Source organism: Nonomuraea sp. NPDC005730, assembly GCF_040630865.1.
Classification (GTDB): Bacteria; Actinomycetota; Actinomycetes; order Streptosporangiales; family Streptosporangiaceae; genus Nonomuraea.
On the sequence record NZ_JBEXYK010000070.1, the window covers coordinates 1 to 52,286 of the forward strand.

44 protein-coding genes and 2 tRNA genes are annotated in these 52,286 nt (G+C 71.1%); 30 read left to right on the plus strand and 16 right to left on the minus strand.

Going from position 1 to position 52,286, the window contains the following annotated elements:
- Positions 1–156 precede the first annotated feature (156 nt).
- On the minus strand, positions 157–501 hold the full coding sequence (locus ABZ444_RS44065; RefSeq protein WP_358010171.1) for a hypothetical protein: 345 nt from the start codon (positions 499–501) through the stop codon (positions 157–159).
- Positions 502–637: 136 nt separating this feature from the next.
- Here ABZ444_RS44065 and ABZ444_RS44070 point away from each other — a divergent pair, with 136 nt between their 5' ends.
- From ABZ444_RS44070 to ABZ444_RS44110, 9 genes are all read left to right on the plus strand, one after another.
- Positions 638–1,543 carry an alpha/beta hydrolase gene (locus ABZ444_RS44070; RefSeq protein WP_358010172.1) on the plus strand — a complete coding sequence of 302 codons (906 nt, stop codon included), beginning with the start codon at positions 638–640 and terminating at the stop codon, positions 1,541–1,543.
- Positions 1,544–1,586: 43 nt separating this feature from the next.
- Positions 1,587–2,768 (plus strand): adenylyltransferase/sulfurtransferase MoeZ, encoded by a 1,182-nt coding sequence (moeZ, locus tag ABZ444_RS44075; protein WP_357987388.1) that lies wholly within the window; start codon positions 1,587–1,589, stop codon positions 2,766–2,768.
- A gap of 48 nt (positions 2,769–2,816) precedes the next feature.
- Positions 2,817–3,539, plus strand: coding sequence for a hypothetical protein (locus tag ABZ444_RS44080; RefSeq protein WP_358010174.1), 723 nt, complete (start codon positions 2,817–2,819; stop codon positions 3,537–3,539).
- Complete coding sequence (locus ABZ444_RS44085; protein ID WP_358010176.1) at positions 3,533–4,762, plus strand: S8 family serine peptidase; 1,230 nt, start codon at positions 3,533–3,535, stop codon at positions 4,760–4,762. Before ABZ444_RS44080 ends, ABZ444_RS44085 begins: the two co-directional genes overlap by 7 nt.
- A gap of 59 nt (positions 4,763–4,821) precedes the next feature.
- Positions 4,822–5,721 carry a hypothetical protein gene (locus ABZ444_RS44090; protein WP_358010177.1) on the plus strand — a complete coding sequence of 300 codons (900 nt, stop codon included), beginning with the start codon at positions 4,822–4,824 and terminating at the stop codon, positions 5,719–5,721.
- Positions 5,697–6,866: a S8 family serine peptidase gene (locus ABZ444_RS44095; protein ID WP_358010178.1), complete on the plus strand. Its 1,170-nt coding sequence runs from the start codon at positions 5,697–5,699 to the stop codon at positions 6,864–6,866. The genes ABZ444_RS44090 and ABZ444_RS44095 overlap by 25 nt, the downstream gene beginning before the upstream one ends.
- A 56-nt stretch (positions 6,867–6,922) precedes the next feature.
- The gene (locus ABZ444_RS44100) at positions 6,923–7,282 is read left to right on the plus strand and encodes a hypothetical protein (protein ID WP_357987375.1); all 360 of its coding nucleotides are present in this window, start codon (positions 6,923–6,925) and stop codon (positions 7,280–7,282) included.
- Entirely contained in the window at positions 7,270–7,584 is a 315-nt protein-coding gene (locus tag ABZ444_RS44105) for an MGMT family protein (RefSeq protein ID WP_357987372.1), read from the plus strand. Before ABZ444_RS44100 ends, ABZ444_RS44105 begins: the two co-directional genes overlap by 13 nt.
- Before the next feature lie 101 nt (positions 7,585–7,685).
- Entirely contained in the window at positions 7,686–10,538 is a 2,853-nt protein-coding gene (locus tag ABZ444_RS44110) for a CDP-glycerol glycerophosphotransferase family protein (RefSeq protein WP_358010179.1), read from the plus strand.
- Between the two features lie 10 nt (positions 10,539–10,548).
- Here ABZ444_RS44110 and ABZ444_RS44115 read toward each other — a convergent pair whose 3' ends face one another.
- Positions 10,549–11,148, minus strand: a complete 600-nt coding sequence (locus ABZ444_RS44115) for an NUDIX hydrolase (protein ID WP_358010180.1) — start codon at positions 11,146–11,148, stop codon at positions 10,549–10,551.
- Positions 11,149–11,449: 301 nt separating this feature from the next.
- Here ABZ444_RS44115 and ABZ444_RS44120 point away from each other — a divergent pair, with 301 nt between their 5' ends.
- Both ABZ444_RS44120 and ABZ444_RS44125 read left to right on the plus strand, forming a co-directional pair.
- Positions 11,450–14,587 (plus strand): ATP-dependent DNA helicase, encoded by a 3,138-nt coding sequence (locus ABZ444_RS44120; RefSeq protein WP_358010181.1) that lies wholly within the window; start codon positions 11,450–11,452, stop codon positions 14,585–14,587.
- Complete coding sequence (locus ABZ444_RS44125; protein WP_358010182.1) at positions 14,581–17,841, plus strand: UvrD-helicase domain-containing protein; 3,261 nt, start codon at positions 14,581–14,583, stop codon at positions 17,839–17,841. The genes ABZ444_RS44120 and ABZ444_RS44125 overlap by 7 nt, the downstream gene beginning before the upstream one ends.
- Here ABZ444_RS44125 and ABZ444_RS44130 read toward each other — a convergent pair.
- Genes ABZ444_RS44130 through ABZ444_RS44145 form a run of 4 tightly spaced genes read right to left on the minus strand, consistent with a single transcriptional unit; the run spans position 17,830 to position 23,089 of the window.
- Positions 17,830–18,891 carry a type III PLP-dependent enzyme gene (locus ABZ444_RS44130; RefSeq protein ID WP_358010183.1) on the minus strand — a complete coding sequence of 354 codons (1,062 nt, stop codon included), beginning with the start codon at positions 18,889–18,891 and terminating at the stop codon, positions 17,830–17,832. The genes ABZ444_RS44125 and ABZ444_RS44130 overlap by 12 nt on opposite strands.
- Positions 18,892–18,920: 29 nt before the next feature.
- Positions 18,921–20,495, minus strand: a complete 1,575-nt coding sequence (locus tag ABZ444_RS44135; RefSeq protein ID WP_358010184.1) for an IucA/IucC family protein — start codon at positions 20,493–20,495, stop codon at positions 18,921–18,923.
- Complete coding sequence (locus tag ABZ444_RS44140) at positions 20,496–21,959, minus strand: IucA/IucC family protein (protein ID WP_358010185.1); 1,464 nt, start codon at positions 21,957–21,959, stop codon at positions 20,496–20,498.
- Positions 21,956–23,089 (minus strand): siderophore biosynthesis protein, encoded by a 1,134-nt coding sequence (locus ABZ444_RS44145; protein WP_358010187.1) that lies wholly within the window; start codon positions 23,087–23,089, stop codon positions 21,956–21,958. The genes ABZ444_RS44140 and ABZ444_RS44145 overlap by 4 nt, the downstream gene beginning before the upstream one ends.
- A 146-nt stretch (positions 23,090–23,235) precedes the next feature.
- On the opposite strand from ABZ444_RS44145, the gene nudC reads away from it, so the two are divergent.
- A complete protein-coding gene (gene nudC, locus ABZ444_RS44150) occupies positions 23,236–24,210 on the plus strand; it encodes an NAD(+) diphosphatase (RefSeq protein ID WP_358010189.1) in 975 nt (324 codons plus the stop codon).
- On the opposite strand, the gene ABZ444_RS44155 is transcribed toward nudC, so the two are convergent.
- Together ABZ444_RS44155 and ABZ444_RS44160 are read right to left on the minus strand one after the other, a co-directional pair.
- On the minus strand, positions 24,211–24,459 hold the full coding sequence (locus ABZ444_RS44155; protein ID WP_358010190.1) for a mycoredoxin: 249 nt from the start codon (positions 24,457–24,459) through the stop codon (positions 24,211–24,213).
- An 84-nt stretch (positions 24,460–24,543) separates the two neighbouring features.
- Positions 24,544–25,440: an alpha/beta hydrolase gene (locus tag ABZ444_RS44160; protein WP_358010191.1), complete on the minus strand. Its 897-nt coding sequence runs from the start codon at positions 25,438–25,440 to the stop codon at positions 24,544–24,546.
- 154 nt (positions 25,441–25,594) lie between these two features.
- Between ABZ444_RS44160 and ABZ444_RS44165 the strand changes: the two genes are divergently transcribed.
- From ABZ444_RS44165 to ABZ444_RS44190, 6 genes are all read left to right on the plus strand, one after another.
- Entirely contained in the window at positions 25,595–27,628 is a 2,034-nt protein-coding gene (locus ABZ444_RS44165; RefSeq protein ID WP_358010215.1) for an ATP-dependent DNA helicase UvrD2, read from the plus strand.
- A gap of 155 nt (positions 27,629–27,783) precedes the next feature.
- Positions 27,784–28,653, plus strand: a complete 870-nt coding sequence (locus tag ABZ444_RS44170) for an acyl-CoA thioesterase II (protein ID WP_358010192.1) — start codon at positions 27,784–27,786, stop codon at positions 28,651–28,653.
- Between the two features lie 547 nt (positions 28,654–29,200).
- Positions 29,201–29,470 (plus strand): WhiB family transcriptional regulator, encoded by a 270-nt coding sequence (locus ABZ444_RS44175; RefSeq protein WP_125636897.1) that lies wholly within the window; start codon positions 29,201–29,203, stop codon positions 29,468–29,470.
- Between the two features lie 41 nt (positions 29,471–29,511).
- Positions 29,512–29,706 carry a hypothetical protein gene (locus ABZ444_RS44180; RefSeq protein ID WP_358010194.1) on the plus strand — a complete coding sequence of 65 codons (195 nt, stop codon included), beginning with the start codon at positions 29,512–29,514 and terminating at the stop codon, positions 29,704–29,706.
- A gap of 587 nt (positions 29,707–30,293) precedes the next feature.
- Positions 30,294–30,737, plus strand: coding sequence for a helix-turn-helix transcriptional regulator (locus ABZ444_RS44185; protein WP_358010195.1), 444 nt, complete (start codon positions 30,294–30,296; stop codon positions 30,735–30,737).
- 20 nt (positions 30,738–30,757) lie between these two features.
- Complete coding sequence (locus tag ABZ444_RS44190) at positions 30,758–31,174, plus strand: VOC family protein (protein WP_358010196.1); 417 nt, start codon at positions 30,758–30,760, stop codon at positions 31,172–31,174.
- Between the two features lie 1,490 nt (positions 31,175–32,664).
- On the opposite strand, the gene ABZ444_RS44195 is transcribed toward ABZ444_RS44190, so the two are convergent.
- The gene (locus tag ABZ444_RS44195; protein WP_358010216.1) at positions 32,665–33,999 is read right to left on the minus strand and encodes an AarF/UbiB family protein; all 1,335 of its coding nucleotides are present in this window, start codon (positions 33,997–33,999) and stop codon (positions 32,665–32,667) included.
- Between the two features lie 63 nt (positions 34,000–34,062).
- The gene (locus ABZ444_RS44200; RefSeq protein WP_358010197.1) at positions 34,063–35,499 is read right to left on the minus strand and encodes a thiamine biosynthesis protein ThiF; all 1,437 of its coding nucleotides are present in this window, start codon (positions 35,497–35,499) and stop codon (positions 34,063–34,065) included.
- Between the two features lie 484 nt (positions 35,500–35,983).
- Here ABZ444_RS44200 and ABZ444_RS44205 point away from each other — a divergent pair, with 484 nt between their 5' ends.
- From ABZ444_RS44205 to ABZ444_RS44215, 3 genes are all read left to right on the plus strand, one after another.
- Positions 35,984–36,766: an enoyl-CoA hydratase-related protein gene (locus ABZ444_RS44205; RefSeq protein ID WP_358010198.1), complete on the plus strand. Its 783-nt coding sequence runs from the start codon at positions 35,984–35,986 to the stop codon at positions 36,764–36,766.
- 67 nt (positions 36,767–36,833) lie between these two features.
- A complete protein-coding gene (locus ABZ444_RS44210) occupies positions 36,834–37,349 on the plus strand; it encodes a M48 family metallopeptidase (RefSeq protein ID WP_352319320.1) in 516 nt (171 codons plus the stop codon).
- Complete coding sequence (locus ABZ444_RS44215) at positions 37,346–37,930, plus strand: hypothetical protein (protein WP_358010200.1); 585 nt, start codon at positions 37,346–37,348, stop codon at positions 37,928–37,930. Before ABZ444_RS44210 ends, ABZ444_RS44215 begins: the two co-directional genes overlap by 4 nt.
- A gap of 7 nt (positions 37,931–37,937) precedes the next feature.
- On the opposite strand, the gene ABZ444_RS44220 is transcribed toward ABZ444_RS44215, so the two are convergent.
- The 3 genes from ABZ444_RS44220 to ABZ444_RS44230 are packed head-to-tail and all read right to left on the minus strand — an operon-like array spanning position 37,938 to position 40,729.
- Entirely contained in the window at positions 37,938–38,924 is a 987-nt protein-coding gene (locus ABZ444_RS44220) for an endonuclease/exonuclease/phosphatase family protein (RefSeq protein WP_358010201.1), read from the minus strand.
- A 30-nt stretch (positions 38,925–38,954) separates the two neighbouring features.
- Positions 38,955–39,515: an NUDIX domain-containing protein gene (locus tag ABZ444_RS44225; RefSeq protein ID WP_358010202.1), complete on the minus strand. Its 561-nt coding sequence runs from the start codon at positions 39,513–39,515 to the stop codon at positions 38,955–38,957.
- Positions 39,512–40,729, minus strand: a complete 1,218-nt coding sequence (locus tag ABZ444_RS44230) for a zinc-dependent metalloprotease (RefSeq protein WP_358010204.1) — start codon at positions 40,727–40,729, stop codon at positions 39,512–39,514. Before ABZ444_RS44230 ends, ABZ444_RS44225 begins: the two co-directional genes overlap by 4 nt.
- A gap of 130 nt (positions 40,730–40,859) precedes the next feature.
- On the opposite strand from ABZ444_RS44230, the gene ABZ444_RS44235 reads away from it, so the two are divergent.
- From ABZ444_RS44235 to ABZ444_RS44255, 5 genes are all read left to right on the plus strand, one after another.
- Positions 40,860–41,933, plus strand: a complete 1,074-nt coding sequence (locus ABZ444_RS44235) for an NAD-dependent epimerase/dehydratase family protein (protein ID WP_358010217.1) — start codon at positions 40,860–40,862, stop codon at positions 41,931–41,933.
- A 23-nt stretch (positions 41,934–41,956) separates the two neighbouring features.
- The gene (locus ABZ444_RS44240) at positions 41,957–42,382 is read left to right on the plus strand and encodes a molybdenum cofactor biosynthesis protein MoaE (protein WP_358010205.1); all 426 of its coding nucleotides are present in this window, start codon (positions 41,957–41,959) and stop codon (positions 42,380–42,382) included.
- A 10-nt stretch (positions 42,383–42,392) separates the two neighbouring features.
- Positions 42,393–43,439 (plus strand): PDZ domain-containing protein, encoded by a 1,047-nt coding sequence (locus ABZ444_RS44245; RefSeq protein ID WP_358010207.1) that lies wholly within the window; start codon positions 42,393–42,395, stop codon positions 43,437–43,439.
- A gap of 129 nt (positions 43,440–43,568) precedes the next feature.
- Positions 43,569–46,535 (plus strand): UPF0182 family protein, encoded by a 2,967-nt coding sequence (locus ABZ444_RS44250; RefSeq protein ID WP_358010208.1) that lies wholly within the window; start codon positions 43,569–43,571, stop codon positions 46,533–46,535.
- A 57-nt stretch (positions 46,536–46,592) separates the two neighbouring features.
- Positions 46,593–46,669, plus strand: a tRNA-Met gene (locus ABZ444_RS44255).
- Between the two features lie 41 nt (positions 46,670–46,710).
- On the opposite strand, the gene ABZ444_RS44260 is transcribed toward ABZ444_RS44255, so the two are convergent.
- A complete protein-coding gene (locus ABZ444_RS44260) occupies positions 46,711–47,112 on the minus strand; it encodes a hypothetical protein (RefSeq protein WP_358010209.1) in 402 nt (133 codons plus the stop codon).
- Positions 47,113–47,204: 92 nt separating this feature from the next.
- On the opposite strand from ABZ444_RS44260, the gene ABZ444_RS44265 reads away from it, so the two are divergent.
- The 4 genes from ABZ444_RS44265 (at position 47,205) to ABZ444_RS44280 (ending at position 51,061) form a co-directional block, all read left to right on the plus strand.
- Positions 47,205–47,281, plus strand: a tRNA-Met gene (locus ABZ444_RS44265).
- A 94-nt stretch (positions 47,282–47,375) separates the two neighbouring features.
- A complete protein-coding gene (locus ABZ444_RS44270; protein WP_358010210.1) occupies positions 47,376–47,843 on the plus strand; it encodes a group II truncated hemoglobin in 468 nt (155 codons plus the stop codon).
- Positions 47,844–47,852: 9 nt separating this feature from the next.
- A complete protein-coding gene (locus ABZ444_RS44275) occupies positions 47,853–50,387 on the plus strand; it encodes a DUF4118 domain-containing protein (RefSeq protein ID WP_358010211.1) in 2,535 nt (844 codons plus the stop codon).
- Complete coding sequence (locus tag ABZ444_RS44280; protein ID WP_358010212.1) at positions 50,384–51,061, plus strand: response regulator; 678 nt, start codon at positions 50,384–50,386, stop codon at positions 51,059–51,061. The genes ABZ444_RS44275 and ABZ444_RS44280 overlap by 4 nt, the downstream gene beginning before the upstream one ends.
- Here the strand turns inward: ABZ444_RS44280 and ABZ444_RS44285 are convergent.
- Positions 51,042–51,236 (minus strand): hypothetical protein, encoded by a 195-nt coding sequence (locus ABZ444_RS44285; protein WP_358010213.1) that lies wholly within the window; start codon positions 51,234–51,236, stop codon positions 51,042–51,044. The two genes, ABZ444_RS44280 and ABZ444_RS44285, sit on opposite strands and share 20 nt — an antisense overlap.
- A gap of 117 nt (positions 51,237–51,353) precedes the next feature.
- On the minus strand, positions 51,354–51,770 hold the full coding sequence (locus ABZ444_RS44290; protein WP_358010214.1) for a hypothetical protein: 417 nt from the start codon (positions 51,768–51,770) through the stop codon (positions 51,354–51,356).
- Positions 51,771–52,286 lie beyond the last annotated feature (516 nt).

The following is a 52,286-nucleotide window of genomic DNA, read 5'->3' on the forward strand; positions in this document are numbered from 1 at the left end:
GGTAGCGCTGCGGGGGCATCCAGACACCTTGGCCCCCTTCGAGCTGGTCGTCACGCCGCCACGCCATACATGAACGATCTTCTCAAACACGCACTTAGATATCTATGAGCTGAAATTTCGGGGCCTGTCCCACATGTCCGTCCCACCCGGGACGGCCTAACGCCGGCGGAACTTCCTCAGGTAGTGGGAGAAGCCGTACCCGCGCCGGCCGTGCTCGGTCCCGTGCGCCCTGCGCCATCCGTCGAACCGCCGGCAGCTGCCCCGCGTGTGGTCGCCGGGGTACAGCCGGTCGATGATCCGCCCTCTCGGCGCCGCGCGTACGTTCAGCCAGGTCCTGACGTGTTGCACCCGGTACTTGCAGCCCGGCGCGGACAGGACGGCCGGGGGCGGGGTGGCCGGGGGCGGGGTGGCGGCGGCCGCGCCCGGCGCGGCGAGCCCGCCTCCGGCGACGGCCGCGGCCACCAGGCCCGCGGCGATGGTGCCGATGCGGCCGACGAGCATGACATCCCCCTCAAATCGCTGTTTGAGGCTGTATGTCCAGCGATGCTCTGATAAGTCAAGGAAAGACGGTGTCTGTACGGAATGCAGACCCCGCCTGGGCGCGCTGGTTATCGTGGAAGAGCGACAAGGAGGACGTATGACAGCGGTGGAGCCGGTCCCTCACTGGCCGGGACGCATGATCGGCCCGGTGCACGTGCGATCCACCCCCGACGGCGGCCCGGCCGAGCAGGCCGTGTTCGTCCACGGGCTGGCGGGCTCGGCCACCAATTGGACCGACCTCATGGACGAGCTCAAGGACACCGTCACCGGCCACGCCCTCGACCTGCCCGGCGCGGGCTTCTCCCCGGCGCCGCGGGACGGCGACTACACGGTGGCCGGCCACGCCGCGGCGGTGATCGGGCTGATGGAGCACACCGGCCCGGCCCACCTGTTCGGCAACTCGCTGGGCGGCGCGGTGGCGGTGCGGGTCGCCGCGGCCAGGCCCGACCTGGTCCGCTCGCTCACGCTCATCTCGCCCGCGCTGCCCGACCTGCTCCCCAGGTACGGGCCGGTCCGTGTGGCCGCCGCCGCCGTGCCCAGGGTGGGCGAGTGGTTCGCGGACAAGCTGCGCCTGCTCCCCGCCGAGCAGCGCATCAACGCCTCCTTCGCCATGGTCTGGGCGAACATGAACGCAGTCCACCCGGTACGCCTGGCCGACGCGGTGGAGGAGCTGCGCCGGCGCGACGACGTCCCGTACGCGGGGGAGGCCATGATCGGCTCGGCGAGGGGCATCGTGGCCGAGTACTTCCGGCGGGGCGAGGACAGCCTGTGGCGCCAGGCGGCCAAGGTGGCGGTCCCGACCCTCATCGTCCACGGCCGGCACGACCGCCTGGTGCGCCCGGCCATGGCGGCGAAGGCGGCCCGTACGTTCCGGCAGGTCAGGCTCGTGCTGCTGCCGACGGCGGGGCACGTGGCGATGATGGAGATGCCCCGCGTGGTGGCGGCGGAGGCACGCCGTCTGATCGGTGAGACGAGATTGGGGAATGCCCCACTCGCCGAGTAGGTTTCAGCTAGAGATGTGACCCCCTGAAACGGGAGCGTAGAACGTGTCGTTGCCACCGCTGGTCGAGCCGGCCACAGAGCTGACCGTAGACGAAGTGCGCCGCTACTCGCGCCACCTGATCATTCCCGATGTCGGGATGGCCGGGCAGAAGCGGCTGAAGAACGCCAAGGTGCTGTGCGTGGGCGCCGGCGGCCTGGGCTCGCCCGCCCTGATGTACCTGGCCGCGGCGGGCGTCGGCACCCTCGGCATCATCGACTTCGACGTCGTCGATGAGTCCAACCTGCAGCGCCAGATCATCCACGGCCAGTCCGACGTGGGCAGGCTGAAGGCCGAGAGCGCCGCGGCGTCGGTCCGCGAGATCAACCCCCTGGTCGAGGTCGTCGTCCACAACGCGACCCTGACCACCGAGAACGTCATGGAGATCTTCTCCGGCTACGACCTCATCGTCGACGGCACGGACAACTTCGCCACCCGCTACATGGTGAACGACGCCGCCGTGCTGCTCGGCAAGCCGTACGTCTGGGGCTCGATCTACCGCTTCGACGGCCAGGCCAGCGTCTTCTGGGCCGAGCACGGGCCCTGCTACCGCTGCCTCTACCCCGAGCCCCCGCCTCCCGGCATGGTGCCGTCGTGCGCCGAGGGCGGTGTGCTCGGCGTGCTGTGCGCGTCGATCGGCTCGATCCAGGTCAACGAGGCGATCAAGCTGCTGACGGGCATCGGCGACCCGCTCGTCGGCCGGCTGATGATCTACGACGCCCTGGAGATGAAGTACCGGGACGTCAAGGTCCGCAAGGACCCCGAGTGCGTGCTGTGCGGCAAGAACCCGACGGTCACCGAGCTGCTGGAGGACTACGAGGCGTTCTGCGGCGCGATCTCCGACGAGGCCGCGCAGGCCGCCAGCGGCTCCACGATCACCGCGCAGGAGCTCAAGTCCATGATGGACAAGGGCGACAACATCTACGTGGTCGACGTCCGCGAGATCAACGAGTACGAGATCGTCTCCATCCCGGGCGCCACGCTGATCCCCAAGGGCGAGTTCCTCAACGGCTCGGCCCTGGAGAAGCTGCCCCAGGACAAGCGCATCGTGCTCCACTGCAAGTCGGGCGCGCGCTCGGCCGAGGCCCTCGCGATCGTCAAGAACGCGGGCTTCGCCGACGCGGTGCACGTCGGCGGCGGGGTGCTGAGCTGGGTCAAGACGGTCGACCCCAGCCTGCCCAGCTACTGAGGCGTTTTCCGGGGAACCTCCCGCCGAGGCGCTTAAGGTGTCGGTGTCGTGAACCACGCCCGCCCCTGGCTCACCCTGGTGGTGTCCTCCGCGCTGACCCTGGTCTGCGCGGTGGCCGCCGGGGTGGCCGGGAGCGCGGCGGGCACCGAGCTGACCCGCGGCCCGAGCGCGTCCGAGCTGCGTGCCGCCGCCACGCGCGAGGTCGCGGAACGCTGGCGTGCCTGGCCCGCCGGGCGCGTCTTCCCCGCGGCTCTGCCGTACGCGGCCGAGCAGGGCGGGCAGGAGCGGGCCGAGCGCATCGGCATCTCGCCGCACACCGGCTGCGGCGCCGAGTCGGTCGACGCGAAGGCGGTCAGGACGTTGCGCGAGGCAGGTTGCCGGGGCGTGCTGCGGGCGACCTACATCGACGCGCTGCGCGGTGTGCTCGTCACCGTGGGCGTGGTGGCGCTGCCCGACGAGTCACGCGCGGTCCGGGCCAGGAGCGCGTTCGCCGACAACGGCAAGCCCGTGCCGGGGCTGCGGCCGCTGAGCTTCACGGGCACGGTCGCCGAGCGGTTCACCCCCTCCATGCGGCAGGCCGGTTCGGTACGCCAGGCGGGGCCGTACGTCGTGCTGACCACGGCGGGCCAGGTGGACGGCCGGCCCGCGACCACGTCCGGCGAGTCACGTCCGGCGATCTTCGCCTTCGCCACCGAGCTGTCCGATCGCGTGCTGCTCGACCTCAGCACGCCCCGGATGCCCGACTGCGCGGCCGAGGGATGGCGGTGCTGAGGCGGCGCGCCGGGAAGGCGCTGTCCGCCGCCCCCGCGGTCCTTCTCGCGGTTCTCCCCGCGGCCTCGCCCGCCTACGCCGACGACGACGTGCGCGGCGGCCAGCGGGCCGTGATCAAGACGCTCGACCTGCCCGCGGCCTGGCGCGTCACCAAGGGCGCGGGGGTCACGGTGGCCGTGCTCGACTCCGGGGTCGATCCGGCCCATCGCGACCTGGCCGGCTCGGTGACCGTGGGCCGCGACTTCACCGTGGGCGCCAACCCGCCGGGCGTCGCGCCGCCGCGGCTGCACGGCACGTACATGGCCTCCCTGATCGCCGGGCACGGCCACGGGCCCGGGGGAAGGAAGGGCGTCATCGGCGTCGCGCCCGAGGCCGGCGTCCTGTCGGTGCGGGTCATCCTGGAGGACGAGGAGCCGGGCTTCAGGGAGTTCAACTCGGCCGAGCGCTTCGAGGACGTCGTGGCCAGGGGCATCCGCTACGCGGTCGACCAGGGCGCGGACGTCGTCAACATGTCGATCTCCAAGGAGCTCGCGACCAGGGAGGAACGGGCGGCCATCCGGTACGCCATCTCCCGGGGCGTCGTGCTGGTGGCCGCGGCCGGCAACGACGGCGACAGGAAGACCGCCGGAGACTTCGCGCCCTACTCCTACCCGGCGTCCTTCCCCGGCGTGGTGTCGGTGGGGGCGACCGACCGGCGGCTGCGCCGGGCCACGTTCTCCAACTGGAACTCCTCGGTGCTGGTGGCCGCGCCGGGCGTGGACATCATGGGCGCGGGCCCCGGCGACGAGTACTGGGTCGGCCGGGGCACCTCGCAGGCGACCGCGCTCGTCTCGGGGGTCGCCGCCCTCATCAAGGCAAAATATCCGCAAATGTCGCCGCCGCTGGTCGTCCAGGCGCTCGCCGACAGCGCCGACGACCGCCCGCCCGGCGGCTACGACACCGGCACCGGCTTCGGCGTCGTCAACGCCCGCAGGGCCCTGGCCGAGGCCGCCCGCCTGGCCGCGCACACCGAGACCGCGACCGGCCCGCAGGCCCAGGACCCCGCCCTGCCCCTGGCGGGCGGCCCGGCCGGGCCCATCAGGGTCACCACGAGGGACCACCGGCGGGTGACGATCTACGCGGCCGTCGCCGCCGGCGCCGCAGGCGGGGCGCTCGCGTCCCTGGCGGTCATATTCTTCCTGGTCAGACGGGTAAGACGCGACCACGGCGCACACGACGCATGATCCGCCTGCTAACGGGGACGAAATAGACACCGACCGAACGCGGGAACGAGGCCAGGGTGGTGAAGGCACGTAGGTCGACCTCAGGGCTACCGCGCGCCGGCGAGGCCACATCGGGACGCAGCAACCCGCTCGGGGCGTCGACCGGCCGCCGGGCCCGCGTGCGCGCCTGGCCCGCGGCGAACTCCCGTACGCGCACCGCGGCCAAGGAACGCGCCGAGCTGGCGGCCCTCCAGCAGGGCGTGCGCTTTCGGCGCATCTTCGTCGTGCTGGTCGGCGCGGTCGTGGCCGTGTCGGCCCTCGTGGTGCTGCTGGGCACGATCGGGCTGCTCAACGAGACGCGCTCGCGTCCGCTGACCCCGGCCGAGCAGAACCAGTACAAGCAGGAGGAGATCGCCCGGCGCTGGCAGGCGTGGCCGGCCACGGGCGTCTTCCCCGAGGAGGTCAAGTACCTCGGCCTCGACCGCGCCCAGCAGTACGCCAGGCGGGTCGGCATCGCCCCCGAGACCGACTGCGGCAAGGGCGTGGACGCCTCCGTCGCCGGGGTCCTCGACAGCCACGGGTGCGTCACGATGTTGCGCGCCACGTACGTCGACCAGACCTCCACCTTCGTCATCACCGTCGGCGTGGCCGTGCTGAAGGACGAGGAGTCCAGGGTGTCGGCGGGCGAGCAACTGGGCCAGGACGACCGGGTGGGCGTGCTGCCCGTGGCCTTCCCCGGCACCGTGACCGAACGTTTCGGCACCGAGCAGCGCCAGCGCACCGGCTGGGTGGGCGCCGGGCCGTACATCGTCTTCTCCACCGCCGGGTACGCCGACGGGCGCACCAGGGCCGCCATCCCCCCGGAGGAGATCCTGCACAGCGAGCTCTGGCCGGCGGCCAAGTCGGTCGGCAACCAGATCGCCTACTTCCTGGCCGATCCCCCCAAGGTTCCGCCGTGCACCCAGGGGAACGTGTGCTGACCGCCGTACGGGCGCTCGCGGCCACGTTGCTCGTCCTCCTCGGGCCCACGGCCGCCCCGGTCAGGGACCAGCAGCGATGGGTGCTGGACGCGCTCAACGTCGAGCAGGCGTGGAACGTGACCAAGGGCGAGGGCGTCACGGTCGCCGTCGTGGACAGCGCGGTGGACGCCGGGATCAAGGAGCTGAGGGGCCGCGTCACGACCGGGCCCGACATGAGCTCGGGCGCGGTGGCCCGCGAGGTGCAGCCGGGGCGGCACGGCACCGCCATGGCCGCGCTGATCGCCGGTTCCGGCGCCGGCGACGGGCTGATCGGCGTCGCGCCCGAGTCGCGCATCCTGTCGCTGCCCCTGGCCACCGACGACGAGCCGGCGTTCGACCTGCTGCCGCCCACGGACCTCCAGTCGCCCGAGAGCTCGCTGGCCCGCGCCCTGCGCTACGCCGCCAACCACGGCGCCCAGGTCATCAGCATGTCGATCGGCTCCTACGGGCCGGTCAGGTCCGAGCGGGAGGCGGTGTCGTACGCGCTGAGCAAGGGCGTGGTGCTGGTGGCCGCGGTCGGCAACGACGGCCAGACGCCCTACGCCAAGGAGAAGGGCACCTCGTTCTGGAGCTTCCCGGCCGGCTACTCGGGCGTGATCGGCGTCGGCGCGACCGACAAGCAGGGCAGGAAGGCCACGTTCAGCAGCGACAACCTGTCGGTTCTCGTCGGCGCGCCCGGCGTGCAGGTGCCCGTGGTCAAGCGGCCCAGCGGCTACGAGCTGTCCGACGGCACCAGCTCGGCCGCCGCGCTCGTGGCCGGCGTGGCCGCGCTGATCAAGTCGCGCTATCCCGCCCTGCCGCCCGAGCAGGTGGCCCAGGCGCTGGCCGCCAGCGCGCGGGGCCGTCCGGCGGCGGGCTACGACGACAGCACCGGGTTCGGCGTGGTGGACGCCGGGGCAGCGCTCAACGCCGCCGAGCGCCTGACCGGTCAGCGGCGCAGCGTGACCGCGCCGGGAAAGGACCACTTCGGCCGGGGCGAGGACTCCCCGGTGCCGACCCGTCCAGGGGCCGATCCGTTGCGGTTGTGGCTGTACGGAGGGGGTGTGCTGGTCGCGCTGGTGACGTTCTGCGGGGCGATCATCGTTCTCAATCAGCGCAAGGAGTGATGAACCGCTCGTACTTCGCCCGCGTGGACGGTAAAGATCCGCTATGGTCGCGCGTCATGGGATACGAGCTGCGGGTGGTGCGCGAGTCGCCACTCGCCTTCGCGGAGCTCGCGAAGGCCATCGCGCCGGCCGGTTTCGAGCTGCGCGGATCTGAGGAGATCGTGGCCGGCCACGACGGCGGCCGGCACGCGGTGGCGCGCTGGCAGGGCCAGGTCGTGGGCGAGCCCGGCTCCGACTGGCAGGTGGCCCAGCTCCTGCGGCTGTCGGCCGCCCTCGGCGCCCGCCTGGTGGGCGAGGACGGCGAGGTCTACGCGCTGCGCGACGGCGTGATCGAGGTCCTGTCCGGCGGGACGGTGATGGAGATCGGCAAGTTCGACGAGATCATCGACGCGGGCCCGGCGGCATGGACCCCCTGAATCCCTTCGCCGAGCGGGTGCTCGACCTGGTCGAACGCATCCCGCCCGGCAAGGTCATGGCCTACGGCGACATCGCCGAATACCTGGGCGAGGGCGGCCCCCGCCAGGTGGGCAAGGTGATGTCCACCTTGGGCGGCGGCGTCCCGTGGTGGCGGGTCGTGCACGCAGACGGCAGCGGCGCCGCCCCCGACCACCTGCGACGATGCCTGGCCCACTGGCGCGAGGAGGGCACCCCGCTGCGCGGCGAACGGGTGGACATGAGGCGGGCGCGCTGGGACGGGCGTTCAGCCGATTTTCAGTAAGGGGCCTGACCTGCGGATTCGCTGTTGAGGCGATTCTGTGACAGGTGACTCCCATTACCATGGGCTGAACACTGACAGGCCCGAAAGGCGGTGCCTCCACGATGGCCACCGGCGTCACAGCCCAGCGCCACAGCGGCGACACGCTCGCCGACCGCCTCAAGGCTGTCCAGGATCTCTGCGATCGTGGCGAGCCTCTTGAGACGGTCATGCGTGCCGTCGGGCCCGGCGGCCGCGACGCGGCGTTCGACACCGAGGTGCTCAGCGGGCCTCTGGGGTCGCGCATCGACCTCGCGGTCAAGCGCGGCCCGGCGCGGCGGCGCGAGCTGCTCACCCTGATCCGCCCCTACCTGGCCGGCGTGGCCGCGGAGGTCAAGCGCGACCTGCCCGTCGCCCGCCGCGTCATCTGCCACCTGATCGAGCACCGCCCCGACGACGAGCTGGTCGACGGCGAGACGCTGGTCAAGGTCGTCACCGCGGCGGCCGAGCCGTCCAAGCGCATCCGCAAGGGCCTGAGCTGGTACGCCGACCTGCCCTTCCGCGACGAGCTGCCGCCCGACCTCTACCGGCTGCGCCGCGCCGACATGGTGCCGGTGACCCACATCGACGACATCGTGTGGGTCGACGGCAGGCTGCGCGTCACCGGCTTCGCCTACCTGGCGGGGCTGTCGGTGCGCAGCCGCAGGTTCAACTGGGCGACCGTGGTGCTGCGCGGGCCGCGCTGGCTGCCGCCGATCCGCATGCGCACCAAGCGGGTGCTCGCCCCCGAGGCCACCCACGGCGCGCGCGAGCCCGGCTGCAACTACGACTGGTCCGGCTTCACCGCCGAGCTGAGCCCGTGGCCGCTGCGCTGGCGCGGGGCCGTGCGCGGCATGGTCCACGCCGTGCGGCGGCGGTTGCGTCACCGTCCGGGGGTGCCCGACGCGACGACCTGGCGGGCCGAGATCGTCTTCTGGAGCCGTGGCGCGCGGGCGACCGGCCTGCTGCGCGGCTCGTCCATCGGCAGGCCCGAGCGCCCGGCCGGCCTCAAGCTGAAGCCCGGCTGGTGGGTGCGTCCGGTCTGGACGTCCGACCGCGCGCTGCAGGTCGTGCTCCAGCCCAACAGGGCCGAGCTGACCGGCGTGTCCGTCCAGGACGAACGCCTCGAACTCAAGATCTTCCTGCCCGGCCGCAGCGTGACCAAGGGCCACGCCAGGCTGGGCGGCCACCGCATCGCCGCCGACTTCACGCCGTCCGGCGGCGGCACCGAGGTGTCGATCGGCCTCGCCGTCCCCGCGCTGCTCCAGGAGAAGGACGGCCGGCGGCTGTGGGTCGAGCCCAAGGGCGACCCGGCGGCCTCCGTCATGCTCGCCGACCTGGTCGAGACGCGCACTCCGGTGGGCGACCGGGAGATCACCGTGCTCGGCGACCGGCGCGACCGCGTCGTGGTCTCCGCCCACCGCATCCGACCGGTGATCACCTCCGCCGTGTGGGAGGGTTCCACGCTGGTGCTGCGCGGCGACTACCCCGACGCCCCCGGCCCCCGGGTGCTGACGCTGCGCCACCGGTCGGGGCTGTCGTACTCGCTGCCCATGGAGCGGTCGGGCGACGACTTCTCCGTCCGCGTGACGCCCTCGTCCATGGATCGTTTCGGCGAGTCCGTGCCGCTGGCCTTGGGCACGTGGAACATGTCCTTCCGGCACCCGTCGGGCGAGATCGTGCCGTTCCGGATGGACCACGCCGCCCTGCCGGGGCTCGACGAGGAGCCGCGTACGGTCGACAGCCGGGCGTACCGGATGATCTCCACCCGGTTCGACGTGCCGGTGATCGCGGTCGAGGAGGGGCGGCCCAACGACGAGCGCGGCGTGGCCGGCACCCACGTGCTGCGCCGCGTCTTCTACCCGGCCCAGCGCACCGAGCCGCTGCACGACGCGACCGTCTACGTCGTCAACGACGGCCGGCTCTACGCCGACAGCGTGCGCGCCATCTACGAGGAGCGGCTGCGCAGGGGCGACGACCGCGAGCACATCTGGATCGTCAAGGACGCCGCGTTCGTGCCGCCGGGCGGCGCGCGGGCCGTACGGGCGGGCAGCCGCGAGCACCACGCCGCGCTGGCCCGCTCCAGTCACATCGTCACCAACTCGTTCCTGCCCGCCTGGTTCCGTGCCCGCGAGGACCAGGTCGTGCTGCAGACCTGGCACGGCACCCCGGCCAAGCGCATCGGCAACGACCAGCCGCACATGGCCCGCGACCCCCGTCCGCCGATCTGGTACCGGCAGGCGGCCGAGGTGCGCGGCTGGGACGTGCTGCTGTCGCAGTCGCCGTGGGCCACCACGGTGTTGCGCAGGGCCTTCGGCTACAAGGGCGAGATCCTGGAGAGCGGCCTGCCCAGGAACGACGTGCTCAACTCGCCCGAGCGCGAGGTCAGGGCCGCCGCCGTCCGCGAACGGCTCGGGCTGGTCGAGGGCAAGCGGGTGGTGCTCTACGCGCCGACCTGGCGCGACTACGACCGCAAGAACGCCATGGTCAAGCTCGACCTGGCCAAGGCCCGCGAGGCCCTGGGCGCCGACCACGAGATCCTGGTACGCGCCCATCCGATGCAGGCCATGCCCGCCGTCCCCGACATCGCCCACGACGTCACGACTTATCCGGACATGGCCGATCTGCTGCTGGTCACCGACGTCCTGGTGACCGACTACTCCTCGGTCATGTTCGACTTCGCCGCCACCGGCCGGCCCATCGTCTTCTACGGCTACGACCTGGCGAAGTACTCCTCCAAGCGGGGGCTCTACCTCGACCTGCCCGAGCAGGCGCCCGGCCCGGTGCTGCCGACGTCGGCCGAGGTGATCGACGCGCTGCGCTCCATCGACGAGGTGGCCGCCGCGCACGCCGACCGCTACGAGGCCTTCCGGGCCACGTACGCGCCCAAGGACGACGGCAAGGCGACGGCCCGCGTGGTCGACCACCTGTTCTCCTGAGGGCGCGGCCTCAGAGGTCGATCGGCAGGTCCGAGAGCATGAAGGGCTTGCCGGGGTCGTACCCGAAGGGGCGCGGCGGGGCCGGAAGGCGCTCGACGAGCAGGTAGAGCAGCGCCGACAGGGTCGTGGCGCACACGATCTCGCCGGCCTCGACCAGGCGCCGGACGCTCGACAGGGGCACCCACTCGATGCGCTCGGCCTCCCAGGGGTCGCTGGGCGGGCCGATGTGGGTGGCCGCGTCGGCCCGGTAGACGTGGTTGAGGCTGTCGGTGAAGCCGTTGGTCGGCTGGACGGACAGCAGCGGGCGCAGCGGCCCCGGACGCCAGCCGGTCTCCTCCTCGACCTCGCGGGCGGCCGCCGCCATCGGCATCTCGCCCTCGTCGACCTGGCCGAGCGGCACCTCCCAGCCCCAGCTGTCGGTGATGAAGCGGTGGCGCCAGATCAGCAACACCCGGTCCTTGTCGTCGGTGACGACCGCGCCCGCGGCCGGCGCGGTGCGGACCAGCCGGTGATCGAGGTGCCGCCCGTCGGGCAGCTCCACATCCGCGATCCGGATGTCCAGCCACTGGTCGGCGTAGAGCGACGTTTCGGAGTGGACCTGCCAGCGCATGTGACCAACCCCCTAGCGAAGGCGCGAGTATCAACCCAACGTTACAAGAGACAACGCTGCGTGTGTGGGGCAATCGTGCGGATCGTTACATCGCCCCAGGCAGCGCAACGCCCACGGCGAAACCCCGGGCTCGGCGTGTCGCACGATATTCGGATATTTGCCTCGATACGGTAGGCGGATCGCGGGGGAGACCGGGTAAGTCGGCACGATCTGTCCGTGTGGTCTGGTGGAATCTAGTGCTGTGAGTGGTCAGACCTGGCGGTTGGTGCGGCGTGGCAGCGGGGGCCCTGTTGAGCCTCCTGTGCTGGATGAACACCAGCGTGCCGTGGTCGAGCACCGGAGCGGCCCGCTCCTCGTCCTCGCGGGGCCCGGCACGGGCAAGACGACGACGATCGTCGAGAGCGTGGTCGAGCGTATCGAACGGCGCGGGGCCGACCCCGAACGGGTGCTCATCCTCACCTTCAGCCGAAAGGCCGCCGAGGAGCTGCGCCAGCGCGTCACCGGCCGGCTGCGGCGCACCACCCGCTCGCCGATGGCGCTGACCTTCCACTCCTACGCCTACGCGCTCCTGCGCCGCGAGTCCGTGCTGGAGGGCAAGGCGCCGCCGCGCCTGCTGACCGGCCCCGAGCAGCTTCTGGAGATCCGCCGGCTGCTCCACGGCGAGCTGGAGAACGGCGCGCTCGACTGGCCGCCGTCGCTGCGCGAGGCGCTCAAGACCCGCGGCTTCGCCGAGGAGGTGCGCGACTTCCTGTCCAGGGCCGCCGAGCGCGGCCTCGACGGCGAGCGGCTGGTCGCGCTCGGCCGGCTGCACGGCAGGAGCGACTGGATCGCCACCGGCCGCTTCTACGAGCGCTACCAGGACCGGTTCGACCTCGACCCCGAGGAGACCTACGACTACGCCGAGCTCATCGGTGCCGCCTCGGCGCTGCTGACCAGGCCCGAGGTGCGCGAGCGCGAGCGGGCCGCCCACGACGTCGTGTTCGTCGACGAGTACCAGGACACCGACCCGGCCCAGGAGTACCTGCTCGACCAGCTCGCCGGCGACGGGCGCGACCTCGTCGCGGTGGGCGACCCCGACCAGTCGATCTACGGGTTCCGGGGCGCCGACGTCCAGGGGATCATGAAGTTCCCCGAGCGGTTCAGGACGCTCGACGGGCGCGAGGCGCCGGTGGTGGCGCTGCGCGAGTGCCGCAGGAGCGGGGCCGACCTGCTGGAGGCCTCGCGCCGGGTCGCCGCCCGCCTGCCGATCGCCCCGGCCCCCGACCACGACCAGCGGCACGGTCACCGCGACCTGGTCCCGGCGGCCGGCGCCGAGCCCGGCGACGTGCGCGTCCTGCTGGCCGACAGCACCAGCCAGGAGGCCGCGATCGTCGCCGACACGCTGCGGCGGGCGCACCTGATCGAGGGGGTGCCCTGGCACCGCATGGCGGTGCTGGTGCGCTCGGCCAAGCGCCAGGTGCCGCTGCTGCGGCGGGCGCTGGTCAACGCCGGGGTGCCGACGATGATCGCCGGCGACGAGGTGCCGATCGCCCAGGAGCCGGGCGTGCGGCCGCTGCTCACGATGCTGCGGGTGGCGCTCGACCCGGCGCAGCTCGACGAGGGGGTGGCCGAGGAGCTGCTGACGGGCCCGCTCGGCGGCACGGACATGATCGGCGTACGCCGCCTGCGCCGGGCGCTCAAGATAGCCGAGAACGAGGCCCTGGCCGCCGAGGAGGAGCCGGCCGCCGAGGCGAGGCCCGAGGCGCGGTCGTCCGGCGAGCTGCTGGTGGCGGCGATCCAGGACACCCGCGAGCTCACCCGCGTCGAGCCGCACGTCGCCCTCCCCGCCGAACGCGTCGCCAAGCTGCTCGCCGCCGCCCGCGAGGCCGCCGCGCAGGAGGGCACCGCCGAAGACCTCCTGTGGGCCGTGTGGCACGCCAGCGGCCTGGGCGGGCGCTGGGCCGAGCAGAGCCTGTCCGGCGGCTCCCGCGGCGCGCAGGCCGACCGCGACCTCGACGCGGTGGTGGCGCTGTTCGACCACGCCGCCAAGTTCGTCGACCGCATGCCCAAGGCGGGCCCCGAGGTGTTCCTCGACAACCTGGCCGCCCAGGAGATCCCGGGCGACACGCTGGCCGACCGCGCGCCCGACGGCGACGCCGTGCGGGTGCTGACGGCCCACCGTTCCAAGGGCCTGGAATGGGACATCGTGGTCGTGGCGGGCGTCCAGGAGGGGGTCTGGCCCGACCTGCGGCTGCGCGGGTCGTTGCTGGGCGCCGACGACCTGGTGGAGGTGGTCGAGGGCGCCGAGCCGAGCGCCGCGTCGCTGGCCTCCAAGCTGCTGGCCGAGGAGCGGCGGCTGTTCTACGTCGCGGCCACGCGGGCCAGGCGGCGGCTGGTGGTCACGGCGGTCGGCGGCGAGGACACCGACGAGCGGCCCTCCCGGTTCCTGTCGGAGCTGATGCCGGGCGAGGTCGAGTCGGCCACGGTCGACGACCGGGCGCGCTGGCTGACCATGTCGGCGCTGGTGGCCGATCTCCGCAGCGCGGTGACCGACCCCACGAAGCCGGCCAAGGTCCGGCAGCGCGCCGCGCGGCAGCTCGCCCGCCTGGCCGCCGCCGGGGTCCAGGGCGCCCACCCCAACGACTGGTACGCCCTCACCCCCATCACCGACGACCGCCCGCTGAGCTGGCCGGACGACATCGTCAACATCTCCCCGTCCGCGGTCGAGAGCTTCACCAAGTGCGGCCTGCGCTGGCTCCTGGAGACGGCCGTCGGAGCCGCGGGCACCAGCACCGCCCAGGGCCTCGGCAACGTCATCCACGCGCTGGCCATGCTGGCCGCCACCGACCTGCCCGGCGAGGACGCCCTGGGCGAGCGGCTCGACCAGGTCTGGAACGAGCTCGACTTCGGCGGCGTCTGGTACAACCGCAAGCAGCGCCAGGTCGCCGAGCAGATGATCGGCAAGTTCCTGCGCTGGCAGAAGGACAACCCGCGCGAGCTGGTCGCCATCGAGGAGTCGTTCGTCGCCACGGTCTCCGAGGGCGTGCAGATCAAGGGCCGGGTCGACCGGGTCGAGCGCGACGACGACGGCCGCGCGGTGATCATCGACCTGAAGACCGGCGGCTCCAAGCCCAAGGCGGGAGAGCTCGACCGCCATCCGCAGCTCGGCGTCTACCAGCTCGCCGCGCTGCTCGGCGCGTTCGCCCGGCACGGCATGACCGAGCCCGGCGGCGCGGCGCTGGTCCAGCTCGGCAAGGCGGCCGGCAAGAACGCCGCCACCGAGCAGCGGCAGGGCGCGCTGGCCGACGACAAGAACCCCGGCTGGGCCGGCGACCTGGTCGACACCGTCGCCACGGGCATGTCGGGCCCGTTCTTCCAGGCCAAGGTGAACGACGGCTGCCGCACGTGCGCGGCGCGGGCGAGCTGCCCGGTCAACGACAACGGGGGCCAGGTGTGCTGAACCCGGTCGAACTGGCCGACAAGCTCGGCATCCTGCCGCCGACGAGCGAGCAGGCCGCGGTCATCGAGGCGCCCCTCGAACCGATGGTCGTCATGGCGGGCGCGGGCTCGGGCAAGAGCGAGACGATGGCCGGGCGGGTGGTCTGGCTGGTGGCCAACGGCCTGGTCAAACCGGAGAACGTGCTGGGGCTGACGTTCACCCGCAAGGCCGCGGCCGAGCTGGCCGTCCGGGTCAGGGAGCGCCTGACCGGGCTCGCCGAGGCGGGCCTGGTCGCGCCCGGCGCGCTCGACAACGAGCCGACCGTCTCCACCTACCACGCCTACGCCGCCCGCCTGGTCACCGACCACGCCCTGCGCGAGGCGCTCGAACCCACCATGCGCCTGGTCACCCCGGCGGTGTCGTGGCAGCTCGCCTCGCGCGTGGTGGCCCTGTACGACGGGCCGATGGACAAGATCGAGCTGGGCCCGCCCTCGGTCACCGCCGCCCTGCTCGAACTCGCCGGCGAGTTGTCGGAGCACCTGCGCGCGCCCGCCGACGTACGGCGGATGGGGGAGTGGCTGGAGGCCCGGCTGGGCGCGCTGCCCGGCCGCACGACCGTGGCCCAGCGCAAGCCGGTCGGCGTGCAGGCGGCCAGGGAGCAGCTGCTGCCGCTGGTGGAGGCGTACGAACGGCTCAAGCGCCGCCGCGAGGTCATCGACTACGGCGACCAGATGTCGCTGGCCGCCCGGATCGCCGCCAACCACAAGGAAGTGGGCGAGAGCGAACGGTCCCGCTACTCCGTGGTCCTGCTCGACGAATACCAGGACACCAGCCACGCCCAGCTCGTCCTGCTGCGCTCGCTCTACGGCGGCGGCCATCCGGTCACCGCCGTCGGCGACCCCTGCCAGTCCATCTACGGCTGGCGCGGCGCCTCGGCGGGCAACCTGCGCCGCTTCCCCCGCGACTTCCGCACCCCCGCCGGTGAGGAGGCGCCGGTCCGCCAGCTCAGCGTCAGCTTCCGCAACGGCGACCGGGTCCTCGACGTCGCCGCCCGCGTCCAGCTCCCGCTGCGCATGGAGGCCCGCGAGGTCCCCGTGCTGGTGCCGGGGCCCAACCGGGTCGAGCGGGGCCGCGTCACCTGCGCCTTCCACGAGACCGCCGAGGACGAGGCCAAGTGGATCGCCGACGGCGTGGCCAGGATCCTCGGCCAGGAGACCGCCCCCGACGGCCTGCCCTGGGGCGAGAAGGAACGCAAGAAGACGCTCGCCGTCCAGCCCCAGGACGTCGCGATCCTGGCCCGCAAGCGCTCGCAGTTCCCCGCGCTGCGCAAGGCGCTGGAGGATCGCGACATCCCGGTCGAGGTGGTCGGGCTCGGCGGCCTGCTGACCGTGCCCGAGGTCAACGACATCGTGGCGACCCTGCGCGTGCTCTACGACGCCACCGCCGGCGACGCGCTGGCCAGGCTGCTGGCCGGGCCGCGCTGGCGGGTCGGGCCGGCCGACCTGCGGGTGCTGGGGGAGCACGCCAGGGAGCTGGCCCGCGAGCTGAGCGAGAGCCACCGCGCCGACGACCCGCTCGACCAGGTGGTCGCCGACCTGGCCGAGGAGCGCGGCAGCCTGGTCGACGCGCTCGACGAGCTGCCCGACCGGCCCGAGTGGCTGGAGTCGTTCTCGCCGCTGGCCCGCACCCGGCTGGTCGCGCTCGCCCAGGAGCTGCGCAACCTGCGCGGCCACACCGCCCAGCCGCTGCCCGACCTGGTCACCGAGATCGAACGCCGGCTCGGCCTGGACATCGAGGTGGCCGCCCGCAGCGGCACGGCCGGGGCGTTCGCCGCGCGGGCCGACCTCGACGCCTTCATCGACGCGGCCGCCAGGTTCGCCGGCGACGCCGAGGACCCGACGCTGGGCGCGTTCCTGGCCTATCTCCAGGCGGCCGAGAGCGAGGAGTTCGGGCTGGAGGCGGGCCGGGTCGGCGAGAGCAACAGCGTCAAGCTGATGACCGTCCACGCCTCCAAGGGCCTGGAGTGGCCGATCGTGGTCGTGCCGGGCCTGTCGCAGCTCCTCAGCTCGAAGGGCACGATCGCGACGGGCAGCGTGTTCCCGGCCACGCCGGTGATGAACAGCCGCTGGACCGACAACCCGCGCAAGCTGCCCTACCCGCTGCGCGGCGACGCCGCCGACCTGCCCCGGCTGGGCGGGCTGAGCAAGGAGGAGCTGGCCGCGTTCGACGAGCAGTGCCGTGAGCGCGACCTGATGGAGGAGCGGCGGCTGGCGTACGTCGCCGTCACCCGGGCCCACTACCACCTCATCGCCTCCGGCTACCGCTGGGGCAGCGCCACCAAGCCGCTGGAGCCGTCGGAGTTCCTGCTGGAGATCCGCGACACGGCCGACCGGGTGTCCTACTGGGCCGGCGACCTCGCCGAGGGCGCGACGAACCCGCTGCTCGCCGAGCCGGCCGAGGCCGTCTGGCCGGTCACCCCCGAGGGCCTGCGCTACGAGTCGGTGCTCGACGGGGCCCGGCTGGTCGAGGACGCCCTGGCCGGCAACCTGGCCGACGAGGACGACGAGCCGCTGCGCCCGTTCGAGGAGGAGCGCCTGCGCGCCTGGGAGCGCGACACCGACCTGCTGCTGCGCGAACGCGAGCTGAACCGGCGCAAACCGGCGACCGTCGTCGACCTGCCGGCCAAGCTGACCGTGTCGTCGCTGGTCACGCTGGCCACCGACCCGGCCGAGCTGGCCCGCAGGATCCGCCGTCCGGTGCCGCGCAAGCCGGCGCCGCTGGCCCGCCGGGGCACGTCGTTCCACAGGTGGCTGGAGAGCCGGTGGGACCAGCAGCGGCTGATCGACGACTTCGACCTCGACCCGCTGGAGGAGCTGGAGGAGGCCGACGTGCGGCTGGCCGAGCTGCAGCAGCGGTTCGAGGAGAGCGAGTGGGCCGACCGGCGGCCGGTCGACCTGGAGGTGCCGTTCGAGACCATGATCGCCGACCGGCTGGTGCGCGGGCGGATGGACGCCGTGTTCGAGCTGCCCGACGGCGGCTACGAGGTGGTCGACTGGAAGACCGGCGTACCGCCCAGGGGGAAGGCGGCCCGCACGGCCTCGGTGCAGCTCGCCGCGTACCGGCTGGCGTGGTCGCACCTGGCCGAGGTGCCGCTGGAGAAGGTGAGCGCGGCCTTCCACTACGTCCGGGCCAACAGAACCGTGCGGCCGGTCAACCTGCTCGACGCCGAGGGGCTGGTCGCGCTCGTCGAGGCGGTCCCGGCCTCAGAGTCCTAGGTGGTGGAAGGCGGGCCGGGGGTGCATGAGGAAGTCGTGGTGGGAGATGTTCCAGGCGTAGGCGCCGGCCATGCCGAACACCACCCGGTCCCCCACCCGCACCGAGGTCACCACGTTCCGGGCGAAGACGTCCTTGGGGGTGCACAGCTGGCCGGCGAACGTCACGGGCTCCCCGGCGACCCCGGGCCCGCCACCTGTGGGAAGGATCGTGAACGGCTGGTCGTGGCCCTTGGTGACCGGCGTGCGCAGGTGGTGCGTCCCGCCCAGGACGATCGCGTACGCCTGGCCGCGCACCCGCTTCACGTCCACGACCTCGGTGACGTAGTGGCCGCAGTAGGCGGTGAGCGACCTGCCCGGCTCGACCCGCAGCCGCCGCCCGGCCCGCAGCGCGGCCAGCCCCTCGCCGTAGGCCGCCCAGTCGAAGCGCTCGCCTGACGTGTACGACACCGCCATGCCCCCGCCCAGGTTGACCTCCCGATGCCCGGTCTCCAGCAGGGCCCCGGCCAGCCGGAGGAGCTCGGCGGCGGCCAGGCCGCTGGCCAGGTGGGCGTGCAGGCCGCGCAGCCGTACGCGGTCGGTGAACAGCGGCAGGCACTCGGCCAGCCCCGCCTCGTCCATGCCGAACGGGCCGTCCATCGTGAGCGCGGCCCCCTCGACCGGCAGGTCCGGGTTGGCCCGCAGCAGCACGTCGGCCTCCAGCCCGGTCGCGAGCAGGCGGCGCAGCTCGTACGGCGACTCGACGTGCAGGCGGTGGTGCGGCAGCCGCAGCTCCGCGTCGGTCTTGCCGGGCCCGCCGAGCGCCAGCCGCGCGCCCGGGAACAGCGCGGAGACGTGCGCGTGCTCGCCCGCCGACGACACCTCGAACCCGTCCACGTGCCGGGCCAGCACCCGCAGCAGCTCGGCGTCGGGGTTGGCCTTGACCGCGTAGTACAGCTCGACCTCGCCCAGCGCCGCGCGCACCGACGCGGCGTGCTCGTCGAGCGCGGGCAGGTCGTAGAGGTAGGCGGGCAGCGCGGGCAGCCGGGCGGCGGCCTCCAGGACACGGTTCACGCGAGCGGGTTCGCGCTCCAGGACGCGGCTCACGCGAGCGGGTTCGCGATCGGGACGTAACCGGCGCTGCGGTCGGCTGCCCTGGCCCACCGCACGCGCAGGTTCGCCTTGGCGGGCAGTGGCGCTCCGGCCAGCAGGTCGCGCAGCGGAAGCGGCCGCCCGAGCTCGGCGGCCTGGCGGGCGAGCAGGTCGCGGGCGGCCCGCCACAACGCGCGCAGCAGCCCGTCGTCGGGCCCCGCCAGGGTGGCGGCGATCTCGGTGAGGTGGTTGACGAACAGGCAGTAGACGACGCGGGCCCAGCCCCGCGCCGGGTCGTGGGTGAGCGCGCCGGCCACGGCGGGGTGCAGCCCGCCCAGGTCGTGGCGGCCCGCGACGAGCTTGACGCCCTCCAGGTCGCGGAAGATCGCCTGGACGGGCCGGCCGGCGGCGTCCAGGCCGACGAGCACGTTCTGCAGGTGGGGCTCCAGGACGACGCCGTGGCTGAAGTACAGGTCCACGACCGGCAGCGCGACCGCCGACACGTACGCCGTCCACCAGGCCAGGGGGTCGGCCGGGGCGGCGTCCAGGGCGAGGGCGGCGGCGAGGACCGGGGTGACGCCGGGGTCGCAGGCCGTCCACGGGCTCGCCCGGACGATCACGCCCAGTCCCTCACGCTGCCCGAGCGCCGTGCGGTAGCCGGGCTCGGGGAGCCAGCGGACGGCCGGGTGCCGCGCCGCGACCTCGGCGATCACCGGCGCCAGCCGGGAGGTGAGCTCGACGGCCCCGGCCAGCTCGTACCAGGCGTTCTTGCGCACGCAGTTCGTGATCCGCACGTCCAGGGAGAACTTCAGGCACACCTCGGCGTCCGGGACGTACACGGTCCGCACCGACGAGGTCGGCACCGCGAGCGGGCCCGGCCCGAGATCGACCAGCCCGGGGCCGAAAGCGGGACGCAGCAGGGCGAGCTGCCACGGATGGGCGGGCAGCAGCCGGTGTCCGGCGGGCGCCGGGCCGAGCGCGTCCAGGGCCGTCAGGTCGCCCTCCTCGGCCAGCGCGTCCTCGCGTACCGCGAGCAGCCGCAGCGGGAAGGCGGCGTGGGCCTCGGGGGCGTAGCGCAGCCAGTCCGCGCCGTCGCGGGCCTTGGGGGTGGGGTGGAACGGGTGGCCGTACACGAGCGCCTGCTCCGAGGCCAGCCAGGGATCGGCGGGTGGCTCGGCCCGCGCCCTGGCCGCCAGGATCGCCGCGATGGCGTCCCTGCTGGCGGCCACCTGGCCGGCGAACTCGCCGTTGGGTTCGACGACGAGGTGCGCCGCCCCGGCTCCCCGGCCTTGGCGCGCAGGTTCGTCCGGCCGGCCGGCCAGGTCGGCCTCGGCTAGCCGGACCAGCTCGGCGACCGTCAGCGGCTGCCAGGAGCCGCCCTCCAGGCGTTCCGGGGGCCCGTCGAGGCGCAGCGCGGCCCCGCCGTGCGTACGGGCCCGCAGCAGCGTCCCCGCCACCCGCAGCAGCACGTACGGCGGCGCCGGCCAGACCAGTCCCCTGGGCCCGGCCACCTCGCGCACGCAGCACCGCAGCAGGGCCGCCAGCGTCGCCTCCTCGGCCGGCGCCCCGATGGCCAGGACGTCCATTCACGCTCTCCTCAGGTAGTTGGGCCCGCTGATGCCGTAGAACTTGTTCACGTCCCGCGCCCCGGACCGTTCCTTGGCCACGAGCGTCCCGGCGGTGACCATGGACTTGCCGGTGAGCCTGGCCGCGTCGAGCGTCCTGGCGCGCAGCAGCCGGGCCATGGGATGGTCGCCGTGCTCGTCGAGCGCCTCGGCGAGCGTGCCGCGCACCAGGGCCGCCGCCCGCGCCGGCGGCAGCACGGCGAACGCCACCGCCGCGGCGGCCAGGTGCAGCGTGATCGTGACGAACACGTCGGCCAGCGCGTGCGGGTCGTCGGTGAGCATGCGCCCGTCGGAGAAGGCCGGCACCTCGATCCCGGCCGCCGCCAGCCTCGACGGCGAGGCCAGCAGGCCGTCGTTGTCCTTGACCAGCAGCCGCAGGTCGCCGTCCCGCAGGACGAGGGCCAGGTTCTGCTGGTGGGCCTCCAGCGCGACGCCGTACCGGACGAACAGCCGCACGTTCCAGCGCAGCAGCAGACGCAGGTAGCGGGGCAGCACGTCAGGGCCGAGGCCGTCCAGCACGCCGGGCACCGCCAGCGCCGCGACCGGGACGATCCGGCCCTCCGGCAGCCGCCTGACCATCCACGCCAGGTACTCGTGGCCCGCGTGCGCGTGGGTCTGCTCGTCGGCCAGCAGCACATCGGGATCGGCGAGCCGGCGCAGCAGCAGCTCGGCCCGCGCGCCGTCCTCCAGGGTGCCCGCTGCGATCGAGCGCCGGTTGCGCACGCCGAGCGTGCTCACCGGCAACGGCAGCTTGAGGTGCGTACGCGGCCCGACCTCGATGGTCCGCATGGACAGGGTGGGCCGTACGGTGACCGCCTCCTCGGTCAGCACCCGGACCCCGTCGATCTTCCGCACCTCGTCGACGGCCATCGGGTGCACAGGGAACAGCACGCCCCCGCCCGCCGGCCGCGGCACGTCCGCGGGAAGCGCCGTCCCCGCATGGGGGACGACCGCCCATCGCAGGGCGAACGAGGGCGCGAACTCCGGCGCGTACGCCAGCAGGTCGCGGTCCGAGGCGCCGATCCTGGCCCGTGAGGTGGGGTAGACGGGATGGTCGGCGAAGGCCGCCAGCGTCTCGTAGGACGGCCCGTGCCGCAGCACCTCCCCGGCGTGCGCGTCGTGCAGCTCCAGCGCGGACAGGGCGGTCAGGCACTCGTCGAAGAAGGCCGCCACCCCTTCGGCGTCGGCCGGCTCGGACACCTCCACGAGCGTCTCCAGCACCTGCTCCAGGCCCAGACGCTCGTCCGGCGCCACCACGAAGTCCTGGAACGGCGACCCCGCGACCATCCGGACCCACCGCCCGTCGGCCAGCAGCAGCCCGGCCCCGGCCCTGGTCCGGTCGAGACGGGCGGCCAGCCCGCCGTAGTCCTCGCGGACCAGCGCGTCCAGCACCCGGGCGGCCAGGTACGCCTCCCGCGTCCTCACCCGACCACCCACGGCCGGGCCGCCCGGTACCGCTCGACGGCGGCGTCCACGCGGGCCCGGTCCGGTCCCACGGCCCGGATGACGCCCAGGTAGTCCCGGTTCGTGTGGGTCAGCTCCATGACGTCCCCGACGGCCCGCAGCGGCCGGTGCCACAGTCGTACGCCGTCGTCCTCGACGTCCTCCTCCGGCGGCCCCTCCTTGACGACGCCCGGCCGGTCGGCGACCACGCTGACCGCGCAGCCGTGCCGGGACGGACGCGGCGGCTCGGGCGCCGGCTCCCCGAGATGCGTGCGCAGGATCCACTCGAACAGCGGCACGCCCAGCACGTCGGCCAGCAGGAAGTCGCAGTGGTCGCCGATCGCCCGGTAGTTCACCTCGACGATCCGTGGGCCGGCCGGCGTCAGGACGTACTCGGTGTGGCAGGCGCCGAAGCCCACCCCGAGGGCCCGCAGCGCGGCGAGCACGTGGGCGTCGGCGGCGGGCGCCCAGTCGAGCCGCTCCTCCACGAAGTGCGGCAGCGGGCCCAGCGTGGTCGCGAAGCCGCCCAGCACCCGCGTCGCGGAGCCGTCCCCGAGGGTCTCCAGGGTCCGCAGCGGCCCTTCGAGGTACTCCTCCACGACCAGCGTCTCGCCCGGACGGCGCCGCCTGGCCGCGGCCACGGCGCGGGGGAGGTCGTCCTCGACCAGCACGACGTCCTCGCTGGCCACCCCCTCGCGGGGTTTCAGCACCACGGGCCGGGGCAGGCGCTCGGGCACCGGATCGGCGGGCGCGAGCCGCAGGGACCGCACCGTCTCGATGCCGGCCTCCGCGAGCCCGCGGCGCATCAGGAACTTGTTCTTGGCGGCCAGACAGGCCCGCCAGTCCTTGCCCGGAAGTCCGAAGTACGACGCCGCGAGAGCGGTCTCCGCCTGAAGGTGGTCGGAGTTGGAGAAGATCGCGTCGGGCCTGCCCAGGTGCTCGACCGCGTCGATCAGGGCGCGCGGGTCGCGTACGTCGCAACGCACCGAGCCGGGATGCCGCTCCGGCCGGTCGGTCAGGACGGTCACCTCGCACCCGAGGGCCCGCGCCGCGGGCAGGAAGCCGTACGTCACCGAGTCCGTCGGCTTGAGCGCGGTCAGGTAGAGCCGCAACGCGAAGGCACCCCCGCAGGAATCAGGTAAGGCTAACCTAACTCGATGATCTTAGCCTGAGAATGATCGCCCCGGGGCCCGCACACCCTAATCGGCGGCTAACTGCGAGGTCATAGGATGACAAGCGACTTGGGGAGGGGCGGCCAGTGGAAAAGACCGCGGAAGAGCAACTCATCGGCCCACTGCTCCTGGCACGGGGGACCATCGACAGATCGTCGGCGCTGCGTGCCGACGACAGATGGCTGGAGAAGGCGTGGGCCGACCCCGGGACCAGGGTGCTGGTGATCGACAACGGCCACACCCTGGTGCGGCGGGCCGGCGACGAGGTGCACGCGGTGCTCTACACCTCCGCGCAGGCGCCGCCGGGCGAGCGTTACCTGCTCGGCGTCGAGGGCGGCACGGCCTACTTCGCGGTGGCCGCGCCACTGCCCGGCACGCCGGTCGGCGACCTCAACGGCCGGGTGACGATGCCGATGAGCCTGAGCGACACGCCCGAGGGCCGTCCGGTGCCGGCGGGCCTGCGCCAGGTGGGCGGGCTGCTCGGCGACCGCGACGCGGGCCTGCTGGTCCACGCGGTGGCGCTGGAGGCCTGGCACGCCACCCACCAGTTCTGCCCGCGCTGCGGCGCCCGTACGGCGGTGCAGGCCGGCGGTCATGTCCGGGTGTGCCCGAAGGACTCCAGCCAGCACTTCCCGCGCGTCGACCCGGCGGTCATCATGCTGATCAGGGACGAGGACGACCGCTGCCTGCTGGCCCGCGGCCCCCAATGGCCCGAGGGGCGCCTGTCGATCCTGGCGGGCTTCGTGGAGCCGGGCGAGTCCCTGGAGTACGCGGTGGTCCGCGAGGTCGCCGAAGAGGTCGGCGTCAACGTCGTCAACCCGCGCTACCTGGGCAGCCAGCCCTGGCCGTTCCCGCGCAGCCTCATGCTCGGCTTCTTCGCCGACGCCACCACGACCGCGCTGATCCCCGACGCCGACGAGATCGCCGAGGCGCGCTGGTTCACCCGCGACGAGCTGGTGGCCGCGCTCCGGTCGGGCGAGGTGCGCCTGCCGCCCCCGGTGTCGATAGCCCGCCGCCTGATCGAGACGTGGTACGGCGGCGAGCTCATCGGCGACTGGTGATCAGGCCGCGCCGAGCAGGGCCTTGACCTCGCGAGCGGAGGGGTTGGTCCGGACGATCCGGCCGTGGGCGGTCTCGATCACCACGGTCGGAACGGTCTGGTTGCCGTTGTTGACGCTCATGACGAATTCGGCGGCGGCCGGGTCGCGCTCGATGTCGACCTCTTTGAACGTGATGCCTTCGCGGGCGAGCTGAGACTTCAGCCGCTTGCATGGGCCGCACCAGGTGGTGCTGTAGACCGTGAGCGCCATGTCGGGTTGTCCCTCCAAGGTCAGGAAATCAGGCGCTCGGTGCAACAACGCGGAGGCGCCCGCTTAATCCCTACCCGGGGCCCTCTAGCCGATGCGCTCGGCGATCCAGGCCTGCACCCGCTCGGCCACGCCCGGCTCCCGGTACAGGGGAGCGCTGTGGTTGGTGCCCGGCGCCGTCATGATCGTCATCGGCACGCCCACCTGGCCGAGCATCTGCTTGAGCAACTGGCTCTGCGACGGCGGCACGAACTCGTCCTCGGAGTGCACCGTGAGCATCGGGGCGTCCTTGGCGCTGGCGTGCCAGGCCACCTCCATGCTCGCCCACACGCGCGAGCACTTGCCCTTGGGCTCACAGCCGCCGGCCAGCCGCATCGCGGCCTCGCGCAGCTTGCGCTTGTCGTGGTTCGCGGTCTTCTCGCCGTCGGCGTACGCGCGCAGCGGCGAGATGATCGGCGACAGCCCGACCACGCCCTTCAGCCCGGCGATGCCGTTGCCGTACGTGCCGACCGAGGCGGCGATGTGCCCGCCCGCCGAGAAGCCGACGACGACGTACTTGCTCGCGTCGAAGGCCCAGCGGTCGGCGTGCTTGCGCGCCAGGGCGATGGCGGCCAGCGCGTCGGTGCGCTGCGCCGGCCAGGCGGCCTCGCCGGAGAGCCGGTAGTTGAGGTTGAAGACGGTGTACCCGAGGTCGGCGTAACTACGGGTGATCTCCTTCATGTACTTCTTGTCGCCGCCGGACCACCAGCCGCCGTGGATCAGGAAGACGCCGGGGCGCTTCTGGCCGTCGGGCGTCCACCACACGTCCATGTCCTGGTTGCGCTGGCGGCCGTAGGAAAGGGTCTCCGTGGCCAGCCCGCCCAGGCCGTCGGGGTCTGTGGGATTGGTCACCACGGGGACGGGCGGCTCGGCCGCGAACGCGACGGCAGGTGTGAGCGCCACGGCAGCGAGCACCAGCGCGCCCGCGAAAACCGCTGTTCGCACGGCCTTCCTTTCCCCCATGCAGCATGGTCGGCCCCATTGTGAGGGAAGAGACCATTCCTTTGCATCTCGGTGACTATGAACATACGTCGGGCCGCATGTTGCCAGAATAAAGTGCTTCGGCGCCACTTGCGGGGAGGAAGATCGGGTGAACAGCGTGGATGACGTCCTCAGCGGCCTCGACCCGGAACAGCGGGAGGTCGCCGAGGCGGTGCGCGGCCCGGTGTGCGTGCTCGCCGGCGCCGGCACCGGCAAGACCCGGGCGATCACCCATCGCATCGCCCACGCCGTGCGCAGCGGGGTGGTCGACGCGCCCAGCGTGCTCGCGGTGACGTTCACCACCCGGGCGGCGGGGGAGCTGCGGCAGCGGCTGCGGGCGCTGGGGGCGCCGGGCGTCCAGGCCCGTACGTTCCACGCGGCCGCCCTGCGTCAGCTCACCTACTTCTGGCCGCGGGTGATCGGCGGCGAGGCCCCTTCGGTCATCGAGTCGAAGTTGCCGGTACTGGTCGAAGCCTGCCGCCAGATCCGGAAAACTCCCGACCGGTCCGAGCTGCGGGACATCGCGGCCGAGGTCGAATGGGCCAAGGTCTCCCAGATCGGCCCCGAAGACTACGTGGCCGCCGCCGCCAAGCACCACCGCACGCCGCCCGGCTCGCCGGAGGAGGTGGCCCGGCTCTACGAGTCGTATGAGCGCATCCGCCGCGAACGCCACCTGGTCGACTTCGAGACCATCCTCGAACTGACCGCGGCCGTGATGACCGAGCACCAGGAGGTCGCGGCCCAGATCCGCCAGCAGTACCGCTACTTCGTCGTGGACGAGTTCCAGGACGTCAACCCGCTCCAGAAACTCCTGCTCGACACCTGGCTCGGCGGCCGGGACGACATCTGCGTGGTCGGCGACCCCAACCAGACCATCTATTCGTTCACCGGCGCCAGCCCCCGCTACCTCACCAACTTCGCCGTCGAGCACCCCAAGGCCGCCGTCATCAGGCTGGTCCGCGACTACCGTTCCACCCCGCAGGTCGTGAACCTGGCCAACCTGGTCATCGCCAAGTCCAAGACCCCCAACCGCCTCGAACTCATCGCCCAGCGCCCCGACGGCCCCAAACCGGTCTTCTCCGACTACGACGACGAGCCCGCCGAGGCCGCCGGCGTCGCGCGAGCCATCAGGAAGCTGCTGGACAAGGGGGTGCCCTCGCGCGAGATCGCCGTGCTGTTCCGGGTCAACTCCCAGTCGGAGTCCTACGAGGAGGCCCTGTCCAAGGCCGAGATCCCGTACGTGCTGCGCGGCGCCGAACGATTCTTCGAGCGTCCCGAGGTGCGGCAGGCGGTCGTGCTGCTGCGCGGCGCCGCGCGGTCGGCCGCGGGCGAGCCGCTGGCCTCGGAGGTGCACCACATCCTGACCGGGGTCGGCCTGACCCCCTCCCCGCCCGGCGGCGGCAAGGCCAGGGAGAAGTGGGAGTCGCTGAAGGCGCTGGCCGACCTGGCCGAGGACATGGCCGCCGACGGTGCCGACCTGCCCGCGTACGTCGCCGAGCTGGAACGCCGCGCCTCCGAGCAGCACGCGCCACCGGTGGAGGGCGTCACGCTCGCCTCGCTGCACGCCGCCAAGGGCCTGGAGTGGGACGCGGTCTTCCTGGTCGGCGTCACCGACGGCATGCTGCCGATCATCTACGCCGAGACCCCCGAGCAGATCGAGGAGGAACGCCGGCTGCTCTACGTCGGCGTCACCCGCGCCCGCGAGCACCTGTCGCTCTCCTGGGCGCTGGCCCGCGCGCCCGGCGGGCGCAAGAGCCGCCGCCCCTCCCGCTTCCTCGACGGGCTCACCGGCCGCGCCTCGACGCCGCCCCGCATGACGACCCCGGCCGGCGAACGCCGCACGGTCGCCGCTCCGGTGAGCTGCCGGGTGTGCGCCAAGACGCTGGTGGCCGCGGCCGAGCAGAAGCTCGGCCGCTGCGCGACCTGCCCCGCCGACTACGACGAGGCCCTGCTCGAACGCCTCAAGGTCTGGCGCACGGCCACCGCCAAGGAGGCCAAGATCCCGCCGTACGTCGTCTTCACCGACGTCACCCTCCAGGCCATCGCCGAACGCGCGCCGGCCACCGAGCAGGAGCTGCTGTCGATCGCCGGCATCGGCCGGGTCAAGGTCGACCGCTACGGCGAGGCCGTCCTCGGCCTGTGCCGCGGGTGAGATCCCTCACGTACGGCCGGTCCCCTCGCGCGTGAGTCCCTTCCCCACCGGGTGAAACGGCGGGACCGGGCATTCCGGCAAGGCAGGGCGGGTTTGGGGGAACAGGCGTGGCACGTCAGACTTGTCCATGGAATGTTCGTCTGTGAGGGGGCCCTGTGAACGAGGCGCTGAAGGAGCTGCTCGACCTGCTCGACCTTGAGCAGATCGAGCTGGACATCTTCCGTGGCAGAAGCCCGGAGGAGCGCATTCAGCGCGTCTTCGGCGGCCAGGTGGCCGCGCAGGCCCTCGTGGCGGCCGGCCGCACCGTCCCCAAGGACCGGCACGTCCACTCGCTGCACGCCTACTTCATCAGGCCGGGCGACCCGTCCATCCCCATCGTCTACAACGTCGAGCGCCTGCGCGACGGCCGGTCGTTCACCACCCGCCGGATCGTCGCCGTCCAGCACGGCAAGGCGATCTTCACGATGTCGGCCTCGTTCCACATCTTCGAGGAGGGCGTGGAGCACCAGGCGTCGGTGGCGCCGGTCGTGCCCGCCCCCGAGACGCTGCCGACGTTCCAGGACAGGATGTCGGAGGTGCTGGGCGACCACCCCGAGCTGCGGGAGTGGCTCTCGCGCCCGCGCCCCGTCGACGCCCGCTACGTCTCGCCCCTGACGTGGGAGGCGCACCTGAACCCCGAGCTGCGCAGCGCCCAGACCAACGTGTGGTTCCGCTACGACGCCGAGCTGCCCGACGACCCGCTGCTGCACGTCGTGCTGGCCGCGTACGCCTCGGACTTCACGCTCGTGGACACGATCCTGCTGGCCCACGGCATGGCCTGGGGGGCCTCGAACGTGATCGGCGCGTCCCTGGACCACGCGATGTGGTTCCACCGCCCGTTCCGCGCCGACGACTGGCTCCTGTACGCCCAGGAGGCCCCCTGGTCGGCGGGCGCCCGGGGGCTCGCGCGCGGCGAGATGTTCACCGCGTCGGGCGAGCTCGTGGTATCCGTCGTCCAGGAGGCGATGATCCGCGTGGCGAAGTAGTCGGTTCGCAGCACGTTGTGACACCGTGGTTGTGTCACAAAATCGCAGGTAGAAAATATGTTGCCCCTTCCCGGCTTCCCGGTTTAGGGTCATGGACAAGCGAGTCGGACACTCCTGTTTCCGACGATCTGATGAGTGGAGGTGAGCCCCGGTGATGAGCATCCAGATGTCGGCCACGCAGTGGCTCGCTTCCGCGCGCCGTGACTCGGTGAGGCTCGCCGATGGGCCGGCCAAGCTGCGGCAGGAGAAGTCTGCCCGTATCCAGGCCCCCGCCGTCCGTGCGAGGGCTCACGCGGGTGTCGCCGCTCCGCAAGGCGTTCCTGTCTATGGCGCAGGTATCGCTGCCCCGACCAACCAGCTCACCAAGGGTGGACTGTGCGGTCCGCAACCCTGGAGGGATGCTCCGGTCATAACCTGACCGGCACATAGCAGCCCCCAGGCCGCGGATCCGCACACAGGATCCGCGGCCTTCTTGTTTTTCCGCGATCCCCGACCACCTCCGAGGTGCCCGACCAAGATCAAAAAGCTCGATCAAAAGGAGAAGCAGATGGGGGCCAAGACGATCATGGACCTGATCGACGAAGCCAAGATCCCCTGTCGTACCGACCCTGACCTGTGGTTCGCAGAGTCACCCGAGGACGTCGAGTTCGCCAAGGCTCTCTGCGGCGGTTGCCCGATCCAGCAGGCCTGCCTGGCCCGCGCGCTGGAGCGCGAGGAGCCCTGGGGCGTCTGGGGCGGCGAACTGATCCTCAGGGGAACGGTTGTTCCCCGTAAGCGTCCGCGCGGGCGTCCCCGCAAGCACCCGGTCGCTGCCTGACCACCCACCAGCCCTACGAGCGAGAGAGAACAAGAACACCGATGAGCACTTCTTCCACCAGGAGCCTGGCCGTGCCGTATCTGTTTCATGACTTGGTCAACGACCGAATACAAACTCTCCACCGCGAAGCGGAGGAGCAGCGTCTCATCCTGCGCGTAAGCCGCGTACAGCGGGCGCGACGCGAGGTCAAGCGGGCCAACGACCGCTTGCGGAAGGCGCTGAGCCAGCAGATGTGATCGCGGAGGTCCTGCCGCCGGCGCAGGATCTCCTGATCCTCATCTGCATCTGAAGAGCCGGGCGCACCCAGCGCCCGGCTCTTTCCATGCCCAGACCTCTGCGTTCGGCCGGGTGAGCAGCGGGACGTCTGTGTTCTGTCGGGTGAGTTGCTGGACCGTGCATCAGGAAGATCACCCGGCGGTGATCCTGGCCAGCAGGGCGGCCCCTGAGCGCATCGGGCAGAATCCGCGCCCACCTGACCTGACGTCCTGCCCCGGCGAGACGTCACGGGCACGCCGGACCTCACGTTTTGTCGGCTGAGCTGTGGGACGTCTGCGTTCTGTCGGCTGAGCCGTGGTCCGGTTGCCTGGGTGCCCGGCGCACCAGCAATCGAGGGCCTTTGGCCGTCTGTCTCCTTCCCGTGATTCGCGATCCGGACCTCGGGTGGCCTTCTTGCACGTCCAGCAACTGGGCCGTCCCCCATTCGCCTTCGGTGCCTTGGCTCTTTCGGGGCGTGTCCGACTCGTGCCGACGAGCGGGCGCGAGGTGGAGGGTACGCGGTGAGCCGGGCGGCCGGAGGTCCCGACCGGCCTCGGGCCGACGTACGATGGCGCATGTGACCAGCAGACCCGCCGAAGCGCAGCACCTGCGTGACCTCGCCCTGCTGCGCCGCGTCCGCGACCGCATCGACCGCGACTACGCCCAGCCGCTCGACGTCGAAGCCCTGGCCCGCGGCGTGAACATGTCAGCCGGCCACCTCAGCCGCGAGTTCCGCCGCGCGTACGGCGAGGCCCCGTACGGCTACCTGATGACCCGGCGCATCGAACGCGCGATGGCGCTCCTGCGCCGCGGCGACATGAGCGTCACCGAGGTCTGCTTCGCGGTCGGCTGTTCCTCGCTGGGCAGCTTCAGCACCCGCTTCACCGAACTGGTCGGCGTGCCGCCCAGCGTCTACCGTCGCCGCGCGGCGAGCGCGACCGCGGGGATGCCGTCGTGCGTGGCCAAACAGGTGACCAGACCCATCAAGAACCGAGAGACCGCGCTTACCTGACCCCAATTAGCGTGACTTCCATGGACATCACCATCCACTCCAGCTTCCTCCCGCACACCGACCCGGAAGCCTCCCTCGCCTTCTACCGTGACGCCCTCGGCTTCGAGGTGCGCAACGACGTCGGCTACAAGGGGATGCGCTGGCTCACGGTGGGCCCCGCCGGCCAGCCGGACACCTCCATCGTCCTGCAACCCCCGGTTGCGAACGGCTACGGCATCACCGACGACGAGCGCCGTACCATCACCGAGATGATGGCCAAGGGCACCTACGCCGGCGTGAACCTGGCCACCAACGACCTCGACGCCACCTTCGAACGCCTGAAGACCAGCGGCGCCGAGATCGTCCAGGAACCGATGGACCAGCCGTACGGCGTCCGCGACTGCGCCGTCCGCGACCCTTCCGGCAACCTGATCCGCATCCAGGAACGCCACCCCTGACCGCACCCGGCACAATCACCCCGGACGCGTCTTTGGGGCCGTTCCCTGACCTACGTGCAGGATCGTCATCCTTGATCCGCAGGGTCTTTGGGGTCGTCCTCTGACCTGCATCCAGGATCGTCATCCTTGATCCGCAGGGTCTTTGGGGTCGTCCTTTGACCTGCATCCATGAACGCCACCCCTGATCCGCAGGGCTTTGGGGTCGTTCCCTGGCGCACGTTCGGGACGTCATCCCTGATCCGCACTCGGCGCCATCACCCCGGACACGTCCTTTGGGGTCATCATCTTGACCGGCGATCAGGAACGTCAGCCCTGCCCCGCCAGCGCAGCGATGATCTTGCCGCGCGCAACCCTCAAGCGCCACCATTGCGACCTCGGACAACACCCCTCCGAGGCCCCACCTGTGACCGATACGACGGGCGCGCCGCGCGGATGCGGGCAAGCTCACCGCCGTCCAGGCACGGCGTCATGGGGATCCGCCACCCCAGCGTCCTCTTCACCCCAACCCGTACGGATCTCACAAGGATCGGTTCAGCCCAGGCGAACGGGCTACACCGGCCTGCGCCTGCCCCTGACGCCCAAGCTCGATCGCCCGTTGGCTGCGCCATGCCGGAGCCCCTTTGCGCTGAGTGACGAAAGGCCCATGGCACGATGGCGACATGATCTCGATCCGAAGGGACGATGCCGCGTAGGCCGCCAGGTGTCGTGCGCGCCATGCATCGTTCAGGGGCTCAGGCACCAAAGCCCAGCGGCCACCTTGACGCCACCCGGTCCGGCACTGGAGATATCCGGAGGCGATGGTCTCCGTCGACCGCCCGGCCGCTTGAGCGTTATGAGGAGTTCCTGCGCAAGCCGGGTAAGCGGTTGCTGCTTCCGCGGACGGACTGTCCGTGTTGTGATCTGGTCTACTCTCGCGACCTCCTGCAGTCGGAGATCGACCGTTTGCCGGCACTCACGCGTACTGAACTACGCCGCATCGTGAGCAGGCTTGATCGACGGTTGCGCCGTCGCACTCTGCCCGATCTGGACCTCGAACCGACAGAGCGGCACCTGGGCGCCTGGTGGCGACGAAGGCTACACGAACGGACCTGAACAGCAGATCACCGACGGCCGGCCGTGGATCCGTGCCCTCCTGCCGGAGCCCGGAGCCCGGAGCCCGGAGCCACGAGCGAGGAGCCAGGAGCCCAGAGTCAGGAGCCCAGAGTCAGGAGTCGGGAGTGAGAGCGACGGTCGAGGAAGACCGACAATCACCCTCCCGGCAAGGCGCCCTGTTGGCTGCGTAGGAAGACGAGGATGAGGCCGATGCCCTCGCCCTCCCACCCGCCATCCCACGGCGCGGCTTGAGCGCGTCGGCAGCGGATGCTGCGGTCACCCTCGCTTCCCGGCGAGCCAGTCGTGCATCTCCTGAGCCAGCCGCGCTTCTCCAATCCAGCTGTGCATTTCCACAAGCAAGGCGCCGCCTCCGCCCACGAAGCACAAGCGCCGCCTGATCAGCCGACCGCCAGTGCCTCGCCGTTCGGGTCGTCGGTGAAGCCCGGAACCCAGCGAATCACCTCGTCACGGAAACGCGCCGTGGTGCCGAGCTGGCAGAGGACCCCGACACCGGCCGCATGTACCCGATGGATGAGCACGTACGACGGCGGCAGGTTGAGCTGGCGAACCACGTTCGTCGGACGGAGGTCGGTGACGCTGGCTGCCTGGGCCTGCAGCCACTCCCGGCTGAAGGTGAACTCCTCCACGGCCGTCGGCTCCACGTACGGGGCCAGGAAAGCACGCAGGGCGTCGGGGTCGATGTCGATGTCCTGACGGATGAAGCCCTCATCACGGAGACCCGTCATCACGGTGTCCATGTCGCCCTGGTTGAAGATGCGCGTGAGCTGCCCGAAGACCTTTGGATACCCGCCGGGCAGGCGGTTGACCGCGCCGAAGTCGAGGACGCCGAGCTTGCCGTTGGCCAGCACGCGGAAGTTGCCCGGATGGGGATCGGCGTGCAGCATGCCGACCCGGGCAGGCGAGCAGAACAGGAACCGGACGAACAGAAGTCCCGCGTGATCACGCTCCTCCTTGCTGCCCTCGGTGATCACCCGCGACAGGGGAGTGCCGTCCATCCACTCGCTGACCAGCACCATCTCGTTGGCTGCAACCACATCAGGGACGTGGAAGTCAGGATCGCCGTTGTACTCCAGCGCAAAGGCGTGCTGTGCCTCGGCCTCGCGAAGGTAGTCGAGCTCCTCGGCGATCCGCTCGCGCAGCTCGGCCAGCAGTGCCTTCATGTCGAGGCCGGGCAGCAGCGCCCCGAACATCTTTCCCAGCCGGGCCAGCTGTGTGAAGTCGCCGAGCAGCGCCTTGCCCGCCCCCGGGTACTGGATCTTGACGGCCACCTCGCGTCCGTCGTTCCAGACGGCCTTGTGCACCTGGCCGATCGAGGCGGCGGCCGTGGGCCGGTCGTCGAACGAGAGGAAGTGTTTGCGCCAATCGTCCCCCAGTTGCTCGGCGAGCACCTTGTGGACGGTGGCGACCGGCAGCGGAGGAGCGGCGTCCTGCAGTTTCGTGAAGGTCGCCCGGTAGGGGCCGACGATCTCCGGCGGAAGCGCCGCCTCGAAGATCGACAGTGCCTGCCCGAGCTTCATCGCGCCGCCCTTGAGCTCGCCGAGCACCTTGAAGATCTGTTCGGCGGTGCGCTGCTGAACCTCCTGGGCCACGATTTCTGCTGACTTGCCGCCGATGCGCTTGCCGAGGCCGAGGGCGGCCCGCCCGGCGAACCCGAGCGGAAGGGTGGCCAACTTGGCTGAGCGGGTGACTGCCCGGCGCGGAAGATCGCTCACACTCATGCGCGGAACCTCGCCCGAGATGCCGCTTCCCCCCTTCGTGGTCGTCCCCTGAGCACGTCAGTCGCTGGTAGGTGACATGTCCATTGTTAGCGAATATGGATTGTTTCGCATACAACGACATTGCGGATGGCCGCTCCACGACCGTCTTTTCCAGCACCAATCAGGCATTACGTCCATTGTGCCGTTCGTCACAGAGGTCGCCCGGCCTTCGAGATGAGCAAGCGCCTGGCCGGTCGCCGCGGCCGCGACGAGCGTGGCGAGAGTCGTGTCGCAGGCGATCTCGCCGGGCGGATAGCCGCCCAGCCTGGCGGTGACGATCGGCCAGGCGGGATCGTGGTCGCGGCGCGTCAGGTCGAGACAGTGCAGGCATGTCGTCTCCCCAGGAAACACCAGCGGGCCGACGGACCCGTGCCCCTCGAAGGCCGACACCAGCAGATGCGGGATGCCGAAGTCGGCCAGCTCGTTGACCAGCACGCCGTCCAGAGGACCCACGGGCGCGAGGATGGCGAGGTCGGGACGCGCCGTGCCGTCCCCCAGATGCGGAGCGCCGGCCAGGACGTTGGAGGACGGAGCGGCGTCCTGGTTAACCTCCGCCGGAGTGGGCGGCACCGTCGGAGCGGGTGGCACGGCAGGCGAGACCCGCGCGGCGACGATGCCGGACGGCGTGACGCCCGCCCGTCTGGGCTGTGCAGGCGTGCCACCGGACGGTGTGACGACCGGCCGCCTGGGTTGTGCGGTCGTGCCGCCGGGCCGCCTGGGCTGTGCGGTCGTGTCGGCGGACGGCGTAGGCGCCCTGCGTGTGGGCCGTCCGGTGGCGTCACCAGCGGGCGTCGCGTTCCGACCGCCGGGTCGAGGGGGTGAGGTGCGATCGCGCGAAGGCGGAACGGCCGGCGCGTTCTTCGGCGGAGGAGAGAGCAGCCGCCGGGCGACCGCCGCCGCGCCCTCCTCCCGGGACAGCCCCACCTCGGCCCACGTCAGCCCGCCCGGCGTTATGTCCCCCGGCCGGACCGGCCCGGGATCGATCACCCGGATGTCGCCGACCCCGCCGGCCGCGAGCAGGGCGACGACCTGCGCCCCCACGCGCCCGGCCCCGTAGACCCGGACCTTCGCCTCCCGCCGACGCCGAAGCAGCTCGACGCCGCCCTCGGGGGTGTTGGAGGCCAGGTCGAGCGCGTCGAGGTCAGGTTTCAGCCGATCCCTTTCGGCGAGGGAGAGCTCCCGCAGCGGCGCCGGGAACGGGCCCGCGTCGTGCAGGGCGCCCCGCGTGGCGAGGTAGTCGAGCAGAGCCTGGGCGCACGGCTCGTCGAGACCGGCCGCCGCCGCGTCGCGCATCACCCTCCGCAGGTCGCGGGTGCCGTCGAGCCCCTCGATCCACTGACGCACCGATCTCGTCAGGCCGGTCAGAGTGATGGCCCGGAGGGGATGCACGCCGTACTGCAGGGTGTGCTCGTCGCGGAGGATTCGCCGGAGGGCCGGCTTCACACGTGGCCTCATGGCCGGAAGGTTCGCACGTCCGACCAAGATCCCGAGCCGGTTCCGCGCCGCCTGTGGACAACCCCCGACCACAACGCCCGCCCTGTGGACAACGCCCCACCGCGGAGCGCACCCAAGGCAAGCTGGAGACCGCATCCACACCTGAGGCAAGCTGGAGACCGCATCCACACCTGAGGCAAGCTGGAGACCGCATCCACACCTGAGGCAAGCTGGAGACCGCATCCACACCTGAGGCAAGCTGGAGACCGCATCCACACCTGAGGCAGGCCGGAGACCGCATCCGCACCCGAGGCAGGCCCGGGGACCGCATCCACATCCTGAGGCAAGCCAGGGGACCACCGAGGCAAAGTCGGGAACCGCAACCGCATCTGCGTCCGGGACAAGCTGGCGACCTCGTCCGCACCTGAGGCAAGCCACGTCCTCTCCGGGCCAAGCCGAGAACCGCAACCACGTCCGCACCCCGCGGAGCGTTACGCTTCGCCGCATGAGCGAGATCTTGGTCGACCGCACAGACGACGGAGTCGTCGTCCTCACCCTCAACCGCCCGGACCTGCGCAACGCCATGACCGACACCATGACGGCCGAATGGCGCGAAACCATGACTACCCTGGCCGCCGACCGCGACCTGCGCTGCGTCGTCGTCACCGGAGCGGGAAGCGCGTTCTCCTCGGGCGGTGACCTGTCATGGATCGGCGAGCGGGGCGCCGAGGCCGTGCCGCCGCTGCGCGACCGCATGCTCGCCTTCTACCGCACCTGGCTCATGATCGCCGACCTGGAGGTGCCCACCGTCGCCGCGATCAACGGCCCCGCCGTCGGCGCGGGCCTGTGCGTGGCCCTGGCCTGCGACCTCGTCTACGCCGCCGACGACGCCAAACTGCTGGCCCCCTTCACCCGGCTCGGGCTGCACCCGGGCATGGCCGCCACCTACCTGCTGCCCAGAAGAGCCGGTACGGCACTGGCCCGGGAGATGCTTCTGACCGGCCGTCTCCTTACGGGTACGGAAGCGGCAGATAAAGGCTTGGTAAATCAATCTTTCCCGAACAATGACCTTCTCTCCGAGGTTTCGGTCATCGCCAAGAAGATCGCAGAGATGGCTCCAGTCGCCACCCGCCTCACAAAGGTCGCCCTGAACCAAGACCATCAAGACCTGGCAGCCGCTCTGAGGTGGGAATCCTTGGCCCAGCCCGTGACCATGGCATCATCCGACCTGCTGGAGGGCCTGGCGGCGCATCGGGAAAGGCGCATGCCCAAATTCACCGGCTCTTAATCATCTGACCAGCGAAAACAACGCCCACCCTCTGTGGAATTTCGCCAGTCTCGGCTAACGTGCTTATGTGCCCCCCGAGACAGTCGAGGTCCGTCGCAGTTCTCGTCGCCGGCGTACGGTCTCCGCCTACCGCGACGGCGACAAGACGATCGTGCTCCTGCCCGCCTGGCTGAGCGGCGAAGACGCGGATGAATGGGTGAGCCGGATGCTCGACCGGCTGGCCGCCAAGGAAGAACGACGAAGGCCGACCGACGAGGCCCTGCTCGAACGGGCGAGGGAGCTGTCGGTGAAGTACCTCGACGGCCGGCCCGACCCCGTGAGCGTTCGATGGGTCGACAACCAGCAGCATCGCTGGGGCTCCTGCACCCCGGAGAACGGCACGATAAGGATCTCGACCCGGCTCAAGGGCCTGCCCGAGTGGGTCATCAACTACGTCATCATCCATGAGCTCGCGCACCTGATCGTGCCGAGCCATGGCCCAGGGTTCTGGGCGCTGGTAGAACAGTATCCGAAGGCGGAGCGGGCGCGCGGGTTCCTCGAAGGATTCTCCGCGGCGGCCCACACGGCACCGGAGGAGTGTTGACGCGCATCGTCGCCGTCCTGGTACGCGGCCGCATGGCCGAAGCGGCGCCCCCCGGTGTCGATCCACGGCAGTTCCTGGAGGCCGTGGCCGAGGACACCTACGAGATGGTCGCCGGCCTGGAGTTCGTCACCCCGGTCCTGATCACGGCCGTCCCCGGCCTCGACGACATCGTCTGGCCCGGCACGGAGATCATCACGATCGACGAGGACGAGCCACTGCGAGCCGTCCTCGGCCGTCTGTCCGGCGACCAGGCCGCGGTGATCAACGCCGACGCGCCCGACCTGCCCTCGCTGCTGGTCGGCAAGCTGTTCAGGGAGCTGGGCCGGGCCGAGATCACCGTCTGCCCGGCGGCGGACGGCGGCGCGGTGGCGCTGGCCTGCTCGCTGCCGCTCCCCACCTGGGCCGACCCCGACCTCGACGACCCCGACGTCGTCGCCGTCCTCAGAGCTCAGGCCCCGGGCCCGCGCAGGGTCGCCACCATCTCCGGATGGCACCGCCTGCGCACGCTCGACGACGTCGAACGCCTCGACCCGGGCCTCGAAGGCTGGGACAACACCCGCGCCCTGATCGCCGGCCGCTGACCCTCCGTCAGGGCACGGTGAGTTCGGCCAGCACGGCCCGGTGGTCGGTGCCCGGCACGTCGCGCACGCTGACCTCCCTGACGCCCACCCGCTCGTCCACCAGCACGTGGTCGATGGTGATGATCGGCGGCACCCGCTTGTTGGCCGGCCACGTGGGGATCAGCCCCGCGCCCACCTGGTCGGCCGCGTCCTTGTACCCCCGGGCCAGCAGCCTGCGCAGCGAGGCGTGGTCGAGCGAGGCGTTGAAGTCGCCGGCGAGGATCCGCACGGTTTCGCCGCCGGCGGAAGGAAGGCTGGAGAGCGCCTCGTTCCAGTTGACCACGTTGGGGCCGAGCGGCGGGTAGGGGTGGACGTCGACGAACTCGATCGGCTTCCCGCCCGGCAGCGACACCATGGCGGCGGGCATCTTGTGCCCCACCGGGGGCACCACGTCGTCGAGCGGCTGGAGCGGGTGCCTGGAGTAGAGGCCGCTCCCGCTGGCGTCCCATTCGTCCTCGAGCACGCGGTGGGGCATGAGCTCCTTCAGACCGGCCGCGTCCATGTCCGCCACGGCGCCGGGGGTCAGCTCCTGCGTGCTCAGCACGTCGGGCCGGAACTCGCGCACCAGATTCACGATCACCTGCGCGTCGGCCTTGCCGAACAACATGTTGATGGTCATGACCTTGAACGGCCTGCCGGTCGTGGCCTCGGCCGTGCCCAGCGCGCGGGGCAGGACGCTGAACCCGAGCGCGGTCGTGGTGAGCAGCGCGACGGCTGTCGCGGCCCGCTTGCGCCCGACCGCGGCGATCAGGAGGGGGATCAGGGACCCGGCCGCCGCGTACGGCGTCGCCGTCATGAGCTGCGTGGGCAGCGAACCTCGCTCCAGCCCGGCCACCCTGGCCACGGCCCAGGCCGCGAAGGGTGTCACGGCCAGCCAGGTCAGGACGTTGCCGGGCAACTTCCGCGGCTTGCGGGCAGGCGTCACGATCGTGCCGCCAACGGCAGAAGTCTCCACGCGGCCCCCCTTGGAACGATGCGAAGGACTCTAGCCCAGCGAACGCGAGCGCGAGCCGAGCGCGGCGCGTCCGCGTGCGGCCAGCCGGCGCGTGGCCTCGTCGGACAGCTCGGGGATCTCGTCGACGGGGAACCAGCGCAGGTCGAGCGACTCGTCGCTCATGACGGCCTCGGCGCCGGGAGGGGCCACGGCCGCGTACTCGACGTCGAGGTGCCAGCTGCGCGGCGGATGGCACCAGACCTCGTGCTTGTCGACGGCCAGCGGGCCGGGCAGCAGCTCAAGTCCGGCGATTCCCGACTCCTCGGTGGCCTCGCGGAGTGCCACCGCCTCCAGCGTGGCGTCGTAGTCCTCGCAGTGGCCGCCCATGGGCAGCCACTGCCCGGCCTTCGGATGCAGCGTGAGCAGCACCCGGGCGCCGTCGTGGCTGAGCACGGCGGTGGTGGCCGTCAGGTGGCCGGGTGCGCACGCGCGCCACATGGCGTCGTCGTACGTCCGCAGATGGCCGAGGAACTCGGCGCGCAGCGCCTCCTCCTCGGGGGTCGGCGCGGTCCAGGAGGACAGCACCGCCACCGCGTCGTCGTGCAGGGTCACCGGCCGCCGTCCTGGTCGCCGTCCTGGTCGTCGGGCTTGGCCTCCAGCTGGGAGATGTCCCAGGCGGCCTCGCCGCGTACGAACGCGTCGGGGTCGTCGAGGTCTTCGGCCGTCGGCATGAGGTCGGGGTGGCCCCACAGGGCGTCGCGCCCGTCGACGCCGCGCTCGGTCTCCAGCGCGCGCCACAGCGCCGCGGCCTCGCGCAGCCGCCGGGGCCGCAATTCCAGCCCGACCAGCGTGCCGAACGTCAGCTCCGCGGGCCCACCGGTCGCCCGGCGCCTGCGTACGGTCTCCGCCAGCGCGACCGCCGAGGGCAGCTTGCCGTCGGCGGCCCGGTCGACCACCGTGGCCACCCACCCCTCGACCAGGGCGAGCATCGTCTCCAGGCGGGCCAGGGCGGCCTTCTGCCGCTCGGTCTCCTCGGGCTTGAGCAGCGCGCCGCCGCTCAGCGCCTCCTGGATCGCCTCGGGGTTGTTGATGTCGAGCCCGCGGATCTGCTCCTCCAGCGCGGAGGTGTCCACGGTGATGCCCCTGGCGTATTCCTCGACGGCCCCGAGCAGGTGCGAGCGCAGCCACGGGACGTGCTGGAACAGGCGGTGGTGCGCGGCCTCGCGCAGCGCCAGAAAGAGCCGGATCTCGTCGGCCGGGATCTCGAGGCCCTCGCTGAAGGACGCGATGCCACCGGGCAGCAGCGCCGCGGTGCCGGACAGCGGCAGGCCGATGTCGGTCGTGCCGATCACCTCGCGCGCCAGCGAGCCGAGCGCCTGGCCGATCTGCTGACCGACCATCATGCCGCCCATCTGCTTGAGCATGCCCATCAGCGGCCCGGCCATCTGCTGGGCCTCGGGCGGCAGCCCGGAGCCGCCGAGCGCGCCGCCCATGGTCTCGACCATGCGTTCGGCCACGGGCTCGCAAAGCTTGCGCCAGACGGGGACCGTGTTCTCGATCCACTCCGACCGGCTCCAGGCCTGCGGGTTGGACACGCCGCTCGGCAGTGTCGTCGCCTCGTTCAGCCACAGGTCGGCCAGGCTCAGCGCCTCGACGATCTGGCGGCGCTCGCCTTCCATGACGCTCGGATCGCCCTGGGCGACCACGGCGTGTCGTGCGATGTTCTTGGCCATGTCCCAGTTGACAGGGCCTGAACCCTGGGGCGCCGACAACATGTCGGCGAACTGGCGCATCGCCTGAGCCATTTGCTCAGGGTTGCCGAACATGGCGAACGGGTTCTCGTTAGGGTCGTTTTCGCGACCTGGCAGGTCAGTCACCGCTCTACCTCGTGCAGGATGGAGGAGTCCACATCCGCCACGTTAGTCGTCCTACGGCGGATCAGTGCAAAGTGAGGACCTGGTGCCTACCTCGAAACGCCCGCGCCAACCCGTCGTCGCCGTCACCGGCGCGGCCTCCGGCATCGGCCGCGAGTTGCTCGTGAGGCTCGTATCCTCCGCGGATTTCCGCAGAGTGGTGGCCATCGACGAGGAGCGCGGCGACGTTCAGGAAGCCACGTGGAGAGTGATCGACGTACGGGATCCGCTCTTGGCGAACCGGATCTCCGACATCGACGTCCTGGTCCATCTGGCCGGTGACTACGCCGTCGACTCAGACCCGGGGGAGCGGCGCGCGTACAACCTCAGAGCCGCCCAGACGGTGCTCACCGCCTGCGCCGCCGCCCGCGTGCGGCGGGTGATCCTGGTCACCAGCGCCATGGTCTACGGCGCCGCGCCCGACAACGAGGTCCCCCTGCCGGAGGACTCCCCGGTGGCCGCCGAGCCCGACACCGGCGTCGTGGGCGACTACCTGGAGATCGAGTCGCTGGTCCGCAGGTCGCTGCGCAGCCACCCGGGCCTGGACGTCACGGTGCTGCGCCCGGCGGCGGTCGTCGGTCCCGGCGTCGACACGGTCATCACCCGGCACTTCGAGTCGCCGCGGCTGCTCACGGTCAAGGGCTGCAACCCCAACTGGCAGTTCTGCCACATCGACGACCTGATCTCGGCGCTGGAGCTGGCCGCCAAGGGGGCCGTCACCGGGGTGGTGGCCGTGGGCTCCGACGGCTGGCTGGAGCAGGAGCAGGTCGAGGAGCTGTCCGGGATCCGGCGGTTCGAGCTGCCGGCCGGGCTCACGTTCGGCACCGCGCAGCGCCTGCACCGGCTCGGCATCACCCCGGCCCCCGCCACCGACCTGCACTATGTCGTCTATCCGTGGGTCGTCGACTGCTCGGCGCTGCGCGAGGCGGGCTGGAAGCCCACGTGGACCAACGAGGCCGCCTTCCGGCAGCTCCTCGAACTCCGCGAGAACAGGACCACCGTGGTCGGCAGGCGGCTGCCGGTCAAGGAGGCCACGCTCACCGCGGCCGGCGCGACGGTGGCCGTCATCGGCACCGCGGCGATCGTCCGGCAGGTCCGCAAAAAGCGTCGCCAGTAGGAACGTGAGGTTAGGCTCTTTCCGTGGACGTCATCCGGTTGCTCGGCATTCGTGACACCCCGTTGTCCGTGGACGAGGTGCTGGCCGCGGTGGAAGACCACGCGGCGGGCGGCACCGCGATCTTCATCGGCACCGTGCGCGAACAGGACCACGGCAAACCCGTGACCCGGCTCTCCTACTCCGCCCATCCCTCGGCGCCCGACGAGCTGCGCCGGGTCGCCGAGAAGGTCGCGGCCGACTTCCCGGTCACCGCGATGGCCGCCGTCCACCGGGTCGGTGACCTGGGGCTCGGCGACACGGCGGTGATCGTCGCCGTGGCCTCGCCACACCGTGACGAGGCGTTCAAGGCCTCACGCAGGCTCATCGACGACCTCAAGGCGGAGGTCCCCATCTGGAAACACCAGGTGTTCGCCGATGGCGAGACCGAGTGGGTCGGCGCCTGCGAATAAGCTCATCACCATGTCACGACGCGTCCTCACCCTGCTGCTCGCGGGCTTCTTCGTGCTCGCGCTGGGCGTCCTGGGCGCGTTCCGGCCGGTCCCGTACGTCGTGCTGAGTCCCGGCCCCACCGAGAACACCATCGGTGAGATCGACAAGAAGCCGGTGATCTCGATCAGCGGCCGGCAGACCTATCCCACCAGCGGCGCGCTGAGCCTGGTCACGGTGGCCTACCAGGGCGGCCCGGCCGCCCAGATCGACCTGCTGACCGCGTTGCGCGGCTGGATCGATCCGACCGTCGCGGTGGTCCCGCAGGAGACGATCTTCCCGCCCGGCCGCGACGCGAAGAAGGTCGACGAGGAGAACGCGGTCGAGATGACCAACTCCCAAGACTCCGCCAAGGCCGCCGCGCTCAACGAGCTCAAGATCCACTACGACCGGGTCGTCACGGTGCTGTCCACCGAGAAGGGCAAGCCCGCCGACGGCAGGCTCCAGAAGGGCGACCAGATCAACGCGGTCGACGGCAAGCCGGCCACCGACTCCCACTTCGTCGGAGACACCGTCAAGGCACACAAGCCAGGCGAGACCGTGACCTTCAACGTGACCAGGGGCAGCCAGAAGCTCGACGTGTCGCTGCAGCCGATCGCCAGCAAGGACGGCAAGCCCCTCGTCGGCGTGCTCATGCAGGAGAAGTTCAAGTTCCCCTTCGACGTCGAGATCAACGTGGGCGACGTCGGCGGGCCGAGCGCCGGGCTGATGTTCTCGCTCGGCATACTCGACAAGCTGACCCCCGGCGAGATCACCGGTGGCAAGCGCATCGCCGGCACCGGCACCATCGACACCGAGGGCCAGGTCGGGCCGATCGGCGGCATCGCCCAGAAGATGGTGGGGGCCCGCGACTCGGGCGCGACCGTCTTCCTCACTCCCGCGGACAACTGCGCGGAGGCGATGAAGGCCGTGCCCGACGGCTTGCGGCTGGTCAAGGCCGACACGTTGCACGACGCGGTGCTCGCGCTCGACGCGCTGCGCACCGGGAAGGGCAATGTGCCCGCTTGTGAGGCCGGATGAAACTTCCGGCGAGCGCCGTGCGTTAGCCGTACGGCTGGCGCTGCGGTGTAAGTTGCCAGACACGGACCGTTTCTTCATCACGACGAGGGGTTGGCCTTGAGCTTCCGGACCCCAGGGGCTGGCAGGGCGATGCGCTTGCCACGCCGGCCGCGGCTGCTTCTGCCTGTGGCCATCGCGCTGGTCGCGATCGTGGCCCTGTTTTTTCTCTTTTCTGGGATTTATACCGACTACCTGTGGTTTGACGCGACCAACTACACGTCGGTCTTCTCCGGGGTGCTGCTGACCGAGATCGTGCTGTTCCTCGTCGGAGCGGTGCTCATGGTCGGCATCACGGGCGGCAACATGCTGCTGGCCTTCCGCACCCGGCCGATGTTCGGCCCCGCCGTGTTCGGCGGCGGCAGCGGAGCCGACCGCTATCGCATGGCGCTCGACCCCCACCGCAAGCTGATCTTCATCGTCGGCATGGGCCTGCTCGCGCTCTTCTCCGGCTCCTCGTTCGCGGGGCAGTGGAAGACGTGGCTGCAGTTCGTGAACGGATCCTCGTTCGGCAAGAAGGACGAGCTGTTCGGCATGGACATCTCGTTCTTCATGTTCGACTACCCGTTCATCAGGATGGTGCTGAACTTCCTGTTCACCGCCGTGATCATCTCGATCGTCCTGGCCACGATCACCCACTACCTCTACGGCGGTTTCCGGCTGCAGTCGCCGGGCGTGCACGCCTCCAGGGCCGCGCGGATCCACCTTTCCGTGCTGCTCGGCGTGTTCGTCCTGCTCAAGGCCGTCGCCTACTACATCGACCGGTTCGGTCTGGTCTTCTCCGACCGCGGCTACGTGCACGGCGCGTCCTACACCGACGTCAACGCGGTGCTCCCGGCCAAGAACATCCTCGCGATCATCGCGTTGATCTGCGCCGCGCTGTTCTTCGCCGGCGTCGTGCGCTCCGGCGGCATGCTGCCCGGCGTCTCGTTCGGCCTGCTCGTGCTCTCGGCCATCCTGATCGGCGGCGTCTACCCGGCGCTGGTCGAGCAGTTCCAGGTCAAGCCCAACCAGCAGGGCAAGGAAGCCCTCTACATCGACCGGAACATCCAAGCCACCCGGTCGGCCTACGACGTGCAGAACGCCGAAGTGATCGACTACAACGCCCAGGCCGACCCGACCAAGGTCAGCGCCGGCGGCGACGAGTCCGTGACCGGCGTGCGCCTGCTCGACCCGGCGCTGGTGTCGTCCACGTTCGAGCAGACGCAGCGCATCCGCGGCTTCTACGGCTTCCCCGACCAGCTCGACGTCGACCGCTACCCCGGCAAGGACGGCAAGCTGGTCGACCACGTGGTCGGCGTCCGCGAGCTGCTCGGCCCGCCCGCGCCCCAGAACAACTGGATCAACCGCGCGCTGGTCTACACCCACGGTTACGGTTTCGTCGCCGCGCCGGGCAACCAGGTCGACGCGGGCGGCCTGCCCGCCTACGACAGCAAGGACATGCCGGTCACCGGCGACCTCGCGGCCTCGACCGGGCTCAAGGAGTCGCGCGTCTACTTCGGCGAGAACCCCGGCTCCTCCGAGTACGTCATCGCCGGCGGCAACCCCAAGACCCCGCAGGAGCTCGACTACCCGGTCTCCGGCGGCCAGACCGGACAGCAGAACACCACCTACACCGGCAAGGGCGGCGTGCCGATCGGCTCGGCACTCAACCGGCTCGTCTACGCCGCCAAGTACGGCGAGATGAACATCCTGCTGTCGGGCGACGTCAACGACAACTCCAAGATCCTCTACGTGCGCAACCCGCGGGAGCGGGTGGAGAAGGTCGCGCCGTTCCTGACCCTCGACGGCAACGCCTACCCGGCGATCGTCGACGGCCGGATCACCTGGATCCTCGACGGGTACACCACCTCCAACGCGTACCCGTACTCGCAGAGCGAGAGCCTCGGCGACATGACCCGCGACCTGGCCACCGACCGCCGCGTGGTCGCCCAGCAGCCGCAGGACGAGATCAACTACATCCGCAACTCGGTCAAGGCCACGGTCGACGCCTACGACGGCACGGTCACGCTCTACGCCTGGGACGGCAACGACCCGGTGCTGAAGACGTGGTCCAACGCCTTCCCCGGCACGATCAAGCCCGCCTCGCAGATGACCCCCGACCTCCAGGCGCACATCCGCTACCCGGAAGACCTGTTCAAGGTGCAGCGCTACATGCTGTCGCGCTACCACGTCACCAACGCGGCCGCCTTCTACAGCGCCCAGGACTTCTGGAACATCCCCAGCGACCCCTCGCAGGACAACCAGTCGGTCAAGCAGCCGCCGTACTACCTGACGGCGACGATGCCCGACGAGTCCGAGCCGTCGTTCTCGCTGACCACGACGTTCGTCCCGAGGGAGGGCCCCAACCTGGCGGCCTTCATGGCGGCGGGTTCCACGGTGGGCAAGGACTACGGCAAGCTGCGCATCCTGCGCATGCCGTCCAACACCACGGTCCCCGGCCCCGGTCAGGCCCAGAACAACTTCCAGAACAAGTTCTCGGGCGAGCTGGGCCCCCTCGGCCTCGGCCAGGCCAACGTCAGGTACGGCAACCTGCTGACCCTGCCCTACGCGAACGGCCTGATCTACATCGAGCCCGTCTACGTGCAGACCAAGGCCGGCACCGGCCAGGAGCCGTACCCGATCCTGCGGCGGGTACTGGTGGCGTTCGGCAACAAGGTCGGCTCGGGTGACACCCTCGACCAGGCGCTGGAGCAGGTTTTCGGCGGCGAGCAGCAACAGCCGAACACCCAGCCCCAGCAGACCACGCCCAACCAGACGAACACGTCGGCGATGAACACCGCCATCTCCAACGCCCAGAAGGCCTACGAGGACGCCCAGAAGGCCCTCCAGGCCAGCCCCCCGAACTGGGACGAGTACGGCAAGGCGCAGAAGCGGCTGGAGGAGGCGCTGAAGCAGATCGAGAGCGCCAACGCCAAGCCGGCGGCCACCCCGTCGCCCTCGGCCTCTCCCTCCGCCTCACCGTCGGTGACGCCGTCCGCCTCGCCGTCCGCCTCGCCGCCGGTCACGTCCACACCGACGCCGACACCCTCGGGCACACAGGCGGGAGGCACCACCTAGCCCATTCGGTTTGCGCCCGCCCCTCGTCGCCGATAGTCTTGAGAAGCAAGACAGCGACGCGGGGTGGAGCAGTTCGGTAGCTCGCTGGGCTCATAACCCAGAGGTCGCAGGTTCAAATCCTGCCCCCGCTACCAAGATTCGAGGTCCTGGCCGACGGCCAGGGCCTCGTTGCTTTTCAGCGGCACCGCAGGTCCCACCCGGCATCGTCCGTCTCACGGAACTCGATTACGGCGGACGCGGGGTCGCCGTCCTGGAAATACACCCTGCCGTTGTTCCTGTCGTAGTAGCTCGTGAGCTCGGCCTCGGACAGCCTGGTGAGCAGCGAGGACCTGACGAGGAAGTCACAGTGGTCGCCGTTGCCCTCCTGCACGCCCACCGACCCCTGGGCGCCGGCGGCGTTGAGGGAGGTATCGGGCGGCAGCGGATGAGCCAGGAGCCGATCCTTCATGTCCGCCAAGCGCAGGTCATCGGCCCACATGGGCGCCATGACAAGTAGGGCCAGCGCGACGGGCGGCGCCAGGAGGAGGATCCGCCGCCAGGGAAGCCGGCGGTGTGGCGGAAGGGGGTCGAGCAGCATGAGGCCCATGATCACGTCGCCGACGCGCCCGGACAAGCCCGGCCGGGTCGAAGGACTCCGGAAGGGCGGTATAGTTGATAACAACACACCGACGCGGGGTGGAGCAGTTCGGTAGCTCGCTGGGCTCATAACCCAGAGGTCGCAGGTTCAAATCCTGTCCCCGCTACCAATCCGAAGTCCCCGGTCGCCACACGGCGACCGGGGACTTTGTCGTTTCCGGACAAGTCTTGTCCTGCGACCTCAGATGCTGATTACATGATTACATGACGGAAAAAGACGTCCCGACCATCTACGAGTGGGCGGGCGGGACCGAGGCGTTCGAACGGCTCACGGCGGCGTTCTACCGGACCGTCGTCAAGGACGACCTCATCGGGCCGCTGTTCGCCCACATGGACCCCGACCACCCCAAATACGTCGCCATGTGGCTCAGCGAGGTCTTCGGCGGTCCTGACCGATACACCCACGAACGCGGCGGATATCCCCACATGCTCGCCCACCACCTGGGCCGGTCCATCACCGAACCGCAGCGCCGCCGCTGGGTGAACCTCCTCATGGACGCCGCCGACGAGGTCGGCCTGCCCGACGACCCCGAGTTCAGGGCCGCGTTCGCGGGCTACATCGAATGGGGCACCCGGCTGGCCGTGCACAACTCCCAGCCGGGCGCGACCCCGCCTCCGAAGGCGCCGGTTCCGCACTGGGGCTGGGGAGTCGCTCCGCCATACCAGCCGTAACCTGGAGGAATGGGAAGCACGTCGCGCGGGCGGCTGCGGGTCTACCTGGGTGCGGCGCCCGGCGTCGGCAAGACCTACGCCATGCTCAGCGAGGCACGACGGGCCAAGGAACGCGGACGTGACGTGGTCGTGGGCCATGTCGAGACCCACGGCCGCGACCAGGTCGCCCGCCTGCTCGACGGGCTGGAGATCGTGCCGGGGCGCACCGTCGTCCATCGCGGCGCCACGTTCACCGAGCTCGACGCCGACGCGGTCATCGCCCGCCGCCCCAGGGTCGTGCTGGTCGACGAGCTCGCCCACACCAACGCGCCCGGCTCCCGGCACGCCAAACGCTGGCAGGACGTCCAGGACATCCTGGACGCCGGCATCGATGTCGTCTCCACGCTCAACATCCAGCACCTGGAGTCCCTGCGCGACGTGGCCGAGCAGATCACCGGCCTGCCGCAGCGCGAGACCGTCCCCGACGATCTCGTCCGGCGGGCCGACCGGCTCGAACTCGTCGACATGTCACCCGAGGCCCTGCGCCGCCGCCTCGCCCACGGCAACGTCTACCCGCCCGAACGCGTCGACGCCGCCCTCGCCAACTACTTCCGCGTCGGCAACCTGTCCGCCCTGCGGGAGCTCGCCCTGCTCTGGGTGGCGGACCGGGTCGACCGGCAGCTCATCGCGTACCGGGCCGACCATGACATAGCGGGCACCTGGGAGGCCCGCGAACGTGTCGTCGTCGCCCTCACCGGCGGCCCTGAGGGCGACACCCTCGTCCGCCGCGCCGCCCGCATCGCGGCCAGGACCAAGGGCGCCGACCTGCTCGCCGTGCACGTCACCCGGGCCGACGCCCTGTCCACCGCGAGCGACCCGGCCAATCTGGTACGCCAGCGCAAACTCGTCGAGGACCTCGGCGGCACCTACCACCAGGTCGTGGGCGACGACATCCCGCGCGCGCTGATCGCGTTCGCCGACGGAGTGAACGCCTCGCAGCTCGTCCTCGGCGCCTCCCGGCGGGGACGGCTCGCGCAGCTGCTCACCCGCGGCGTGGGCATGACGACCGCCACGCTGTCCGGCTCGATCGACGTGCACCTGGTTCCGCACGAGGCCGTCAGCGGAGGCTCCGGCCGGCCGCCGTCCGGAGGAGCGCTGACGCGTCGGCGCAGGTCGGCCGGATGGGCGCTGACCCTGGCCGCCATGCCGGCGCTCACCGCCGTGATCGCGCCGCTCGACCTGAGCCTGCCCAGCGAGATTCTGCTCTTCCTGCTGCTGGTGGTCGGCGTCGCGCTGGTGGGCGGGATGTGGCCGGCGCTCACGGCGGCGGTGCTCGCGTTCGGGCTGCTCAACTGGTTCTTCACGCCGCCGGTGCACACCCTGACCATCGCCGAGCCTGAGAACGTGCTCTCGCTGGCCATCTTCGTCCTGGTCGCCGCCATGGTGAGCACGGTCGTGGACCTGGCCGCCCGGCGCAGCAGGGAAGCGGCCCGGTCCAGGGCGCACGCCGAGGTGCTCTCCACACTGGCCGGACACGTGCTGCGCGGGGAGTCCGCGCTGGCCTCGCTGCTCGGGCGGTTGCGCGAGACGTTCGGGCTGACCGCGGTAACCCTGCTCGAAAGGGACGATCCATCGGATGACTGGCGCATCATCGCCACGTCCGGCGGCCCCCCGATCACCACCCCGCCCGCCACCACCCCGAACCACACCGAACGGGCTGGTGGGAGCGACGTGGTCACCATCGACGACCGGCTGGTGCTCGCGACCCGCGGTCGGCTGCTCGACGCCGGCGACCGCCGCGTCCTGGAGGCATTCGCCGCCGAGGCCGCCGTCGCCCTGCGCCAGGAACGCCTGCGCGAGGCGGCCGAGCGCGCCGAACCGCTGGCCGAGGCCGACCGCATGCGCACCGCGCTGCTCGCCGCCGTCGGCCACGACCTGCGCACCCCCCTCGCCTCGGCCATGGCGTCCGTGGAGAGCCTGCGCAACACCGACATCATCTGGTCCGACGACGACCGCGCCGAACTGCTGGCCACCGCCGACGAGTCCCTGATCAAGCTGAACCGCCTCGTGTCGAACCTGCTCGACATGAGCCGCCTCCAGGCCGGTGTCCTGGGCGTCACACTGCGGCCCGTCGCCGTCGAGGACGTGCTGCCACGCGCCATCGACGACCTCGGCCCGCTGCGCGACCGGGTCAACAGTGACGTCCCGGCCGACCTGCCGGAGTTCCAGGCCGACCCGGCGCTGCTCGAACGCGTCCTGGTGAATTTGATGGCCAACGCCGTCCGCTACAGCCCCGAAGCCGAGCCCGTGCTCGTCACCACGAGCTGGCACGGCGAACATGTCGAACTGCGGGTCGTCGACAGGGGGCCGGGAATCCCCGCAGAAGCGCATGAAAGGGTGTTCATGCCCTTCCAGCGACTCGGCGACCGCGACAACCACACCGGCGTGGGCCTCGGCCTCGCACTCTCGCGCGGCCTCACCGAGGCGATGGGCGGCACGCTGCTCCTTGAGGACACCCCCGGAGGAGGGCTCACCATGACGGTCTCACTGAGGAGGGCCCTGTGACCCGCGTGCTCGTCGTCGATGATGAGCCCCAGATCCTGCGTGCTCTGCGCATCAACCTGGCGGCCAGGCACTACGAGGTCGCGGTCGCCCCCGACGGCGCATCGGCGCTGCGCCAGGCCGCCGACTGGCATCCCGACCTGGTCGTCCTCGACCTCGGCCTGCCCGATCTCGACGGCGTGGAGGTGATCCAGGGGCTGCGAGGCTGGACGAAGGTTCCGATCATCGTGCTGTCGGGGCGTACCGACAGCACGGACAAGGTGGACGCACTCGACGCCGGTGCCGACGACTACGTCACCAAGCCGTTCGGCATCGACGAACTGCTGGCCCGCATCCGCGCGGTGACCCGCCGCACGAACCAGCACGAAGAGGAACCCGCGACAGTGCGGCTGGGCGATCACGTGATCGACCTCGCAGGCAAGACGATCTCAGGTGGCGTACGGCTGACGCCGACGGAGTGGCACTTCCTGGAGATCCTGCTTCGCAATCCCGGCAAACTGATCAGCCAGCGGCAACTGCTGACCGAGGTGTGGGGCACCGGCTATCTGAAGGAGACGCACTACCTGCGCCAGTACATGGCCCAACTGCGCCGCAAGCTCGAACGCGACCCGGCCCACCCCGTGCACCTGCTGACCGAGCCCGGCATGGGATACCGGTTCAGCCCTCCTGATCCCTGACCAGGACGACCGCCTTGAGCACGGCCCACCCGAGCAGCAAGGCCCCGAAGAGCACCTGAGCGGCACGCACCCACAGGGAAGACGTCTGATCCGCATAGATCACAACACCGATCCACATCAGACCAAATATCCCGACCAGGATGATTGCCGACCAGTTCAGCCCCCGTTGCCACATAAGTGCAGTGTTACAGCCGGGTGGCCAAGGCCGGGTATGGTCACAGTCCTCATCCGGTCGAAGCCTGAGCCCCTGGGGGATCAGCCCTGAGCGATCAGTGGCTGGGGGCCGGCCGGCTCAGCGGGGGAGCGTCCGGTGCGTACCGACGCACCGCCGCAGGCGCATCCCGCGCATCCGCACGACCGGCGGCTGTTGCTGTTGCTGCCCCTCCTGCATGCAGGCGAGCAGCGCCTCAGCCGTACGGGCGTCGGACAGGATCTGCTGCACGGCGTCCTCGTCCTCAGGCAGCTGACCGCGCTCGGCCAGCTCGCGCGTGAGGAAGGCGAGCGGGTCGGGCGCGCCGACCATGTCCGCGGCCACGGTCGTCCGCGCCGCCGTGAGCAGCCGCAGGTAATGGGTACGCAGGACGGCCTCGCGCACACGTGCCTGTTCGAGGTCGTCGATCAGGGTCCGGGCGATGCGCAGGAGGTCTCCCGCATGGGTCGCCGGGTCGGCGAGGAAGGCACGGATGTCGTCGAACTCCGAGCGGGTCATGGCGGGCACCTCCGAGAGCGCAATCTGCTCGTGGCTACCTTCGTACCGAGGGGCGATTGCGGATGACTTGCTGACGGCTTGACTTCGGGTGTCGTACGGGCGGCGATGACCAAGGTTTGACGATCTTGTGGCCAGGGAAGGACTCTACGATTACCTGTGTGGCGCGAAGTAGGTGCGGGAGACTGCTAGAGTTGCTTCGCGCAGGGCGGCCGAGGGGCTCGCAAGAGCCTCAACAGAAGCCCGGCAAATCCCACTTCCTTCTGGTTCATTCAAGACGGTTCAGAGCGGTCTGAATGAGCTGGTAAGTTAGAGGGGTTGTCCCGGAAGCGGGGCGCGACTTAATTCCAGCAGGTCGAGCAAGTCCGGTCAATTTGACAGAGACTTGAACGGCTGAAAGAATTAAGACACAACGAAAGAACGCAAGACGAAATGAACGCCTCTGAACGAGGATCCGGGAACGGGTTCTGGTGAGGAAGTACGCGTCCGTTTCTTGAGAACTCAACAGTGTGTTAAAAG

What these genes read in the sequence shown, in the direction of transcription:
- ABZ444_RS44065 (WP_358010171.1), bottom strand. Translation starts at nt 501, where the DNA reads ATGCTCGTCGGCCGCATCGGCACCATCGCCGCGGGCCTGGTGGCCGCG.
- ABZ444_RS44070 (WP_358010172.1), top strand. Translation starts at nt 638, where the DNA reads ATGACAGCGGTGGAGCCGGTCCCTCACTGGCCGGGACGCATGATCGGC.
- ABZ444_RS44100 (WP_357987375.1), top strand. Translation starts at nt 6,923, where the DNA reads ATGGGATACGAGCTGCGGGTGGTGCGCGAGTCGCCACTCGCCTTCGCG.
- ABZ444_RS44105 (WP_357987372.1), top strand. Translation starts at nt 7,270, where the DNA reads ATGGACCCCCTGAATCCCTTCGCCGAGCGGGTGCTCGACCTGGTCGAA.
- ABZ444_RS44110 (WP_358010179.1), top strand. Translation starts at nt 7,686, where the DNA reads ATGGCCACCGGCGTCACAGCCCAGCGCCACAGCGGCGACACGCTCGCC.
- ABZ444_RS44115 (WP_358010180.1), bottom strand. Translation starts at nt 11,148, where the DNA reads ATGCGCTGGCAGGTCCACTCCGAAACGTCGCTCTACGCCGACCAGTGG.
- ABZ444_RS44135 (WP_358010184.1), bottom strand. Translation starts at nt 20,495, where the DNA reads ATGGACGTCCTGGCCATCGGGGCGCCGGCCGAGGAGGCGACGCTGGCG.
- ABZ444_RS44155 (WP_358010190.1), bottom strand. Translation starts at nt 24,459, where the DNA reads ATGGCGCTCACGGTCTACAGCACCACCTGGTGCGGCCCATGCAAGCGG.
- ABZ444_RS44175 (WP_125636897.1), top strand. Translation starts at nt 29,201, where the DNA reads ATGGGGGCCAAGACGATCATGGACCTGATCGACGAAGCCAAGATCCCC.
- ABZ444_RS44180 (WP_358010194.1), top strand. Translation starts at nt 29,512, where the DNA reads ATGAGCACTTCTTCCACCAGGAGCCTGGCCGTGCCGTATCTGTTTCAT.
- ABZ444_RS44185 (WP_358010195.1), top strand. Translation starts at nt 30,294, where the DNA reads ATGGCGCATGTGACCAGCAGACCCGCCGAAGCGCAGCACCTGCGTGAC.
- ABZ444_RS44190 (WP_358010196.1), top strand. Translation starts at nt 30,758, where the DNA reads ATGGACATCACCATCCACTCCAGCTTCCTCCCGCACACCGACCCGGAA.
- ABZ444_RS44200 (WP_358010197.1), bottom strand. Translation starts at nt 35,499, where the DNA reads ATGAGGCCACGTGTGAAGCCGGCCCTCCGGCGAATCCTCCGCGACGAG.
- ABZ444_RS44205 (WP_358010198.1), top strand. Translation starts at nt 35,984, where the DNA reads ATGAGCGAGATCTTGGTCGACCGCACAGACGACGGAGTCGTCGTCCTC.
- ABZ444_RS44230 (WP_358010204.1), bottom strand. Translation starts at nt 40,729, where the DNA reads ATGTTCGGCAACCCTGAGCAAATGGCTCAGGCGATGCGCCAGTTCGCC.
- ABZ444_RS44245 (WP_358010207.1), top strand. Translation starts at nt 42,393, where the DNA reads ATGTCACGACGCGTCCTCACCCTGCTGCTCGCGGGCTTCTTCGTGCTC.
- ABZ444_RS44250 (WP_358010208.1), top strand. Translation starts at nt 43,569, where the DNA reads ATGCGCTTGCCACGCCGGCCGCGGCTGCTTCTGCCTGTGGCCATCGCG.
- ABZ444_RS44260 (WP_358010209.1), bottom strand. Translation starts at nt 47,112, where the DNA reads ATGCTGCTCGACCCCCTTCCGCCACACCGCCGGCTTCCCTGGCGGCGG.
- ABZ444_RS44270 (WP_358010210.1), top strand. Translation starts at nt 47,376, where the DNA reads ATGACGGAAAAAGACGTCCCGACCATCTACGAGTGGGCGGGCGGGACC.
- ABZ444_RS44275 (WP_358010211.1), top strand. Translation starts at nt 47,853, where the DNA reads ATGGGAAGCACGTCGCGCGGGCGGCTGCGGGTCTACCTGGGTGCGGCG.
- ABZ444_RS44285 (WP_358010213.1), bottom strand. Translation starts at nt 51,236, where the DNA reads ATGTGGCAACGGGGGCTGAACTGGTCGGCAATCATCCTGGTCGGGATA.
- ABZ444_RS44290 (WP_358010214.1), bottom strand. Translation starts at nt 51,770, where the DNA reads ATGACCCGCTCGGAGTTCGACGACATCCGTGCCTTCCTCGCCGACCCG.